We start from the raw sequence: 57,671 nt of genomic DNA, 5'->3' as shown, positions 1-57,671 counted from the left end.
CAAACACGATTCGATTTTCGCTTGCAGTTCTTCAGTGAGTTTACCCTGAGAGCTAATCGTCTCTAAAATCGATTTTTTGCGCTCTTCAATTTCCGTCAGATAGGTGAAGCGATCGGAGATGTCCCGCAACTGAATTTCATTCAGCAAATCCGTGCGTTCTTTGCGGTAGCGGGCAATAAACGGAATAGTTGCTCCCTCTGCGAAAAGTTCCAGAGCATTATTGACTTGAGACAGATTAATGGAAAGTTCTTGAGCAATCAGTTGAGGAATGTCGATCATAGTGCAGAAGTTCGGGTCAGTCGATTTTAGATTTTAGATTTTAGATTGACTTCACGGAAGAGAAGAAGAAAAGTTTGAAATAAACGTTTTACAGGGTGTTTGCGCTCGTCCTGCAAGTATAAAAATGATGTTAGCATAAATGCAGTCATTGCTCAATATTATATGTTTCCTTTTAAATATCCTGTGCCGCAAACAGATCCGCCGCGATCGCCCAGAGAAACGCTGCCGACGATGTACGATTTACCGAGCGAAGATCCGGAGGAACCTGGTTTGCCTGACGAATTTCACGATTTGCAGCCGCAGTTGTTGACCCTGACGTTTCAACCTCGGAATTATCCAGCTTCTGAGATATTTAGCGGCACCGACATGAACCTTTATTATGACGTGCATCACACTCTGTGGCACAAGAGGCCGGATTGGTTTGGAGTTGTGGGAGTTCCCCGACTTTACGATCGATCCGAACTGCGGATGAGTTATGTTACTTGGCAGGAAGGCGTGAATCCTTTTGTAATTGTAGAACTGCTTTCGCCGGGAACGGAAAAAGAAGATTTAGGCGACAATACCGATGAGGAAAAGTTGCCACCTCAGTCGGGAAACACTGCGGGTAACGGGCAAGTTTTGGAGGCCGAGACGAAGGAGGAACCGCCGAGAAAATGGGAGGTTTACGAGCAAATTTTGCGGGTTCCTGTTTATGCCGTTTTCAGCCGCTATACTAACAAATTGCGAGTGTTTGAATTGAAGGGCGGACACTATCAAGAATTAGAATTGCCCGAGTCGCGAGTGTGGATTCCTGACCTAAGTTTGGGCTTGGGTTTGTGGCAAGGAGAGTTTCAGGGAATCGATCGACTGTGGTTGCGCTGGTATGATGTTGATGGCAATTGGATTCTGACTGAAGCGGAACAGCAACGGCAGCGGGCAGAGTTAGCGGAAGCTCAATTGCAGTCTTTAATTCGGCGGCTGCGGGAATCTGGCATCGAGCCCGATCGATTTTTAAACATTTAGAGAGGACTGAAGTCCTGACTAAAAACGGGTTCGCAGTCAGGACTTTTGTTTTTTTTACTTCCCAAGAAGACTGAAAGCCTCACTATACACAGGCTTTAACATTGGATCAAAACTTGATTTGTTGTGACTTGTTTGTTGCTGGTATTCTTTGCGGTCAAGTCATCCGCGTAGGGAGAGTGATGCAAATGAGCTTTACCGACAGAACCGAAAAGTTGCAGTTTGTCAGAAATGACCCATCGCATGGCATTGATAGATTTTTCCATTATTTCCAACAAATCCGGATCTGACAAAGAAATGCTACTTTTTAACACGTCCATATAAGCTTCGCGAACTTCTGTACTCACATTGAATTTCGATACCCCTAATTGAATACATTGATGAATCATTGATTCCGGCAAACCGCTAGCACCGTGCATCACTAATGGCACTGAAACAGCAGCCCGGATTTTTGCCAGACGCGGAAAATCTAGTTTTGGTTCGCTTAAATATTTGCCGTGAACGTTACCAATTGTTACGGCTAAAAAATCCACATTAGTTTCTTTGATAAACTCTACTGCTGCTACGGGATCGGTCATTTTTGCGGCTTTCTCATCGATTGTCAAACAGTCTTCCCTGCCACTAATTCTGCCGATTTCTGCTTCAACTGCCGCACCGTTAGCGTGGGCTAATTTAGTCATTTCCCGGCTAAATATTAAGTTTTGTTCGTAGGGCAAAAAAGAACCGTCTGTCATAATTGATTTAATGCCCGCACCTAGGCCGAGGTGAATGTCTTTTTCTGAGGTGCTGTGATCTAAGTGTACTGCGATCGGCACTAGAGATTTGCGGGCCGCTTCCATGCACAGTGCGACTAAAGGCGATTTTCCGTATTGGAGGGCGCTGGGGTGAAGTTGCAGTATAGCAGGACTGTGCAGCGCTTCTGCCGCATTGATGACGGCTTTTACTCCTTCGAGGTTGTAGACGTTAAAAGCGCCGATCGCATAACCATTTCTCAAAGCCGTGTTCAGCAATTCGTTAGTTGAGGCGAGCATATAGTACCTACTTTAAAAACTTTTCTGAATATCGATCATTCTATCCAAGTTTAAGGGCAATCTCAGCTTAATTTGTGTTTATTTTAATTGCGAATTCTTCGGCTAGCATTTATTCTGCATGTCGATCGTTATATCAAAGTTTAAGGGCAAGCTCAGCTTAATTTGTGTTTATTTTAATTGCGAATTCTTCGGCTAGCATTTATGTGAAGCGCATTTATTCTTGGGTAAGGTGCGCCTAGCGCACCCTACTATTTGTTTGGCGATCCTAGCGCACCTTACTCCTTAAGTGATGTACTTACTAAGTTTGTGCGTTACCAGCGTGCAAACCGCATTCTTTTACGGTTGCTTCTTCCCACCACCAGCGACCTTCGCGTTCGTGTTGGTTCGGCAATATCGGCTTCGTACAAGGTTCGCAACCAATACTTACAAAACCGCGTTCGTGCAACTTGTTGTAAGGCACATCCAAAGCGCGAATGTATTCCCAAACCTCTGCCGAAGACCAGTTTGCTAAGGGGTTGAATTTAATTAATTCATGGTCGGGAGTTGAGAATGCAGTGTCAACTTCAATAACCGGAATACCGTTGCGGGTACTGGGACTTTGGTCTTTCCGCTGACCAGTAATCCAAGCATCGAGAGTATTCAATTTGCGGCGCAGCGGCTTGACTTTCCGCACGCCGCAGCATTCTTTGTGACCGTCTTGATAAAAACTAAACAATCCCTTTTCTTCTACTAGGGCTTGTACTTCAGCAGCATCGGGAAACATTACTTCTAATTTAATGCCGTAATGTTTTCTGACTAGATCCAAAAACTGATAAGTTTCAGAGTGCAATCGTCCGGTGTCTAGGGTGAAAACGCGGAAATTCTTGGTGATTTTTGAGGCAAGATCGATCAGAACTACATCTTCAGCCCCGCTGAAAGAAATGGAGATATTGTCAAAATTTTCTAGGGCAAATTTGAGAATGTCTCGCGGTGTTTTTTGACTGTATTCTGCTTCTAGCGCGGCAATGTTGAGATTTCTTTGGATGGCAACCATATTTTCGGGTTTTCGGTGTTCTTTTCCTCTAGCCCTTTATTATAGCCGATCGCCGTCTCTCCCTCACCGACTAATTTTACCATCAAGCAATTTCGTCCGCGACCGCCGGATTCATCCGTGAAGCGAGAAAAAAGCTCAGACTGCTCATCACCAGCCCCCGGATTTATCAGTGTGAGCGCTTCTTCAATTCTGAAACCTAAAATCTAAAATCTAAAATCGATTGACCGCATCTTGCTGCAGTCTTTTCGGCGAGGCCCACAATCAAGCTCAAGGATGGCGATCGCCTGCTGGCAATAGTTCTGACGAACCCAACACTTCTCTACTGGGTAACATAGGACTGCCGGGCGCTCCATTGAATTTGCCCCCAAATTATAAATCATAGACAATAAAATTCTTTAATAAATGTCAGTGTTACAATCCTCAATTTTGAGTTGTCTAAGTTATTAAAAAATAGCGCTTAATCAGCGAGATTTTGGTGTTTTTTTTAAGTCAAAAAAATTTGAGTGCCAGTAAAAAAAACGCTATCACTACTTTCCAATTGCTGTTAAGGGTGCTAATTTAAAAATAGCCTGTATTCTTTAGGCAATTCTCTAAAGTATGTGAGTGGAATAAAGCTAAAAAAATATAGAAAATCCGGCTTTCGTCTTCCCACCGCTCCTTCTACTAAGACCTGTTGGTTTCCAAACCGCGAATTACCGATAATCAATTACTAATTACCGATTAATTTATTCAGGATGATTCCTTTAGCAAAGTAAATTTGTATCGTTTTTTATCGATGACAGCTAACCTTCAGCCATACGATCGGCTATATTGTATTTGGAAGTACATTAATTTGTCGGCAAAGCGGTCTAGTCCCATCGCCGCCGGTCGCGCCAGCTTCTAAATAAACGTAGTCCGCTGTCAATAACAGCAAGGAAGTGTGGAATCATGTCAAAAATTTTAGTAGTGGACGACGTTAAGACCGAACTAGAAATCATCTGCCGCATTCTTCAAGATGCCGGACTGGATGTGATCCGGGCAGGCGACGGCGAAGAAGCGATCGCCATGATCCGCAAAACCCCTCCGGCTTTGGTCGTTTTAGATGTAGTGATGCCACGAATGAACGGGTTTGAAGTGATCAGAGAATTGCGGGGCGATCGCGCAACTGCCAAATTGCCCGTAGTATTTTGTACTCATAAAAACACCGAGATCGATAAAGCTTGGGGAACCGATTTAGGCGCCGACGCTTACGTTAGCAAACCCTTTGAACCTCAGCAACTGGTTCACATAGTGCAGCGTCTGCTTTCGGCGTAATCCGAATATAAAGTCATCGGCAGCTTTCCAAAAAACCTTATACCGACAAACCCCGTTTTTATTAAATAAACTGGGTTTTAGAATTCCATAAAAGTTTATGTTTAATGATAGCAACCTGCTTATTTGCCAATCGGCGATTTATTTAACAGAAACATTTGACGCATCAAAACCGATCCAGAAAAACTAGATCGGCGATCGGCTTTAGGGTCAAAGCAAAATTCTAATTTGTAAGCTACACTATAAACTAAAAATAAGCCATGAAAAGAACGGCTCCCCCGGCTGGGGGGAATCAGACAAGTGGAACAAAGCAATTTCTCCTGTTCGGTCAAGGAGGCAGTCTGTTCGCCATAGACTTAGATGCAGTGCGGGAAGTTCTTTCCCTCAATGAACAACCGATTTCGCTGGTTCCCAACACCCTGCCATTTTTGCTGGGATTAACAAACTTGCGGGGCGAAATCTTGGCAGCAGCAGACTTCGGACTGTTCGTCGGTATTGAGTCGGTTGACATCCACCACCCAAACAGCCGCATCTTAGTTGTAGAAGCCCCCGATCCGCGAGACGTGAGATTGTTGTCGAGAATCAGCCTGGGATTAGCCGTCTCCCGCGTCGAAGGAGTTTTACCTCTCAATCCCGATCGCATTGTCTCAGCACTAGATGTGAGTCCCGACCTCGCTCCATTCTTAAAAGGTCTGTACAATTCCGAAGGACGCTTGCTAATGATTGTCGATGTAGAAGCGATCGCCCATTCCGAACGCTGGTAAAAAGCAACCATACAGGTAAGTCTACAACTGCTTTCCATCAATAATTTTAACTAACGATCGCCCGCATCCGATTTGCCCATCCTTAATTTTATGATCAAAATTCTCTATACCTCGATCGCAACGACTTTAACCCTGACGTTGCCTGACTTCTCCCAATCGGTACTAGCTGGAGCTGCTAATTCCATCATTTGTGTATGTTACTTTGCCATCGCCTGGATAATCAGCTTAGGTTTGTGGCGAAACCGTCAATTCGGGTTGGACATCTTCGCCACAGCCACAGCAGCCATATTTTGGACCTGCGCTTTCGGCCATAGCGGCCACGCCGCCGAATACCTAGGGCTGCCCCACTCTCCAGTGGCACAAACTGTGTTCGATTGGATCACTGTAATGGCGGCGCTCGTTTTTTTGAGTTTGTCCAACCGCTACGGATTCTTAGTAGGTTCCACCCGCATCCTTAACGCTAAAAAAGAAACAGAACAAGCACTGAGCGAAACTAACCAGCGATTTCACGCAATCTTCGACCAAGCTTTTCAAGCGATCGCATTATTGGAGCCAGACGGTACTGTGATCGAAGCAAATCAGACAGCGCTAGAAGTGGGCGATTTCCAAGCATCAGAAGTGCTGGGGCTGAAATTTTGGCTTACACCTTGGTGGGCCTCAACTCCAACCAACCAGCAGCGCCTAAAAACGAACATTAAACAAGTTTCGGCCGGTAATTTTGTCCGGGAAGAATACGAAATCATCGGCCCCAATAACCATGTGACAGTAATGGACGTGTCGTTTAAGCCGCTATTAAATGCAACAGGAGAAATATTTCAAATCCTCGCCGAAGGCCGGGACATTACCCAGCGCAAACAGGCAGAAGCCGCATTGCAGCAGCTAACCGCAGAACTAGAGCAGCGAGTGAATGAAAGAACCGAGCAGCTCCTGCAAACTAACGCACAAATGGAACAGGAAATTCGCGATCGCACCGCAGCCCAAGAGCAATTAAAAACCTCAGAACTATTCTTAAACAACATCCTCAACAGCATCCCCGACCCGATTTATGTCAAAGACCACCAGCACCGCTGGATTATATTAAATGATGCCTTTTGTCAATACATCGGTCACAGCAGAGAAGAACTAATTGGCAAATGCTACGACCAGTTTTTGCCCAAAGAGGAAGCACAGAGATATCGAGAAAAAGACGAATTAGTTTTATTGACAAATACCAGCAGCGAAATCCAAAAAACCCTCACAGACTCAGCAGGAAACACCCGCTTTCTCTCCGCCAAAAAATCTACATTTGTAGATACCGAGGGCAGGAAATTTCTCGTTTCCGCGATGAGAGATATCACCAAGCGCGTGCAAATGGAAGAACAACTGCGGCAGACGCTCGCTGAAGTAGAAAGCTCCCAAAACTTGCTGCGGACAGTCATTGACGCTACGCCAGACTGCATATTTGTCAAAGATCGAAACTCGCGCTATACCCTAGTCAATGCAGGTTTCGCCACCGCCTTCGGCAAAACTCAAGCAGAAATTATTGGCAAAGACGACGCAGAAATCGGCATATCGGTCGATCGAATCTTTGGCAGTTTCCCAGGCGAAACCGATTCCCAGAACCAAATCCAAAACTTCCGGGCCGGCAACCACCTCGCGCCCGGTTCCAACTACTTAGCCACCTTAGCCGACGGCAAAGTACATAGCTTCGACACTCAGAAATTGCCCCTCCAAGATACAGAAGGCAACATTTTAGGAATGCTGTGCTTCGCACGCGACATCACACAGCGCCGCAAATCTGAACAAGAACTATTGCGGTTCAAAGCAATTTTAGAAACCACAACAGACTGGGTAGGCATAGCAGACACCCAACAGCGCACCATTTATCTCAACCGCGCAGCCAGAGAAATGTTGAGAGTTGGCGAGCACGCAGATTTAGCCGGATTCAGCATTTCCGACCTGACATCGCCCCAAAGTATCGACACTCTTCTCAACGTCGGCATCCCCGCAGCTTGCCGGGACGGGGCGTGGAGCGGCGAGGCGATGTGGCGAACTTTAGACGGCAAAGAAATACCAGTTTCTCAAGTAATTATTGCTCACAAATCCGAGAATGGAGAAATTGAATTTCTGTCAACTATCGCCCGCAACATTACAGAAAGCAAGCGCACAGAAGAAGCCTTGCAGCAGAACTTGCAAATGCTTGACCTGGCAAGCGACGCCTTGATCGTTCGCGATATGGACGGCACGATTAATTATTGGAGTCAGGGAGCCGAACGTATGTACGGCTGGACAAAAAAAGAAGCCTTGGGGAAACTCACCCATACTCTATTGCACAGCATTTTTTCCCAGCCTTTAGCAGCTATCTCGGCACAGTTAGAAGAGCAGGATTATTGGGAAGGAGAAATAATTCATACCACCAATTCTGACACCAAAATTACCGTATTCAGCCGCTGGAATTTGCAGCGAGACGAACAGGGAAAACCAAAAGCAATTTTAGAAACTAACAACGATATCACAGAGCGCAAGCAAGCCGAAATCGAAAAGCAAAGATTGATTTCGATCGTAGAAAGCAGCTCTGATTTTATCGGCACGGCAACATTGGAGGGAGAGGCAACATACCTGAATCCCGCAGGAATGAAATTAGTAGGATTGCCAAATATTGAAGAAGTCAAAAATAAAAGTGTTTATGAGTTCTTCTGTGCAGAAGATGTTAAGTTTTTCCAAGAAGAAATCCTGCCGCCTACTGTGCGAGACGGTTTTTGGCAGGGTGAATTCCGATTGAGGAACTTTCAAACCGGCGAAAACATTCCGGTTGACTTCACCATATTTACCGTCAAAAACCCAGAAACCGGCGAGCCTATCGGGTTGGCAACAGTTACTCGCGACATCAGCGATCGCAAACGTGCAGAAGAGATGCTGCGCGATCGCGAAAGACTATTCCGAGCCATTTTCGACCAATCGTTCCAATTAGTGGGGCTGCTCAAACCAGACGGAACCGTTTTGGAGGTCAACCAAACAGCCCTCGCTGTCGCCGGACTGGAGCGCGAAGACTTCCTAGGCACGCAGTTTGTAGATAATTTGTGGTGGCAAATTTCCCCAGAAGCCAAGCAAAAAGTGCAAGCTGCCCTCGCAAAAGCCGCCGCCGGCGAGGTAGTCCGCTACGAAGCCGACGTGCTCGTTGCTGGGGGTGCTGTGATGACTGTGGACTTCTCCCTCAAGCCGATCGTAGACGACAGCGGCAAAGTCGTGCTGCTGATTCCCGAAGCTCGCGACATCAGCGATCGCAAAGCCCTAGAACGAGAATTAGTTTTGCGTCAAAGTCGCTTTGACGCATTTTTCACAGCCGCCCCGACCTCAATGTGTATTTTTGACGAGCAGTTGCGCTTCGTGCAAGTCAACGAGAAATTAGCGGCAACCACCGGCGTCTCAGTTGCCGAACACTTCGGTAAGACGGTGAGGGAAGTTATACCCGAAATGAGCGATACCCAAGTGCCGATGTTGCAGCAGATTCTCGCCACCAACCAACCGTTGTTAAACGTTGAGGTATCGGGATCATTCTTCAACGAACCGGGCGTCCTGCGAGATTGGCTGGCGTCATACTTTCCTTTGCCCGGATCTGACGGCAAACCCATCGGTATCGGGGCTGTGGCGATCGAAATTACCGATCGCAAAAAAGCAGAAGCAGAGCGCGATCGATTTTTTACCCTTTCCCTAGACTTGGTTTGTATTGTAGATTTTGAAGGGAAATTCAAGCGCCTCAATCCCGCTTGGGAAACAACCCTCGGCTACACGCTAGAAGAAGTAGAAAACCAACCTTTTATCAATTTCGTCCATCCAGACGATTGCCAAGAAACCACAGCCGAAGCGGGAAAAGTATACGATGGCGTCGAAGTACAGTTCTTTGAAAATCGCTACCGCTGCAAAGACGGTTCCTACAAGTGGCTGTCGTGGAAAGTGCGACCTGAAACCGAACAAAAGCTCATGTATGCAGTTGCTCGCGACGTTACCGAAAGCAAACAGGCGATGGTGCAACTGGAAAAAACAACAGCCCAATTAGCCAGTTCCGAAGACCAATTTCGCCAGCAAACCAATCTCTTGCAACTGCTAATAAACAGCATTGGCGACGGCATAATTGCGGCCGACGAAAAAGGCAATTTTGTGTTGTTCAACCCCGCCGCCGAAGATATGTTTGGCATGGGTGCGACAGATTCTATTCTCAACGAATGGTCGGCAAAATACGGTTTATTCTTGCCCGATACCGTAACTCCCTATCCCCCAGCCGACATACCTTTAGCGCGCACGGTTCGAGGAGAAGTAGTTGACGACGTAGACCTTTTCACCCGCCACGCAGGCAACCCAGATGGTCTGTGGGTGAAAGTTAACGGCCGGCCACTCAAAGACGAAACGGGGGCGCTTAAAGGCGGCGTAGTCGTTTGCCGCAACGTCACCGAACAAAGAGCATCCCAGCAGCGAATGCAGCAGTTAGCCGAGGCACAGGAACGCTTGCTGCAAGAACTCAAAACTCGGCAGAATGCTCTCGACGAATCGGCGATCGTCAGCGAAACTGATGTCCAAGGCATGATTACCTACGTCAACGACCGATTCATTGAAATCTCCGGTTACAGCATGGGAGAACTCCTGCACCGCAACCACCGCGTCGTCAATTCCGGCTACCATCCCAAATCATTTTTTGAAGAAATGTGGGTGACACTTTCTCGCGGTTTGGTGTGGAAAGGGGAAATCAAAAACCGACGAAAAGATGGCTCGTTTTACTGGGTAGATTCGACGATCTCCCCCATTTTTGATACCAGCGGCACCATAGTCAAATATATCGCCATTCGTTTTGACATCACCGAGCGCAAAGAAGCAGAAGAACGACTAGAAAAATTGGCAGCAGAACGTAAAGCTGAAGCTGATTCTCTGACGCAGCAAGTCCTTAAATTGTTGGGAGAAATTAAAGGCGCGGCTCAAGGTGACTTGACAGTGAGGGCGGAAGTGACTAACGACGTTTTAGGTGCTGTCGCCGACTCTTTCAACTTCTTAATCGGTTCTCTGCGGAAAGTGGTAACGGGAATTCAAACTTTAGCCGAACAGGTAACATCTGCCACCGGCGAGTCGATTAACAATACCAGTCAACTCACGCAACAGGCGGAAATTCAAGCAGCAAAAATATCTGCCATCATGCGCGAAATTGAGCGGATTGTGAATTCGATCCGCGACGTGCGAGATGTTTCGGTGCGCGCCGAAACAGTAGCCCAGCAGTCTTCTCACACGGCTGAAGTCGGCGGTATGGCGGTCGATCGAGCTGTCGAAGGCATTAACGGGCTCCGGTTGACGATCGCCTCTACCTCGAAAATGATGAAGCGTTTGGGCGAATCTTCGCAGCAAATTGGCAAAATTGTGACTTCGATTTCTCAACTTGCTTCGCAAACTAATTTATTAGCTCTGAATGCTACTATTGAGGCGGCGCGGGCCGGCGAACAAGGTTTAGGCTTTGCAGTTGTTGCCGAAGAAGTGCGGAAATTAGCAGAAAGATCCGCCGGCGCTACGGAGGAAATCTCGGAAATTGTCGGTACAATTCAAGAAGAAATCAGCCGCGTGATGAAGGCAATGGAATCCGGGACGCTGGAGGTAGTGGAAGGCACTAAGCTGGCAAGCGAAGCTAAAACTCACCTCAATGCCATTATCGAAGTTAGTCGAGAAATGAATGCTTTGGTGCAGAATATTACTATTGCATCTGCCAAGCAAACTGTTTCGGCTGAGGGAATTGCTAACAGTATGCAGCAAGTCAACGAGATTGCTAATACGACCGCACAAAAAGGTGCGGATGTCAAAGCATCTTTGGACGAGTTGTCTGGTTCTCTGGGCCAATTGCAAAAGTCGGTGGCGAATTTCCGCAGTTAGTTCAGTTAACTGTTGACGGTTGACGGTTGACAGTTAACTGTTGACGGTTGACAGTTATACGAATCACTAATAACTATCGTTGTTGCCGGGGCAGGTTGAGAAATATACTGAATGCGAAGTTATAGATAATCGTGAACCCGCCCCAACAACAATTACAGTTAAATAACAGGACATCATATATAAAAAAACTGCAAGCAGTTAACAGTCAACAGTTAACTGTCAACAGACAACAGATAACAGACTAATATGAATGATGACGATTTAAACGAATTAATAGATGCTTTTACCGCAGAATGCGAAGAGTTTCTCCAGTTAATGGAGACGAACCTACTGGCGATGGAAACTGCGGGTTTGAAAGAGCGACAAGCGGCAGTTAAAGAAATGTTTCGGGCGGCTCACTCGATTAAAGGTGCGGGTTCGATGTTGGGCTTTCAAAACGTGTCTGTGGCAGCTCACACGCTGGAGGACTGTTTTGTCATTTTGCGCGATCGCACAGACTTGTCAGCCCTGGAACCGACTACTGTGAGTGTTTTGCTACAGGGGGTGGATGCGCTCAAAAAGATTACGATCGAATCAGTTCAACACTCCGATGTCACAACTCCGGATCAAACGGAAAACTTGGAGGCGATCGCCCAAATTTTCGCTCAGTTCCAGGCCCAGTATGGCAAGTCAGAACCGTCGCCAGTCCCTGCAGCCAGTCAATCGCCCGCCCCGGAAACCCTGAAACTGATTTTTGAACATGAAGTGCCACCACTCTTCAATCGCTTAGAAACCGAACTTTCCCAAGCTTCCGAGGCAGATTTGGCAAAAAGCGTCAGCGCCCTCAACCAGGTTTACTACCAACTTTCTGGTTTGGCTGGAATGCTGCTATTGCCGGATTTTGGGAAAGTCGCCGCAGCTATCAGAGATTTGATCGACTCTCCCGACTTGACTCTACAACGGTTGCAATCCGAGGGTTGGACGATCGCCCAAAACTTGCAAACCGCACGCCAACAAATACTGGAAGGAAGGGCGATCGACATCCCCGACATCTCCCCCTCCGCGACTCCCCCCGACTCCCCCCCACTCTCCGACTCCCCGACATCCCCGGAAATCTCCCTCTCCCTCCCCGACTCTCCGTCTCTCTCCCCGACTCTCCCCGAATCCCCGACTCTCACAGTCTCCAACCCGCAAAGACCGACCATCCGGGTAGACTTGGAACGCTTGACAGAATTAGTGAATCTAGTCGGAGAATTAGTCATCAACCGTACAAATTTAGAACTTCAAGAATCCGAACTGCGTGGCGAAGTCAAGCGCATCCGCCGCAATATCGTAGATTTGAACCAATTCGGCGGTCAGTTGCGAGAAGAATACGACAGACTGAGCTTTGCAGAGTGGAGAGGGGGAAACGGGAACTCTGGATTGGGAAAACTTGCAGCAGCAGAAACAGAATTCCCCATGATTGCTAACGGCAAATCCTCTCCGGCCCATGCTCACTTCGATATCTTAGAGATGGATCGTTATACAGAGTTCCACTCGACAGCCGCAGAAGTCATCGAAACTGCCCAAGCAATTTCTCACTCCGCCACCAAATTAGACACCTTAGCCATGAAATTCGAGCGCAGTACCGACCAACTGCGCCGCATTACCGAACAACTGCGCAGCCGCGTCATGCAGTTGCGAGTCGTGAGTTTCAGCCGCGCCGTCGATCACTTGCCCAGAGCCCTGCGGGAGATGTGCCTCGCATACGATAAAGATGTCAACCTGCTGCTAGTGGGAAGAGATACCAAAATTGACGAAAGTTTGCTCGACGCTTTGCGCGACCCCTTAATACACTTAGTGAGAAACGCTTTCGACCACGGCATCGAAATGCCCGAAGTTCGGAAAGCAAGCGGCAAGCCGGCCAGCGGTCAAATAGAAATAGAAGCCCGCCACCAAGGCGGCCAAACTATTATTACTGTTGCCGATGACGGCAAAGGCATTGACCCGGAAATCATTCGCCGTAAAGTTGTCACAAAGAATTTGGCGACGGAGGAACAAGCTCAAGAATTTTCCATTGCCGAACTCTACGATTTTCTGTTTTGGCCGGGTTTCAGCACTACAGAAGGGGTCAGCGACCTTTCGGGGCGGGGAGTCGGACTCGACGTGGTGCGAACAAATTTGCGGACTGTGCGGGGAACTGTCAAGGTAGATTCTCGCCTGGGAAAAGGTACGAGTTTTATCATTAAACTGCCGCTGCTGCTGTCGATTACTGATGCACTGATGGTGAAGACAGATCACAATAAAATAGCAGTGCCGCTGGATGCAGTCGAGGAAATTCTGCACATTAAAGCCTCGGAAGTTCACATCGCAGGCAATCAGCCGATGCTGTGGTGGCGGGAGGAATTTATTCGTTTGGTGAGGATGCAAGATTTGCTCGAATACAGCGTCGTCGCGCCGGATGCCCCCTCTCCTGACCCTTTGACCCAAGAGGAAATTCCCGTCCTGGTTTTGGCTTCTACCGAAGGAATGCTGGCGGTGGCAGTGGAACGGCTGATCGGTCAGCAGGAAATTGTGGTTAAACCTTTGCCACCGCCTCTATCCAAGCCTCGCGGCGTTTTGGGGACTACGATTTTGGGGGACGGGCGCGTGGTGAATATTCTGGATGTGGATGATTTGGTGGGTCAACCTTTGGTAAATAGTTCGATCGCCGCTGTCTCCGGTAAAGTGCAGGAGATACCGCCGAGTTCTAGTCAGTCACCGCAGATTTTGGTAGTGGATGATTCCTATACAATTCGCCAGTTGCTGTCTCTGACGCTGACCCGTGCTCGCTACCGGGTGGTACAGGCTAAAGACGGCCTGGATGCCCTGGAAAAGTTGCAAAATGGTCTTGATTGCAGTTTGGCGATCGTGGATATTGAAATGCCCCGGATGGATGGATTTGAATTGTTGCGATCGATCAGATCGACCGAGCGGTTTGCTAAGATTCCCGTAGCCATGCTAACATCCCGTAGCGGGGAAAAACATCGGCAAATGGCAATGGAATTAGGCGCAAATAAATACTTCACCAAACCTTACAGCGAAGCCCAACTTTTACAAGCTATCCCCAAATTAATCCACCACTCAATAAATTAATCCCCAATCTAAAATTTGCCATCAAATAATTCCTAATCTCAAACAAAAATTATGCAAAAAATAAATGCCCCCGCGAATCTTGGGAAGCTACGCAGCCGAATTACCTGCTCAAATTCAATAATCTCAAATCTAATAATCTCAAATCTAAAATCCACTAATCTTCAATCTTCAATCTCAAATCTAAAATCCCATAATCTTCAATCTTCAATCTATCAATCTATCAATCTAAAATCTAAAATCTAAAATCTAAAATCGAATGACTCACGCTAATTACAATCGCCGCTTTCGGAGCAAGAAACAAGTCACTGTTAGAATTGCCCCTAAAAAAATTGTTTCCTTTGAACTAGGAAAAATTTACTATGCTGTTCCTATTGAACGAGTGGAGCGCATTGTTAAAAACTTTAATGTCTACGGCCTTTTACCTAACGGTAATAGTTTACTGCGGCATCAAGAAGAACTGATTACCATAATTAATTTATCCAAAATATTTCCCAGGAGCCCGAGCATTGCTGAGTGCAAATACCTGATTATTTGTACCTTAAATAAAAGCGATCGGTTGGGGATTCCCCTTCCTGATATGCCAAAAATTTTGGAAATTACCGAAGAAAGCTTCTGCGAGATTCCCGAATTGTACCGTCAACAGCAACTGCCTCCGGTAATAGAAAAGTTAATTCGCGCACCTGATGGTTCCGAAGTTTTTTATCTGAATTTTGATTTATTTAGCGAAATGTAGGGGGTTCACTTTTCGAGGTATTATACCATGTACATGGTATTTTTGCAAACAAAAAGTTATAGATTTATGAAAAAACTCACAATAATGTCGATCGCCCTACTAATTTTTGCAGCAACTCTCGATTTGCCGAAGGTGGGGCTGCAACTAAGTGCGATCGGGCAAATAGAAACACCCCAACCAATCCCAACACCCCAACCAATCCAAACACCCCAACCAATCCAAACACCCCAACCACAAACACCTCAACCAATCCCAACACGCCAACAAATCCAAACACCCCCTATACAAACACCCCAACCAAAAGCAAACGACCCCAAAAAGCTCGGCTACGTCTCCCCAGAATTTGCCGAAAATTTCTCCCAGCAACAAATCGACCAAATCAACGCCAACGTCGAAACGCTGCTGCTAACTCAAAGCTGCTCCCGCTGCGACCTCCGAGCCGTAAAATTAGTTAACATTAACTTAAAAAATCCCATCCTTACAGGAGCAGATTTATCAGATGCCAACCTCAGCGGTAGTCGGTTCGAGATCTCAGATTTTGTCAACACCAATCTAGCTCGCACAAACTTAAGCGGAGCCGAATTAGTTGGAGCGAGAATCAGCAACGCTAACCTCAGAAAAGCTAACTTGACAAAGACAAATCTAGACGGTGCAGACTTGCGATTTTCCGACTTGAGAGATGCCAATCTTTCCGATGCCAACCTCCGCAATGCTAATATAGATGGCGCTAGTATCGATCGAGCAAGTATGGCAGGCACCACAATGCCCGACGGCAGAAAAAATAATTAATAATAGAGGTAGTCTTATGTCGCCGATTAAACAACGCCTTCTCGAAGCGATCGAACGGACTCCTGAGCCACTTTTAGAGCAAACCCTGGCATTTCTGGAATTTTTGACCAGTCGGACACAATCCGCGATCGCCCCAGACTTCGACTCAGATTTTGACTCAGATACCGACTCCAACGAGCAAATCCTCGCCGATCTGAAAGCCTCCCTCCACCAAGCCAAAGCGGGACAAACCTTTCCCATATCGGAACTCTGGGACGGTATCAATGTCTGATATGTCAGTCCAAGTTACATTCACGGTACTTTTCAAACGTCGCCTCAAAGGACTCGCTAAAAAGTATCGCCAAATTCAAACCGATATTCAGCCAGTCCTTGATGAGCTTATCCAAGGAAACTTCATAGGAAACCAGATTACAGGGACTCAATACACCGTTTACAAAGTCCGGGCTAAAAACAGTGATGCCCAAGTTGGTAAGAGCGGCGGTTATCGCTTGATTTATCAAGTTGAATAACCGACTCAAGTTGTTTTACACCTGATTTACTCGAAATCAGAACAAGCAAATGTCTCCGCCGAGGAAATCCAAACTGCGATCGCAGAATACCAAGCGAACCCAGACGAATAAGCCATTTTTCCAATCTAAACGCTTGCCCTTCTTGCTCTTTGAGGCGCTTGCTGTCATCGTCAAAATCCGTGTCGTGCCTTCCTTCAATTCTATTCAAACAGCCAAAAACCTCTGAATAACCTCATCACTTAACTCGCTAGTGCTTCCAGAAGCCACAATCCCGCCTTTTTGCATAGCATAATACCAGTCAGCTTGCCGCACAAAATGCAAATGTTGCTCCACCAACAAAACAGAAATTCCCCTAGTCGCAACTACGCGGCGCACCGCAGCTTCAATATCTAAAATAATGGATGGTTGAATCCCCTCCGTAGGCTCATCCAAAACCAGCAACTGCGGCTCACCCATCAAAGCCCTAGCAATAGCTAACTGCTGCTGCTGTCCCCCGCTCAAATCACCTCCGAGGCGATCGAGCATAGTTTTCAAAACAGGAAATAAATCAAAAATTTCATCAGGAACTTCAGGATTTTTGATTTTGGTTGGTTTCGCTTCCAAACCTAACAATAGATTTTCTTTGACCGTCAAACGTGGAATGATTTCGCGCCCTTGAGGCACATAACCAATTCCCAATCTAGCCCGCTGGTGAGTCAACTTAGAAGCAATAGATTCTCCGCCAAAAGCAATAGTGCCACTGCGCGGTTGCAGCAACCCCATAATCGTTTTCAGCATAGTAGTTTTGCCCACACCATTGCGACCGATTAAGCAAACCATTTGCCCCGCCATGACGCTTAAATCGACATCGCGCAAAATGTGACTTTCGCCGTAATAAACATTCAAATTAGAGACTTGTAGCATAGTTTTTAATTGGTAATGGGGCATGAGAATTGGTAGCAACTACCAAATAACTTCTTCCTTCTTCCTGATATCCGTTACATCCGTTACAAAATCCGTTGCCGAACTTCCTTCTTCCTGATATCCGTTACATCCGTTACATCCGTTACACAATCCGTTGCCGAACTTCCTTCCTCTTACTCTTCCGGTTTGCCCAAATATACCTCAATTACCCGATCGTCATTTTGCACCTCATCCATAGTCCCCTCACACAAAACCGCACCCTGATGCAACACCGTCACCTGCCGCGCAATTTGCCGCACAAACTCCATATCGTGTTCAATTACCAACACCGAATGACTTTCCGCCAGCGAAATTAGCAACTCACCAGTTAACATCGTTTCCTCATCCGTCAAACCCGCCACAGGTTCATCTACCAACAACAAATCAGGAGATTGAGCCACCAACATTCCAATTTCCAACCATTGCTTTTCCCCGTGAGAAAGCAAACCAGCCGAAATATCAGCTTTAGCAACTAAACCAATTGTTTCTAACAAACCGGAAACCGTGCGTTTTTCAGCAGCAGAAGCAGGCTTGAACAAAGTCGAAAAAACATTTTTATGGCGGCTGCAAGACAATTCCAAATTTTCGCGTGGCGTTAAATTCAAGTAAACTCGCGGCGTCTGAAACTTGCGACCAATTCCCAAGCGCGAAATCCTATCTTCGGACAACTTGCGTAAATTCTGTCCCTTAAATAACACCCGGCCCTCTGTCGGCTGCACTTTCCCGGTAATCGAATCGAGAAAAGTTGTTTTGCCCGCACCATTGGGCCCAATAATAACTCGTAGTTCGCCCGCATCCATGCTGAAATTTAAACCGTTAATGGCTTTAAAACCATCAAAACTAACAGTCAAGTTTTCTATTTCTAATACTTTGCCATTCATAGCTGATTTTTCCAGGTAGGGTGCGTCAGTTAACAGTCTCTGGGTAAGCCGGAAAATCTGCTGGCTGACGCACCTGACAGCGCTGATTTTCTCTGAGAAGGTGCGTCAGTTAACAGTCTCTGGGTAAGCCGGAAAATCTGCTGGCTGACGCACCCTACACAAGCACATAAATGGTTATTCTACTCTCAACTAAAACTGCTAGAACTGCTCGAAATAGGAGGTGGAGCAGCAGCTAAAATCCGTTCAGCTAACTTCGAGAGTGGCAAACTTTGCACATATACTTTTCCCGGCCCAGTCATCTTTGCCAAAAACAAGCCTTCACCTCCAAACAAAGCATTCTTAAACCCGCCAACAAACTGAATATCGTAATCTACACTCGCTGCAAAAGCTACTAAACAGCCGGTGTCTACTCGCAACACTTCGCCAACTCCTAAATTTTTCTCAACTATTGTTCCTCCCGCATGAACAAAAGCTAGCCCGTCACCCTGCAATTTTTGCAGAATAAAACCTTCTCCGCCAAAGAAACCGGCACCGAGCCTCTTGGTGAATGCTACCTCAATTTCAATGCCGTTGGCCGCACAGAGAAAAGAGTCTTTTTGACACAAAAATTTACCGCCAAGTTGGCCTAAATCTAGCGGAATTACTTTACCCGGATAGGGGGCGGCAAAAGCGACGCGGGCCTTGCGATTTCCGGCGTTGACAAAGGTGGTAATAAAAAAACCAGCTCCTGTGAGCATTCGTTTGAAACCTTGAAATAAGCCGCCGCCTGTGGATGTTTGCATTTGGATGTCGCCTTCCATGTATGTCATGGTTCCAGCTTCAGCCCTGACGCCTTCTCTAGGGTCGAGTTCAATCTCGATGAGTTGCAAATCGTCGCCGTAAATTTTGTAGTCAATAATATCTGCCATATGTTGCCCCTCAATTTAAAGAACGAAGCTACTTGCTACGGATATCTAAGTAGGTGGACATATATATTGCGTCTCCTCAGACAGAGATAAATGCAGCGTTTGCCAAGTCTATGGCGATTGCTTTGTTTGTCTGTTGTAGGTGACATTTATTTATGTCAGCATCCTTCTAAATTACACGATATTTTTGCACTCAATGTTCAAGTTCTTCTTTTTCGAGCTGCACTTGGGGGTCTTGTTCCAGGCTGGGGTAAGTAGATGCGTACTTCGGTCTTCTGAACAACCTGCGGATTTGGCCGAAACCTTGATGTTGCAGCCAGCCGACTAAGCCGTCGGGCAGCACTGTGACTACTATGAGGAATAGCGCACCTTGGAAAAATAGCCACACTTCGGGGAATTGTTCGCTCAAGAAACTTTTACCAAAGTTGACTAACAGTGTTCCCAATATTGCTCCCGATAATGTGGCGCGACCTCCCACTGCCACCCAGATTACCATTTCAATTGAAAAGGCAATATCCATTGCTTTTGGCGAAATAATTCCGGTTTGTACTGTAAATAATGCGCCTGCAATCCCGGCTAAACCGGCGGAAATTGCAAAGACTAAAACTTTGTAGCCTGTGGGATTGTAACCTGAGAAACGCAGTCGCACTTCGTCGTCGCGAATGGCTACTAGCAGCCGGCCAAAACGCCCGCTGGTCAACCATCGACACAGGGCGTAAGTTGCTGCTAAAAATAGTATGGTGAGAATGTAGAAAATATATTGAGTATCTCGGTCATTTACTGTGGCTCCGAACAGGGTTTTAAAGTCGGTGAGTCCGTTGGTTCCGTTAATCAGTTTTTGCTGACCGTTAAAGAAGTTGAAAAATACAATGGTTGCTGCTTGTGTGAGAATTGAAAAGTAAACGCCTCGAATTCGATTGCGGAATACTAAATAACCTAAAAGTGCGCCCAAGATGGCGGGGATGAGAACTACTGCTAATGCTGAGAAAGGAAATGAATAAAATGGTTGCCAAAACCAGGGGAGTTCGGTAACGCCGTAGAGGTTCATAAATTCTGGCAATTGACTGCTGGCGGTTGGGGGAATTTGCAATTTTAGGTGCATGGCGAAAGCGTAACCGCCGATCGCAAAAAACACTCCATGCCCTAAACTGAGCAAACCCGTGTATCCCCAAATCAAGTCTATGCCGAGGGCGGCAATTGCTAGTGCTAAAAATCGCCCTAATTGATTGAGCCTAACATCGGGGAGTATTCCTGGGATGAGCAAGATGAATGTGAGGGCGATCGCGCTGACAATTGCCGCTTCTTTTAGCCAGGGTTTTTGATGTGTTTTCTGCATTTTTCGCTACACTCGCAGTTGTAATTTTTAATTTTCTACCGTCCGCCCTTTTTGCGGGAAAATCCCTCCCGGCTTCACTTGCAGAAAAGCCATAATTAAGGCGAATACCATTACTTTTGCCATGCTGGTTGTGGCGAAAAATGTGAAGAAGTCGGCTAAAGGCTTGATAGGAGCGAACATTAATGCTAAGGTTCCCGAACCGATCAGGTAATTTGCAGTGCCGATCGCGATCGCAGCAACTACACTCCCCACAATCTTGCCGACACCGCCCACAACCACCACCATAAACGTATCGACTATATAATTTTGTCCGGTATTTGACCCTACCGAACCGATCAAACTAATCGCGCACCCAGCCACACCTGCCAACCCCGAACCCAAAGCAAAAGTCAGCGCATCTACTTGTTCGGTAGGAATTCCCAAACACGCACTCATGCTGCGATTTTGCGTCACGGATCTAATCCGCAATCCCCACACAGACTTTTGCAAAAATAGGTAAATTCCCGCCAAACAAATTCCGGTAAGGACAATAATAAAAATTCGGGCGTAGGGCAACTGAAAATTTCCCAGCGGTATGCCGCCCCGCAACCATTGCGGTGCAGTTACGTCCACATTTTGAGCGCCAAACCAAGGTTGAGTTACTGCCAGTTTGTAAGTTTGCCCTACAAAGGCGCTCACAGCCCAGGAAATAGCCAAAGATAAAGGCAAAATTATGGCAATAATTTTGCTGCGAATGCGATCGAAATCCATGCGAGATTTCAGCACCCGCAAACCGCCAAAAAACAGCAAACAAAACACCGCAATCCCAATTACCAGAACCCAACTAACGCTGCGGACAAACTGCTGCAAAATTAAACTTACGCCCCAAGTTGCCAGCAAAGTTTCTAGCGGCCGCCCGTAAAGATAGCGAATCACTCCGCGTTCTAGAATTAATCCTACCAAGGCAGCTACTAAAAAAGCTAAGGGAATCGCAAAGAAAATGTATGTTTCAAAGGCAAATCCTCCCATACCTTTGAAGACATTTTGCACCACGAAAGTTGTATAAGCCCCCAGCATCATCAACTCGCCATGAGCCATATTAATTACGCCCATCAGCCCGAAAATAATCGCTAGTCCCAGGGCTGCAATTAGTAAAACAGCGCCGATGCTAATGCCGTTAAATAAACCATCTAATATCGCCAATTTTGTTACTCCTGCATCAAGTCTGTTAACTTTGTTCGCGGATAATTAGGGGCGGATTTTATCCAATTGCTGTCAACTTAGAACTAAAACCCTCTGTATATTTCGCTTGTAGCCGAGTCTAGATCCCCCTAAATCCCCCTTAAGAAGGGGGACTTTGAAGAGTCCAGTTCCCCCTTCTTAAGGGGAGTAGGGGTGACGCCAGGAGACTCCAGTTCCCCCTTATTAAGGAAGTAGAGATTGACTTTGAATGCTCTTACTCCCCCCTTATTAAGGGGGGCCGGGGGGGATCTCCGGGTTTAAAGACACGCCCTAGGGCAATCGAATATACGTTACCAACGTTAACAAAATTGGTATTACCGACTTATCAAGCTTTGAATTTTCCACCTTTTGCGGGGTCTGACCAATCGCAAGCAAAGCCTTTTGTTTCAGCGACAAATTGATTCCAAGGCACCGGCTTCACTGCTTCTGGTGTAGCATAAGCGATGTTAAACAAACCGTCTTCTCTCACTTCGCCCAAGCGCACAAATTTAGAGATGTGGTGGTTGTTTTCCATCGTAACTTTGCCCTCCGGCGCGTCAAAGGTTTGACCCAAAGCTGCTGCCCGCACTTTTTCTAAATCGTCGGCTGTCCCTGCTTTTTCGACGGCTTGCTTCCACAGGTACACCATGATATAAGCTGCTTCCATCGGGTCATTTGTCACTCTATCTTTGCCGTATTTTGCCTTGAAAGCTTCCACAAATTTTGTATTTTCCGGAGATTCTACAGTCATGAAGTAATTCCAGGCGGCGTAATGGCCTTTAAGATATTCTACGCCGATCGCCTTTACTTCTTCTTCAGCAATACTGACAGACATTGACGGATATTTGTCCGGCCCCAAACCTGCACCCTGCAACTGTTTGAAAAATGCTACGTTGCTGTCGCCGTTGAGGGAATTGAAAATGACGCCCCCATCTGGCAAAGCTGCCTTAATTTTAGTAATAATTGGCGTAACTTCTGTCCCGCCCAAAGGAATGTAATCTTCCCCAACTAATTCGCCACCTTTGGCTGCTAGCTGGGCTTTGATAATGGTATTTGCCGTGCGGGGAAAAACGTAGTCGGACCCGACTAAAAAGAATTTTTTGCCTTTATTTTCTAGCAGCCAATCAACTGCTGGTTCGATTTGCTGGTTTGGTGCCGCGCCGGTGTAAAAAATATTTTTGGAACACTCTTGACCCTCGTATTGTACGGGATACCAGAGCATATGATTTTTTTCTTCAAATACCGGCAATACGGCTTTGCGGCTGGCGGAAGTCCAGCAGCCGAAGACGGTGACAACTTTATCTTGGTCGATCAATTTTTTGGCTTTTTCGGCAAAAGTCGGCCAGTCTGAGTTGCCATCTTCTATTACTGCTTCGATTTGTTTGCCGAGGACGCCACCAGCTTTATTGATTTCTTCGATCGCTAATTGTTCGGCATCGACCACGCTTTTTTCGCTGATTGACATCGTGCCGCTCAACGAATGCAAAATTCCTACTTTTATCGTGTTTCCGCTCCCGGCTGCTGGTGTAGTTCCTGTTGATGTGGGAGAAGCTGCGGGAGTGGCTGTTTGAGTTGGAGTTCTACAAGCTTTGAGAAATAAACTTGATGTTAGGGTAGCAGAACTGTATAAAATAAATTTCCGCCGATCGAATCGCTTTGTCATTTTTTCTTGTTACTCTTGAATAGATGAGTCAGATGATTGAGAATAATAACACATAGCGACTTGATATTAAGACTCGCTTCAGCAGACTGTTGTATTTTTAGCTACAAAACTTATTGTTTTTGAGAAATTGAATGTTTTGTGGGGATTGAGGGTAACTGCGACAGAAACCGGGCTGAAATCATGTTGGATTTTAGATGGACTGATGACATCAGGGTTGGGATCGCGGGCTTACCGGATTTTTTTGGGAAACCGGGTTTAGACACCAAAATACGTCTTTTCAGCAATTAGTGTGTAATGAGAAACCCGGTTTCTTTACAGAAATTATCTTATTGATGCTACCAGTTAGGCAGCAACTGCGTCGATCGCACAAAATAGCAACCGGGTTTCTCGCTCTCAACAGATTATTGATGCTAAAACTTAGGCCGCAATCCGGTCGATCGCATAAAATAGGCGAGTATGAAAGCAGGTGACGATCGCACTTCGCTTTGAGTACGATCGTCACCTGTAGAAATGCCCCTGATTTATGGAGAATAGCGGACTCGAACCGCTGGCCTCTGCGGTGCGATCGCAGCGCTCTACCAACTGAGCTAATTCCCCTGATTGAGTTTTAATTTAGCATTTTAGATGCCGGATTGCCGAATCTAAAAGGTTTATAGGTCTTGGTTGCTCTCACGTTCGCAGACCGTCACTTACACTAGCACGTAACTGCTAAAAACGTCAAGTGTTTTCCGCAGCCGGCTCAGTGGGAGCGATCGAGCAAAGTGCGGCCACTCTGTCCAACTCTAAATCAGTAAAATAGTCCACCGTCCAATTAGCTTGGCGCTGGATCATGTGAAACGGGTAAGTGTGAGTCACACCCGCAACCTGAATCCCCGCTTTTTTCGCTGCTTCAATCCCCGCAAAAGTATCTTCTAGCGCCAAACACTCGATCGGTTGCAGGTTAAATTCGGGATATTTCTGGTTGAGAAGTTCGACAGCCAATAGATAGCCGTCAGGTGCTGGTTTGCTCGCCGTCAAGTCGTCACCTGCGACAATTAACTCAAAGTTTGCTGCCAAACCGGCCCGATCTAACACCAATTCTATCTCCGATCGCATTGCCCCGCTAACTACGGCCATTTTCAGTCCGGCGACCCGAATTTTGTCAATAAATTCTGCCAAACCGGGATAAATCGGCAGTTTCTCCAAAGTATCTATTTGAGCTTTGTAAGCTTGGGACTTGCGTTGCAGCAGCCGATCGAGATATGTTTCTGTTAGATATCGTCCTCGGCGCTTGAGCAGTTCGGTAATGCAAGCGCGATCGCTTTTTCCCAAACAAACTTCTCGAAACTCCCCACGTTTGAGCTGGAGATTTTCATCGAGCATCAATTGTTCGATTATTTTTTCGTGAATCGGCTCGTCATTAACAATCACGCCATTAAAATCAAATAAAACTGCTTTGAGAGTCATTAGTTATGATTTATTAGTTATTAGTTATTAGTTATTAGTTATGAGTTATTGGTTATTAGTTATTATTCAGTCCGCGAAGGCGGACTTTGTTTCTGTAGCCCCGACTTGCAGTCGGTGGTTATTTTAGTCGGCAGTGATTATGTAAATCAAGCAGGAGCTGGAATGCCTGGTAAATCGCCATCAAAATCAGGAGTTCGATCGCCCCAATTCCACCCCCTCGCCACCTTTGCCTGTTCCAAATCTTCCCCCGGCAAAGGTTTCACGCCCTGCGTCACCTGATTAGTCCACCAGTGTTCGTGAGTTTGCACCGCCGCAAATCCAGCCGCCCCCGCCCAAGCATCGAGGCTGCCAGCCGCGTAAGACTTAATATAAGGCTCCTCAAAGATATCAGTCAGCCACTGTGTCTGCCGCAAAGTTTTTTGATTTCCGTCCAAAATTGCCACTTGTCCCCCAACCTTCAGCAGTCGGAAGCTTTCTCGCAAAATTGCCCGCGATACAGCAGGCGGCGTCTCGTGAAACAGCAAGGAAGCTGCTACTAAATCGAAGCTGGCATCGGCAAAAGCAACGCTTTCGGCATTTCCATGCAACCACTCGATATTTAAGCCGGCTTTTTGCGCTTTCATGTCGGCAACTACCAGCATATAAGGCGACAAGTCCAGCCCGACAACTTCTGCTTGGGGAAAAGCTTGCTTGAGCATGAGCGTTGTAGAACCGGTGCCGCATCCCAAATCGATGATTCGGCGCGGTTTCACCCGCACAGCGTCAATTAAGCCTTGCCTGACGACTGTTTCGTGGGGAGGCAAAACATATTGCGTGATGGGATCGTAGGAAACGGCGGCACTGGGGTTGAGGTAGCCACCTTTAATGCCGTGAAAGTTTTGGCTGCTGTAATATTCGGGATAAACTAAGTTGGGTTGTCGGTAGCGATCGCCCGCTGTTTCCCAGTCGATACCTTCATAGAGTCGTTTCAGTGCTTGTTCGTCGATCGCCAGTCGAATCAGGGGCGACAAAAAGCGCTCGAAAATTGTATCCTTGCCAACAGCCATAAAACACCTTTAACAAAAACTCTTATAATTTTAGCCAACGGCCGTCAGCTTAGCATGAATTCAAACCGTTGAACCCCTCGAACCTCTCCCCTCTATCAGTTACCTCGCTTACCAAATCCGTGGGCTTCCTTTCGCACTTTCTTCTTATACCAGTTTTTATAAAAAATGCAACTGTATACCAGCTTCAAAAGCTTGTTCGATCGGGTATTCCAAAATCTAAAATCTAACATCTAAAATGGTATTATTTCCCGTTACTAATAGGAACTTTTACCAAAAACTCCGTGCCGCCGCCCGAAGGTTTAGAAATTTCGATGCTGCCGCCGTGTCCGTCTACTATAATTTTGTAGCTAATTGCTAACCCCAAACCAGTGCCTTTGCCCACGGGTTTGGTAGTAAAAAATGGGTTATAAATTTGGTCTTTAACGCTGTCGGGAATGCCTGGGCCGTTGTCGGCGATCGCCACTTTCAGAAATTTACCGCCATGTTCGCGAACTACTCCCGTGGAAATAGTAATAATTTTATCCAGGCGATCGATCTCGTTCAAGGCATCGATCGCATTGCTCAGCAAGTTCATAAACACCTGATTGAGCTGAGACGGATAGCATTCTACTGAAGGCACTTTTCCGTATTTCTTGACTATATAAATTCTATTTTTGATGCGGTTGGAGAGCAACAGCAAGGTATTTTCTATACCTTCGTGAATATCCGCCTGCTTTTTGTCGGATTCATCTAGGCGAGAAAAATTACGCAAAGAAAGAACGATGCTGCGAATGCGTTCAGTTCCTATTTTCATAGAATCCAATATATGTGGCAAATCTTCCTCGATAAATTCTAACTCAATTTCTTCGGTGAAATCTGCGATTTCCTGGGGAACCTCTGGGAAGGCTTCTTTGTACAAACTCACCAACTCTAATAAATCTTTAGTATATTTGCTGGTGTGAGGCAAATTAGCCGAAATGAAGTTAACGGGGTTGTTAATTTCGTGCGCTATTCCCGCCACCATTTGACCTAGGGATGACATTTTTTCGCTCTGCACCAAATGAGTTTGAGTTTTTTTCAGTTCATTTAAGGCGCTATTCAGCAGTTTTACTTGGTCTTGCGTTTGACTGTAAAGGTGAGCTTGAGTAATTGCGATCGCCAATTGGTCTGCCACAGCTTTTAATAGCTGGATTTCCTCCCGGCTCCAAAGCCAATGACTAACGTGGCTGCAAATTAAATAACCCTGCGGCTGGTTTTGAGTGTGGACAGGAACCGCTAAATAGCTATTAGCTTTTTTAATTTCGTTCGTTTGAGCTGCACCCTCCGCCCAAGTGTCCCTCGAAAGAATAATTGGCTCGCATTGGCCACTCGGTATTGACAAATTTCCGACAAAGTAAGACTCAAACTTCTTAGCGGGCGTCGAACAATCAGATGGGCAACATTCCCATAGGATGTGTAACATTTGTTCTTTGGGTTTGTACCACCCAAAAGCAGCCCGTTCTAGGTGCAGTAAACTTACTATTTCTTCGACTGTACTTTGCACAATCTTGTCTAATTCCAGGGAAGCGCGAATGCGTCCAGCAATTCGGTTGAGCATGGCTTCTCGCTCAGCTTGAGCGCGATTGTTTTCGGAGGAGTAAATTAGCCAAATTGCTCCTAGCATTGCTGGGCCGAGCAGTCCGGCCACGACCGATGTCAGCAAATTTAATGCTTGCAGTTGGGATTCAATATTTTCGCGGGGAATTACTAAAGCCATCGACCAGTTAACTTCCTTGAGGGGAGCATAGGCCACATACACCCATTTGTTATCTATTTTTACCAGTTCGATGTTCTTCTGGCGGTCGATCATGTGCCGCGCAATTGTGGAGAGTGCGGGGTCTTGTGACTTTAAAAAGCTTGGGGCAGGCCAGTCGATATTTCCGATTAAGTTATTGTTGGGATGAACAATTGGCACTCCTTGTGAATTGAGCGCAAAAGCATAACTGTCGGAACCGTACTGCAAGCTGTTAGCGACAGATGTTACTCGGTCTAATTTAATGCTGCCCGATAGGGCTCCAATTACTTTATTAGGAGCGGGAGGTAAGGCCCAAATAGGAGCTGAAATGATGATCGTCGGAACTTTTGTACTGCGGCCTATCAGCGGGTCGGAAACGTTGAGCTGCCCTGCCATTGCTTTTTTAAAGTGTTGGCGGTCTTTGCTATTCGCGCGGTTACCTAGAGTGTTGATAAATGAGCCGTCGGATTGAGTTAATGACAGGATGAAATACTCTTTTAACCTGTATATTTCTCCTTGCAACCTGGGTTCGACTAATTTCCAATTGAGAGTGCTAACCGTAGGATCGTAAGCAAGGGTTTCTATTTCTGCTTTGCGAGTGCTGAGCCAGCGGTCGATTTCGTCAGTGCCTTTTTCTAGTTTTAATAGTGCTATTTCCTTTAAATTGTCGAGGATTAGCCCGCGCACAAAAAAATAGCTGATGCAAGCAGTTGTGCTAATGGTTAAAGCCGTGGTGGCCAGAATTAGCAGGGTCAGCAAATGGCGGCGCTGCCGTCTGTGCTGCCAAAGACTATGCGCTTGCTGCCACCGCGATTGAGCAGAACTACTGATGTTGTCCCAAAAGTGGCGCAGCTTTTTTGCTTGGTGTGGCGGCGGCGCAGACACTGATCCGGCTTGATTTGCTGGGTTTTGCATCATCAAATGTTCTCTCCGAATCAAATTCATCAAACGGTATTCGTCATTCGGCAGAATTAATATCAGCCAAGTCGTGAGACCAGTTTCAGAAAATAATGCAACTGTAGGCCGGTACTCCCAACCCTAGTAGGCATCAGTCATTCCCAATCTAAAATCTAAAATGGTATGGCTTGCATTCCTGACTGCAAACAATTCTTATTCCGATCGCACGCTCGCCTTCTATTTTGGCATCAGCTTTATATTTTGACCTTCGGTTTACCTAATTGAGGTAACTGCTTTACGATATCTTTAATATCTATCTCGTTTGTATAACAAAATAATTGTAAATAACATAGAGAAAATACGGAGTTTTTTAAATTAGCAATGTATTCTAATGTAGAGGTAAATACTTATTGACAGTTTGACTAATTTGTGGTCTGGCTTCAAGGAGAAATTTTTTCGTCTAAAGCTTTTTTGGCGAAGCGGGTTGCATAAACGGTGAGGGCGATCGTTGCTACCAAACCAATACCGTAGAGAACCCACTCAGCAGTAGTGCGCGATCGCCCGCTAGATCCGAGTGCAGCCAAACTCCCGGCCAGGGAACCGATATAAACATACATGACTGTTCCGGGAATCATACCAATCCAAGATGCGAAAAAATAGTCTTTTAGAGATACCTGCGTGACTCCAAAAGCATAGTTAAGTAAATTAAACGGGAAAATGGGAGAAAGCCGCGTCAGCAGCACAATTTTCCATCCTTCAGAGGCAACTGCGGAGTCGATCGCCTTAAATTTTTGATTGCCCTCTATCTGTTTGGAAACCCAGTCGCGAGTTAAATACCGCCCTACCAAAAAAGCGCAAGTTGCGCCTAAAACCGAGCCGATGGAAACACAAACCGAACCGCCAACGACTCCAAACAAAACGCCAGAACCGAGAGTCAGCAAAGAACCGGGGATAAATAGAACCGTTGCGATAATGTAAATTAGAATAAAAGCTGCCGGGCCCCACGGGCCGAGACTCGCGATCGACTCCAGGGCATTTTTCAGAATTCCTTGAAAGTTAAAAAACTTTGCCGCCACAATCAAAGCCACAGCTAAACCAATCCCTAAAATCAGCTTCCACCTATTTGATGTTGGCGGATTTTCATCGGGCGATCGCGAATCATTCATTGCTTAAAATCTCCACTCTCAATAATACGGGCATGGGACATTGGGCCCAAAAGCATGGGGAATCGGGAATCGGGAATCGGGCCCAAGAGCATAGTTTCTTCCTTCTTCCTTCTTCCTTCTTCCGACTTCCATCGGACTGACATCCGTTACATCCGTTACATCCGTTACATCCGTTACAGAATCCGTTGCCGAACTTCCTTCTTCCTTCTCAAATCAAAGTACCGCCGCAGCTAGAACCGCAACCTGCCGTACAGCCGTAACAATAAGCAGCCGTTCGCACCTCTTGAATGACATCTAAACTGCCAGATGCGAGCAATTTAGCAGTATTTATCTTTTCCCCGCTGCCAGTTTTCGCCGGCAAATTTTCCATTTGGTTAAAATCGCAGTCGTAGACATTGCCAAAATAGTCGATCGACAATTCGTTACGACACATTAAATGTTCCAGAGTACCGGGATTAAAATTCTCCTCCAAAAACCCGAGATAAGGTTTGTGCAGTTTCTTATGTTCCAAATGAAACTTAGTCCGTCCCACCGGCAAATTAGTAATCGCGAACAATTGATTAAAACAAATCCCAAAATGTTCGGCTAAATAAACCTTGTAATCTTGCTCTAACTTGCCTTGTTCCGGTGTTAGCGAAAATTTGTCTGTTGTCGGCACTTGTGGATTGTACACCAAATCGAGAATTAAATTTGGGTTTTTCCCGTATCCCAACTGATTTAGCTTTTGCAGCGCCCGAATTGAACTGTCAAAAACACCGCTGCCGCGCATTTTGTCCACATTGTCAGCTTGATAGCAGGGAAGCGATGCCACAATTCTGAGTTGATGCTGCGCGCAATATTCGGGAATATCTTCAAAACCTTTTTCAAAGTAAATCGTCAAATTAGAACGAACAATTACCTCTTTACCTGCCGCCCTGGCAGCTTCCGCCAGCGGTTTAAAACCGTAAAGCATTTCGGGAGCACCGCCGGTGAGATCGACAGTTTTAATTTGAGGAAAGCGGTGGATAATTTCAATTAATTGGTCGCAAATTTCCGGGGAAAGTTCTTCTGTTCGGTTCGGGCTAGCTTCAACGTGGCAGTGAGTGCAAGCCAGGTTGCAGCGTTTGCCGAGATTAATTTGTAAAACTGTAATCTGCTTTTTAGTTAAAGCTGAGTTAATTTTGTTTTTGAAAGGCGTGACTGCTGTCTGAATCATGTGCTAACCTTTTGGTCTTTGCTCGCAACGAATGTAGAGGCGTTCCGACAGAACGCCTCTCATAATCTAGCACTAATTCTAATAGTTCTGGACGCATCAAAACCCAAGAAACTGGGTTTTTTGCCGTTTTTGCGGGATGTAACGCATCTTATGAGAAAAAAACCCGGTTTCTGACCACCCGTGCGTGTCGGACTATTAATCTTACTTGAGAGAGTCAACTAATGTTTCCACTCGTGCTTTAATTTCATCTCGAACGCGGTGAAAAGTTTCGATGGGTTGTCCGTCGGGATCGTCGAGTTGCCAATCTTCAAACACTTCTCGCAATACCCACGCTTCGGGTAAATTCACGCCGCAGCCACAGAGAGAAATTACGGCATCGTAGTCTTCTGCATTGAATTCGCTTAATGGGTTGGATGTTTGATCGGTGATATCAATGCCGATTTCTGACATGACTTGAATTGCTGTCGGATGAACTCTGCTTGATTCTAACCCGGAACTGGTGACTCCAATCATGCCGGCTCCGATGGTTTTAGCGAATCCTTCGGCCATTTGCGATCTGCAGGAGTTTCTTTTGCAAACAAACATTACTTTTTTCATGGTTTTTGTTGGTTGTGAGTTGTTGGTTATTCGTTGTTGGCGGAGTTCCGGCGGTTTCTAAGCGCCCGGTAATTCAAGAGCGCGATTTGCTAGTGCGATCGCCTCTTTAGCGGCTTGTTCCTTGCGTTCGCTGTAGCGATCGGTCAAATAGTCGGTTTGCTCCCGCAACAGCAAGGTAAACTTGTACAGTTCCTCCATTACGTCGATCGCGCGATCGCGATAAGGCGAATCCTTCATCGTCCCATCATCATTAAACTCCTGATAAGCTTTCGCCACCGAAGACTGGTTCGGAATCGTAAACATCCGCATCCAGCGGCCCAAAATTCTCAAAGTATTGACAGCATTAAAAGACTGGGAACCGCCGCTGACTTGCATCACCGCCAAAGTTCGGCCTTGAGTTGGTCTGACGGCCCCAATACTTAAAGGAATCCAGTCAATTTGATTTTTCATAATGCCGGTAATATTGCCGTGCATTTCTGGACTAGACCACACTTGACCCTCCGACCACAGGCTCAATTCCCGCAACTCTTGCACCTTCGGATGAGTATCGGGAACGCTGCCGTAAATCGGCAATTCTAGAGGATTAAAGAACCTAACCTCTGCACCGAAATCCTCAATAATTCTCGCCGCTTCTTCCGCCAACAAGCGGCTGTAAGAACGCTCTCTTAACGAGCCGTATAAAAACAGAATTCTCGGTTTGTGCGTAAAATTTGCCATGATGCTTTTAATTAAAATCTCGAAATCCGTTAGACAGTTCCCGATAAACTGCGACTGCTAATTGTGCTCCCCAGATAGGGGCAATCCAGTAAACCCAATGGTGGTTCCAAATACCGCCAATTAAAGCCGGGCCGAGAGACCGTGCCGGATTCATGCTCGCTCCGGTAATCGGCCCCATAAATGCGGCTTCCAGTCCTACAGTTAACCCAATTGCTATCCCGGCAAAGCCGATGTGAGCGCGTCTATCTAATCCTGAACCGAGGATAACAAACATTAAGATAAAGGTCAAAACAGTTTCTAAAATTAGAGACTGCAACCAGTTACCATTAAGAGGGATAGTTGCACCGAGATTGGCTACTTCACCTAAAGTAATTAGCAGCACTTGAGAAGCTGCGATTGCACCCGCAGACTGCGCTAAAACGTAAGGCAAAACTTTATATTTTGGAAAAAAACCGCTCGCCCAAAACCCTAAAGTTACGGCCGGATTAAAGTGTGCACCGCTGATGTGTCCTAGGGCGTAAATCATCGCAGTTACTACTGCACCAAATACAAAACTGATGCCTAAATGAGTTACGGAACCCGCGCTAGTTTTGTTAACCATCACCGCACCGGTGCCTGCAAAAACCAAAATAAATGTACCTATAAATTCGGCGATCGCCTCTCGCCTGCAATCTGGCCGAGCACAAGCTAACCTACGATCTGTTGCATCCATCGCTCTCAACTAATTTGTTCCATCCCATCATATCAATAAAATTTGATATGTCAATCCTCAAAAAAGCCCTCTCAGTATTTGAGCGATCAAGAAATGTTGATGGGTTAACCCGCGTCGGAACAGGGACGCGCCGGCAGGATCTGGCTGAAGCGGCGGTATTCGGCGAGGTACTGTTCGAGGGCGACAAACTGAGCTAAATTGAGGCTGTAATAAATCCAGCGCCCTTCTTGGCGGCTGCGGACTAAAGCTGCATCCTTCAAAGCTTTGAGGTGAAAAGAGAGTTTAGACTGAGTGACGTTGAGTCGATCGCACAAATCGCATACGCACAACTCCTGTTCCCGCAGCAACTCCAAAATCTGAATCCGCAGGGGGTCAGAAAGAGCGTGAAAGCCAGCAGCGATCGATTTATCTGCAACAGGCGGCGCGATCGTAGAATTTTTAACCATAAATTACCCTTAAATTTTTATTCAACAACTCCCGGCAAGATTTCTTCTTTTTACCCTTAGATTTGATATGGTTATCCTTTGATGGCAATCCTAAATCAACTGCGAACTCTTTCTCTTCTAGGACTAACGATTAATTCCCTTACCGATGCAACACCCAGTAAGCGCAGCCGCTGATTGCAGCAGCAATTGGCAAGGTCAAAATCCATGATAGTAGAATCTGATAGAAAACGCGCACATTAGCTTTTTTTGAAATCAATCCTACACCAAAGATTGAACCTACCGAAACATGGGTAGTAGAAACTGGAAGTCCATAGCGACTGGCAGCAATAACTAAAAATCCCGTCACTAAGTTTGCCACAAGTCCTTGACCGGTATTCATTGCTGTCAGCTTTTTGCTCATTGTTTCGGCAACTTTTCGAGCATTCAACAAACCGCCGATCGCCATTCCCAAAGCTACTGCTAAACTTCCCCACTGAACTGATATTGATTGACCGACTAACATCAGCGAAACAATTTTCGGAGTATCGTTCAATCCTCTGGCAAAACTGACGATTCCCGCACTCATAAAATGGCAAACATCGACTAACTTTTGGCTGGGAATTTGTAAGAAATTTCCCAGGTACCTTTGCGTGCATTTATCGAGAGAATCGACCGCGACATCAGCGGTTGTGATACACTTCAGTATGTTAGTTGCATCCGGTTGAGGAATGGGAATAATCTGTTGGATTTTACCAGCGCAAATACACCATTCTTTCTGGATTCCCAAATAAACTCGCAGGTAGCGAGACAGCCCATAAATTAAAGCTGCTAATGGAATCGCAATCACGGGACTCAGCAACAAAGGCATTAGAAAAGTTTTCTGCAATGCTGTAAAATTAACTTGAGTACCAATTGCTACTAAACCTGCACCGACAAGAGCACCTGTAAGACCGTGAGTTGTGGAAATAGGGAATCCAGTTAAGGTAGCCAGAATAACGGTTAAACCCGCAGCGATCGCGACTGCCAAATGAAAATCTGGGGCATTGGCGATCTCGTCTGGAACTAGCCCTTTTCCCGAAAAGCTTTTTACCAGAGTTTCTGCTAAAAAAATAGAAAATACTGAACCTGCAAAAGTTGTAATCGTTGCCCAACCAATTGCTGTTTTGTAGTTCGTCGTCTGACTGCCAAACAGTGTCGCCACGCCTTTAAAATTATCATTAGCACCATTGCAGTATGCTAAAAACAACGTGGCGATAAATAGGGCAATAATTAACATTCTCTTACTCAGAATAAGTGGGGTTTATTTAATTTTTTTTTTGCGCGGGCTGCTACAGCACCGAATTTAATTGTATAGACACCGTTGCATCAAATAAAATAAGGGAAATATTAAGATTTCTTTGGAAGGCGAGCGATCGCATCTTAATTTCGCGCCAGCAACATGGGCCCGATATGGAACGATACTATAATTAAGGCTTGGCGATCGCCGACGGTACGCTCACCCTACCCATTCACTTAGGGTTCTGTACCCTTGCCGGCACATCTGTCAGTCCCGCCTTCTGCATCAGCGAAATCACCCCTATAGATAGAATTCCCCCAATAATTGCCCCCACCACTACCAGGATGATAAAGACTTTTTGCAGAGTTTTTTTAGTTGCCGGGTGGTACTGTTTCGGCAATGCTTCACCTTGCTCGTCAACTTCTTGCTCCAAGGGGTCTAGCGGATTGGAGGGATTTGAGTTAAAGGGATTGGGCGCTTGATTCATGGTTAGTTTGGGTTAAAGGAGATAGACAACTATTTTAACTTGCGATTTAGCCGCGCAGCTTAAATAATACATTCTGGTTTTACTGAATACTCTATAAACTTTATTAAGATTGCTAAAATACGGATTAACCCGGTTTATTGAATAAACCGGGTTTTTCAACATACTAAAAGTTTTATGTCATGCTTCTGCTTTTGACAGACGATCGAGAGAAATTGTTGCCGCCTTAGATACTTGAGAATTACTATCTTTTTCTAAGTATTTCAAAGCCGAAACGCTCTTAACACTCGGCAAATTGCCCAAAGCTTCAGCCAGCCTCTGGCGAATCAGCCAATCTTCCGACTGAGCAAAATTGAGGATGCGATCGATCGCCCCAATATCTTTAATTTCCCCCAAAGCCGAAATTGCCGCCTGCTGGATCACCACTTGCTCGCTGTCGAGAGCTTTTAGCAGCACATCGCGAGCCCGGGGATCTTTGAGATTCCCCAGAGAAACAGCAGCACTGAAGCGCACCAGCCATTGAGTATCTTCGTAAAAAGCCCGCACCAAAGCATCAAAAGCTCTGATATCTTCCAGATAGCCCAAAGCACCTGCAGCGTCAGCGCGAATGCCGTAATCCGGGTCTGTTTCTAGCAATTTGACTAGAATAGGATAGCACTCTGCTGTCGGTTTCACGCCGAGAGCAAACACAGCCATCGATCGCACTTGCAAACTTTCATCGTTCAACACCTTTTTAATCAAAGGCACCGCCTCTGCAGCAGGCACATTCCGCAAGTTGGCCAAAGCCACCATTCGATCGGCGGAATTTTGGCTTTCTAACTTGGCTGCAATTTGCTCTAAGCTTAAAGTTGTCATTATGGGTAAATCTTGTAGTAAAACTTTACATTCGGGTTATTTTGATTATAGGAGAGTCTCACGGGAAAAGCAGGCAGTAAAAACCGCCCCAGGATTTGAGATGAGTAAGATTGCGGATAAGTGACACGATTAATCTAAAGCTCAGATTGCGTGGAAATAATCAATGAGAAAGTTTATTATTTAAATCCCAAGCACAGGCGAGGTGTTTCTGCCGTTCCCTAAGGCTTTGCCCGATAGTTAGCCGCCCTCTGACAACCTGCAATCAACTATGCCGTTCTACCACCCGCCCTTTTACTCCTCAGCCTTAGAACAAGCGATCGATCGCTACCCCCTCACTGCCGGGCCAGAAACTTCCTTAGCAGTGGCGATCGCCCTGATGAGTCAGTTGCAAAACACTTGTCCCCTAGTCAAAACACCTGTACCTGCAGACCGGGGGGCGATAACCGAAACATCCGCGCCGGAAAAGGTGCGGGCAAGCTGCGTGTTCGTCGTACAGAACCAGCAGACTATTACCACAGGCAACTTATCCGACAACCCCAGCCGCGGACTGTTAATCGGCATATTAACACCCGCCGACCTAGTGAGGCTGATAGCTTCGGGCACAATAGACAACCAGCACAAAGTAGCCCTGCACAAAATACCAATTTCCGAAGTGATGTCCCCGGTGTCGGTCTCCCTCACAGAGTCCGATGACCAAGACGTGTTTACCGCTTTATCCTTATTTCGCCAGCACAAGATTCGCTATTTGCCGATCGTCAATCAATTTCGCCACTTGGTAGGAGTGCTGACACGGGAAAGAATTCGCCAAGTATTGCAGCCTTCAAACATTCTTAAATTGCGGCGGGTAGCAGAATTAATGACTACGCCAATTACAGCGCCCCACACCGCCTCGCTGCTGACCATAACCGAACTGATGTCAGAGCATCAAGTCAGTTGCGTAGTGATTACAAAAAACAAAGAATTAACAATGGAGAAGCCCAAAGATGACTATACCTCCATTTTTCACTATTCCTTTCACCAACCGCTGGGAATTGTTACCGAATATGACCTTGTGCAGGCACAGTTTCTTGAACTAAATTTCCAGCAAACCCCAGCTCAAAAAGTCATGAGAACTCCCCTGCAATTTCTTCAGCCTTCCGATTCCCTATGGACGGCGCACAAAGAAATGCAGCAGCAACAAGTGCAGCGGCTGGTCGTCTGCGGGGGGCGCGGAGAACTGTTGGGAATTATTACTCAGACCAGCTTGCTCAGAGTCCTCGACCCCACCGAAATGTACCGAGTTGTCAAACAGTTGCAGCAGTCGGTTTATCAACTGCAAGCGGAAAAAGTTGAACTGCTGCAAAGCCGCAACGCCAAACTAGAACAGCAGGTGCGGGAACGGACTGCAAAACTCCACGAACAATTGCAGCGCGATCGGCTGTTAACTCACATTTCCTTGCGGATTCACCAATCCTTAAACCTCGAAGAAATTCTCAACGCCAGCGTCGATGAAGTCCGCCAAGTTTTGCAAGCTGACCGAGTAGCAATCCTGCATTTAGAGTCCAGCAATTACGGCATTGTAGTGGCAGAATCCGTTGCCGAAAATTGGCCTTCAATATTGGGAGAAATCATGCCGGATAATATTTGGCAAGAATCTGCTTCCGTGATCGAACAGGAAATTTATGCGGTTCCGGATCTCGACCAAGCCTGTTTGAGCGCCGAAAAATATGCCCGGTTCCAGCAAGCGCAAATCAAAGCTTATTTGATTGTACCAATTTTGCAAGACGGCAATTTGTGGGGGATGATGTGTGTCCATCAGTGTTCCCAATCCCGTCAGTGGCAGCCTTCGGAAGTGGATTTGCTGCTGCAACTGGCAACTCAAATCGCGATCGCCATTCAGCAAGCCCAACTATATCAGCAAGTCCAAAATCTCAACACCGACCTCGAACGCCAAGTCCAAGAACGCACCGCCGAATTGCAGCAAAAAGTTCACGAACTCCAGCATTTAAACGTCCTCAAAGATGAATTTCTCAGCACCGTTTCTCACGAACTGCGGACGCCTTTAGCTAATATAAAAATGGCTATTCATATGCTGAGAATTTCTCCCACGCTAGATCGGCGCCAGATTTATCTAGAAATTTTAGAAAGAGAATGTACTAGAGAAACAGATTTGATTAATGCTTTGCTAGATTTGCAGCGGCTTGAAGCCGCAACTTGTCCGATCGACCTCGAACCAGTAAACTTAGAAGTGTGGCTGCCTACTATTATCGACCCGTTTTACAGCCGGGCCCACGACCGCCACCAGGATTTGCGAGTAGAGTGCGATCGCCACCTCCCCACGATCAGTTCCAACCGCGCTAGTTTGGGACGAATTTTAGCCGAGCTCCTCAACAACGCCTGCAAATATACTGCCAATGACGGCGAAATTTTTCTGAAAGTTGAGTGCAAAAACGGAGACTGGGAACAAGACGGACAAAGGACAAATTCGCGACAAGCAAGTGCTGTGGCTTCAGAAATCCAATTTACACTCAGCAATCAATCGTCTATTTCCATAGAGGAATTGCCTCGAATTTTTGAGAAATTTTATCGAGTTCCCAACGCCGATCCTTGGAAACAAGGAGGTACAGGTTTGGGTTTAGCTTTGGTTCAAAAACTTGTCGAACAGTTGCAGGGAAAAATTAAGGTTGAAAGCAGGAATGGCTGGACTAATTTTATCGTCACATTTCCTACCAACCCGGATGGAAATTAGTCGGTCATCAGTCAATTTTAGATTTTAGACTTCGGTATAAGGGTGCGGCTAGCGCGAGCGTCAAATCGCGCTCAGTCGAACGATTTTAGATTTTCGATTTACTCCACAGATGAATCTGGGAGCTTGAAAAACCCACATTCCGAACCCAACTGTCACGTGGGTGCGGGCGGGCTGTAAATTCCGTGGGATGGTCTAGCCAGAACAGATCGAGAAAGTATAAACCCACATTCCGCAGCCCCCAAGGGGCAGCGTAGGCGGATTGAGGGGGTAAAAGTGAATCATCGGAGATCGTAGTAAGTCAAAACACCCAAAAATCTGTGCAACGAGATCATCACTCACTTAGGAATTCCTAAAAAGTGACATGAGGGCATGAATTAAATCTTCTTCACCCATAAAACTTCAATAATCACACCATTACTAACTATTAATTACCAGCATATAATTTAAGAAATCTGACAATTATACATCACGGCTAAACCAACACTTAATTAGAGTTTGCCGAATAATTGAGCGCAAACCAAGAGCAGGAGCGATCGATATATTCAGGATCAATTTAGAATAACTTTTTGCTGCGTTAATTTTCTATGCCTATAAGTGTAGATTATATTCAATTTAAAAACAGGTGTTGTTTTGCCCGAACAAGATAAAAACACTTCACGGGGTGACAACCCCGTCAGAACATAGATAGAATCAATGACTTCGCGGGGTGACAACCTCGTCAAAAGCCCCGCCTCTGGCAGATTTACCTGACTTAACTTAAAAAAAGATGAGGTCGAAATTCTATCGTGGTCCCATCTAGCAATAATGTTCCCTCAATTTTACCAAATTAATCTAGAAAAACAACTTAAACCAGCAGAATACCTGGCTATAAAAATTTTAGTCTATCTGTTGCAGACCCAAAAACAAGTTAATATCGAATTACTGGCTACATTGATGCCTTATTCGATTTAATTTGAGAGCCGGAGGTACAACTTGCAAATTTTTCTAAAATTGGATTTCCTGAACATTTAAAATTGATAATTTCTGATACTAAAAAATTTTAAAATCCTCTTTTAAAAAGTCTAAACCTTTCAAAATAGCGATTAATCGCACGAAATGGCGAGCGCAAAATGTATTTATGCTGAGATTGATATGGGAGAAAAGAAGTATGCCATTATACAGGCTACTTCTAGATAAAAAAGGAAGTAGTAATATTGGCGAAAAAAAAGCTCTAATCACTTTTGTTTGAGAGTTACTGTCAGATGAAAAAATTATCATTTTAGGTGATAGAGAATTTGGTAGCATCAATTTGGCATAATGGCTGCGTGAGAAAAAAGTGAAGTTTTTCCTTATGGTGAAACAAGGGCGCTATATACAATAAAAAAATCTAATTTTATCCTCTTGTATGACATGGGGTTACTGCCAATGGAAAGCTTTTATTTGTCAGATGTAAAAGTTATCAAACAACAAGGATGTGTAACTTTTAATATTGCTGCTTATTGGCGCCGCAAATATCGCGGAAAACAGGATGATAGGGTATACGGGTTCCAACCCTGTTGCGTCTCTCTCCTAAACCTCTTTGTCACCCCCCAGATGCACGACAGCTTAGCATCGGGATTATTGATGATATCTCTATTTTCTACCTCTAAGTGAATCATGGTCAATCCATTGTCATCTGCGGTTCAGAAATTATATTTTTAAAACCGTAGATACAGGCAGATAAACACAGATTAATGTAGATGAATTAGATCTATTCCGGTTTTAGCCTCCGTGATTGTTGACTGTTGACGGGATTTTAATATGCCAATGCTACCGGAATTGATATCAGTTATGTTCTTCCTTTTTCCTTCTGCTATATCCCCTCTATCGAGCGCTACAAATGCCTGTGCTGGCAGTACCAACTACCAAATCGGAATTCAAAAGCAAATCTAAATCGGTGTCGGGATTAACAGCATACAAATCGACTTTATCTCGACCCAAAAACACCCCGATCAAAGTTCCGATTCCCGCACCGCCGAGTACCTCTTCAGTCGCGATCGCCCGATCGCCCGTAACACCTGCGATCGCCGCCGCTGCTGCTGCACCCAACGCCGTATTCTTAACCAGATTACCAACATTAACGCCCTTGGTAACAGTTTCTTTCCTAGTAATCACTTGCGAAGTGGCATTGAGAGGCACTCTGCTGCCGTTGATTATACTTAATTCTTGAGCGACAAACTGAACCCCCGAAGCAGTCGATCGCAATTCGCCGCTAATTTTCGAGCCTTCGGGTATCAGCACTTGGCCATTACTGCCCCTGATATCCGAAGCTACAGTCAGCGTAATCGGAGACTTGTCATTGGGGCCGAGCAAAATCTTGCCTTTTGCATACTCGATTGGGATAGTCACTCCCCTGGGAATTTGCACAGCAACAGACTCGCTAACATCAATCTTAGCAATGTAAGGAGAATTAATTGCTCTTGCTTGATTGCTACTCACTAACGTTTGATAGATAAAAGCCGCTACTTCTGCTCGCGTTGCTGACTTGTTAGGTTTGAGAGATTTAGGATTGGGATAGCTGACAACCAACTGTTTTTCAGTAGCAGCAGCAACGCTTTTGACAGCATAACTTTGAATCTCGCCCGCATCATTATAGTAGCTGAGAACATCTTGAAAATTGCAGGTAGGCTCATAGCCCATGCCGTTATTTAAAGCGACTACAACTTGAACGCGAGGAATCTGCTGTGCCGGCCTGAAAACATTGCCGGGATAGCCAGACATCCATCCCATTTCGTAAGCTTCGGCGATCGCCCCGCTTGCCCAAAAATTAGACGGAACATCGGCAAACCTTACAGCAGCGCGGGTTTTTGCCTTTTTCACAGAACGCACCATTGCCGCGAATTCAGCCCGCGTTACCGGTGCATCCGGGCGAAAACTGCCATCGGGAAATCCTTTGATAATTCCTCTTTCTGACAAATCTTGAATAAAATCTTTTGCCCAGTAGTTATTATTAACATCCGAAAAAGCTGTCTGAGCAAAAGAAGGCGCGGGAGCTAGCATCGGCGTTGCGGTTGCGGCAAATGTTCCCAGTGTTAATAAAACAGATGTACCGGATTTGATGCGATGTAATACAGACATTTTTCGATTCTCCAATTTACACAATTTTTTTATTGAGGAGAACTAAGCTTTTGGTAGGCGGATTTATTCTGCCCGAACTTGCTCTTTCCCTCACTTATGTAATCATTGTTGAATATTTTTATTTGTAGTGAGGGGAAGATACGGTCTTTTAAAATAAATATTTTGATACTCAGTGGGGAATTTTAAAATGCTTAAATTCCTTAAAATCCTTATGTTGCTTATCTTCCTTATCTACCTTGAACTTATAGAGTTCTGGATGCAGAACCTTTATATATGTAGGGGCGGTGCCAAAAGTGTCCGCCCTCGCTCGACTGGAGTAATAACTAATAACTAATGACTCATGACTAATGACTAATAGAGGCTAGCGGCTCCCAACTTGTCGCATCTTCAAATAAAGATTGATACCCCGCTGCATTGGGATGCAGCCCGTCTGCAATCAGGCGCGATCGCCACCAATCACTACCCCGATTTATCCATTTATCAAAAATATCTAAATAGGGAATGCCCCGCAACTGACAAGCTAATTTCGTTGCTTCCTTGTAGCGATATTGGTCAGCATGACTGTAATACAAACAATCTTGAAAAGGCATTTTACTTTCATCCACCGGCACCATCCCGACAAATATCACCGGACAAAGTTGTTGGGACAGGTTTAACAAATTATCCAAAACAGTTTTAAAATGTTCAAAATCAGTGTAGCTGCGCCCCGTCGGCGACTGCACTCTCGCCGAATCGTTGAGCCCTACGGAAAGAATAATCGCATCCGGGACGCGGTTTCTGAGCTCGCCACGCTGGCGAAACTCGTTTTCGAGGCGCTGGGCGACTTGATAGGTGCGATCGCCCCGAACGCCCAAATTGTATAAAACGTGTCCTGCACTCTCCGGTAACATCCACTGTCGGCGCAGTCTTTCTACCCAGCCACCGCCTACACCGTCGCCGAAACCGTAGATTAAGCTGTCACCGAAAGCAACCAATTTCAGGGGATGAGAATTTCCCCGATGCAAGTGACCAAAGGAATAGGCTGTTGCTGCCTGCATAAGCAATGATACTCAGTTAATAAATTATGAATCTTGACATACTAGACTAGAATGTAACATTACATAAAGTAGGTAGTCTCATGGCTAAGCGTCAACCCTTCGATTCAACTCAGCTAACCCGTCGCGCGGAAGAGTTGATTAACGGTGCATCCAACCGCTATCGGATTACGGTACAGGTAGCGAACCGCGCAAAACGCCGTCGTTATGAAGATTTTGACAATATGGACGACCATCAAATGAAACCTGTAATGCGGGCGATATTTGAGATGTCGGACGAACTGACTCAGCCGGAAATAATCGGAGATATCTAGGCTTCGGGAGTTTTGAGTTTTGAGTGGTGAATTGCCCAAAGTTTTTGTCAACTCAAAACTCAAAACTTTGTCAAACTAGACTTGGGTGCGGGTGACGAGAAACCCGGTTTATTCCTAGTTCCCTCGTTAAGAAACCTCTGATTTTTCAATAAAACCGAGTTAACGATCGTAAATCTTAAAATTGTAAACTAGGACATCTGCTTACGGCTAAGTTTATGAAATTATTCTATTTCTCAAATTTTTGTCAAAACCGTGAATAGATTAAAGCAGGGCTTAAGTTTTCTTTTTGTTACTTTGAGTGTGGCTATTTTCACGCTTTTGAGTTGGGTATTGGAATCGGGCGAACTGAGTCTGTCGGCTTTGGAACCTTCGCTGCTGCGGACTTCTGAATCTTCCTCTGTGCAGCGGGTGGCTCAACAATCTGCGCCGCAAGTGAGGGTGCAAGATGCGTGGAAATTGGTGTACGAAAAATTGCCGGATTTCCCGATCGAAAATAACTACATTTCCAAGGAAACTGGAAAAGTCGATCCTACCAATACTTTAGTCGGGCGGTTGATTCGATATCACGTATTTGTCAAAGGACGCCCGCCCAATTACCGCTTTGATTGGAAGTTAAGTTTAGCTGACTATCTGGGGGCGACTCCAGATTATTTGGTGGAAAGCGTTTATCCGGGAAAGGACGTTTTGCGATCGAATCCAATGGAACAGGATCGTGCTGCTATTCAGAGGTTAAATAGAGCACAGCGGGATGCTTTAGTTCAAGCTTTGGTTGATGTTTTTACTGAGAATTCCGGGCTTGGGCGCACACCTGCTGCGGGGGAAAAACCACAAGGGCGATCGAATTCGCCAGAGATACCGCAGCCACAGCCGGGAGATGCGAAGTTGCTGGCACCTTAATACTCAGGAATGCAGAAACCGGGTTTTTTACGGAAATATTGCTGTTGAGCCTTTAACACAGGTAAAAAACCCGTTTTCTTTCGTATTTATGAGTAAGTCCTACTAATCTAAAATCCAAAATCCCTCAATGGTGGAACGTGTAATTAAAACGGGTGTTGGGTGGCGTTTGGGATGGAACCCGGAGGCCCAGGAGTTTAAGGGTTTGGTAGCTGGCGACGGTTGGGCGATCGAACTCACGGAGGCTGAGTTGAACGATTTTTGCCGATTGTTGGGGCAATTAGCAGGCACAATGAGTCAAATGGCCTCTGAGTTAATGGACGAGGAAAAAATCGCCATTGAAGCCGAAAGCGACTTGCTGTGGGTCCAGGTGGAAGGATATCCAGAAGCTTACAGCGTGCAATTGATCTTGAATGCTGGCCGAAGGTGCGAGGGTTTTTGGCCCGTGGCTGCGGTTCCGACTTTGGTGCAGGCGGCAAAAGTTTTAAAAGTTTTTTGACTTTTTCGGGAATTCTATGCTAAGCTGTTAAAGCTGTCGGGGCGTAGCGCAGCTTGGTAGCGCACTACTTTGGGGTAGTAGGGGTCGTGGGTTCAAATCCCGCCGCTCCGATTGTGATAAAACCTTCTCTATGAGAAGGTTTTGTTGTTTTAGGCCGGCGACGCAGCTCTTAACATTCTCAATTAGGGGCATCCGCCCAGAAACAAAAATCAATCTCTGCTGCCAAACAGTCTATAGCTGTATCCTGAAATTCCAAGGCTTTGCGATTGCTTCGGGACCCTCACTCACAATGAAATTAATCAAAAAAAAATGGCGTTTGTACTTGACAAACGCCATTTTATAGAATTACAAACGCGGCGTCTTATCTTGTTTAAACGACGCTAACAATTCGCGAATTTGGTCGGCCGCAATCTCGCGCCCGCCCAAACCAAAAGCTAGAGCAATACCAACTGCGATCGCCCCGAGCAGCAGCCCGAAAGCCAAATTGACAATATCGCTGCCAATGCCCATCTGTTGCAGCGCCAAGGCCGAAACAAAGGCAATAATTGCAATCCGAGCCGCTTGGCCCAAAAGACGCGCTTGACGAGTTCCAGAACTGGCAATCAAACTAAACGCCAGATTCGCCAAATACAAGCCGATCGCAAATACCACCAAACCGGCCAGCACCCGACCTGCAACTAGGACAATACCGCTAACAATCGCCGTCAGCGCTGGAATTTGCAGCACGTCGGTAGCCGCCACCACTGCAAACAGCATGATGCCCACCTGCACCACAATGCCGACAAACTCAGAAGGCGTGCGGGCTGGAAGTTCGGGTTCCTGAAGAATCGTTGCGTCGGGATCGATCGAACTTGGCGGTAGCCTCAGCGACTGTTTCGGTGCCTGCACTCCCAACCAAGAAAAGACATTGTTAAAGCCAATTCCGGTCAGGATATTAGTAACCAAATCGCCTACCCAGCGCCCCAAAATGTAAGCAAGCGCCAGAATCAGCGCTGCAGTGAAGATTTTAGGAACCGCGCCCAAAATGTCGTTGAGCATCGCGATTGCCGGCTGCGAAATCGCCTGAATGTCCAAAGCGTTCAGAGCTGCGATCGCTGTTGGAATCAAAATTAAAACATAGACGATCGTCCCGACAATCCACGACAGCGATTGTCCGCCCGAAGTCCGCGAAATTCCAAACCGAGCGCCCAAACTGTCCGCCCCAGCAGCAGCCAAAAGATTTGTGACAATCCGCCGCACCACCATAGCCAGCAGCCAGCCGACAAACCCAATCAGCACAGCTTCCAGAATTTTGGGAATAGCCGCCAGAATTTGGTTGAGTAAATTATTAACCGGCAGCAGAGCCTGCTGCATTTCCAGCGAGTCGAGAATCAGCGGCAAAAACAGCAGAAAAATGAACCAGTACAGCGCATTCGCCACAGTATCGCTCAGCAGCAAAGGGCGCTCAGTGGGCGCAGCGCCCACTTCCTGATTCAAGCGCTCGTCCACGCTAAAAGCCCGCATCGCCCGCGATACGGCCATTTTGGCGACTGTTGCCAACACCCAAGCAATCCCCAACCAAATTAGCGCGCCGGCTAACTTCGGCAAGAAACCGGTAATTTGATTGAGAAAAGTATTGAGGGGTTGCGAGACAGCCGTTAGATTCAGGCGGTTGAAAAAGGCAATTAGGAAAAAGACAAAAATGATCCAGAACACCGCTGCGGAAATCCATTTTTCCACTTGCGGGGCTCCAGTTCCTTCTGGGCGGCCTGTAATCCAAGCAGCCAGCCGATTGTCGATCGTAGTCTTCTTGAGCAATCCCCCGACTACAGAAGACACGAGGGCTGATACTATCAAGCCAATGAGCAGGATACCGACGGCCCAGATGAGATTTTCAATGTTTGAGCCCTGAATGAAATTGTTAATTCCACGTTCTGCATCTGTCAGCGGATTCCCGGGCTGGGCCTGGGACAAAATGCGATCGGACAACGCCGCTATGGGGCCCGATATGGGTTGAGTTATTTCTTGCCAAGTTTCATTCATTTTTTTCTCAGGTTAACGTCAGATTTGACAAGGAGAAGACGAAACTTTAATAATAGTTCCAAAAAATCTAGACATCGCCTAAATTTAATGTTTGTACACTTTTAATCGTACTGGGTTAACTACAAAACCCTCTATCGAATTTTGGATCGGCCCATCTCCGAATGATTTTGGGCCAATATTCCAAGAACCTTTCACATCGGCATTTATGAATCCTCCTGTTTTGGTTCTGAACAATCATCTTTTTAGCCTACTGCCAATGTAGTCGGAATGTTGTTAAATTGGTTCCAAATCCAAAGCTGAACCTTTGGATGTGTAACTCTCCTCAACTCACCCAACTTGAGTTTCCGCAAGTTGTCCTTTGTACTGCAATATTTTCCGAAATCGGCGCTGGGGAATACAGGCAAAATTTTGATTTTTAATCAAACCAGTATTAATCCCCTTTTTAAAATACTGGTTCCCGCCTATAACCAGCAAGCCCATTTGATGATTGACGAATTCTTTAATAATTGCGGAACGCGTCGTGTGGAAGTAATAATCCACTTTACAGTTAAGATTGTGCCAGCATTTTGCAAGTTTTTTACTGTTTTTTTGCGCTGTGGGCAGCAATGATTTCAATGCCGGTGAAACTTGATTGCAGTATTGATTGGTTGACTTAACAGCCCGTCCGTCGTAGATTGTGGGTACTAATCCAAGAACATTGTAGGTTAATGTTGCCAGATTGTTTAATCCTAAATCTAAGGCAGCTACTCTCTGATTAACTTGTAAAGGCTGTTCTAACTTCTCATAGAGCACCTGGACCCCATAACAACATACTTGGGGAACAATCCGGATTTCCAGAATGAAGATGACTTTTGAGCGCAACCAAATATTAGTACCAGAGGGGCGAACATAGCCTTTTTTTAAGGCTCTTTTGCTGACAGCTTGACAATTAAATACAACTAGATAGCGCCCGTCCTCTCTTTTTCGCTCTCTTAAACCTTGATAATGAGGGATTTTCGGTGCTGATTGAAATTTAGTTGGGTCTTTCTGATAGTTTCCCACCCACAGATAATAGCTAGTCCATGCTTTGAGGACTAAGCCGAGCGTGGTTTGTGCTACTTTTGCGGGCAGTGCTTTGTAATCAAGACTTGTTTTAAGCGCGCGCTCAACAGCCAGAGCGTTTGTTTCTTGGCTGGCGAAAAAGTTTTGACGGTAGATGTAGTTAGCTCTATTGTAAAGATTTTTGCACTGCCAAGAAAGTCGATCGGCTTTTCGATAAAACCTATGATTTGGTTTAATGACGTGCCTTTCGACTAGCTGCATAGTTGGTATATATAGTTTAATTCAAGATGATACACTGTATTTATGAGTGTGTCAATCTTTTAATTTCTGGAAAAATTGACGGTACAAGTAAATAAATGACTATCAAGTAAACAAAGTTTTGTAATACCCTTCTTGTTGCAGGTTCTCATGTCAATTCGTCAAGTTTTCGAGCAATCCATTGAAATTCGCGCTGCTGCTACTCTGGTGGAGCAGTGTATAGTCGATCGCACTTTAATGCACAAGTGGCTCAATCCCCTGCTGCGCTGCGATCCCCAGGGCGAATGGGATACTGCTGTAGGAAGTCGCAGCTTGTTTATCATAAAAATTCCAGTTTTGCAACCCACTTTGGAGAGTGTTGTGTTGGAGCGACAACCCGGTTTAATTGTGTGGGGGTTTGACGGATTTTTCAAAGGATGCGATCGTTGGGAATGCCAGCCGCAAATCCAAGGAACTCTCTTGATTAACCGCTTTGAATTTCAAATTCCCAATCGTTTAATTAGATTTGGTTTCAATCGCTTTGCAGCCCCTTGGACAGAAAAAGATATGAAAGACCAACTCCGCCGCCTCAAGCGGGTAGCCGAGCAATTATCTCAAAAAATGGGTAGTTTATAATGAGTAAGGGGTAATGGGGAACTTTTACCCTAGCGTAGCCGAAGTATGGGTAATTTGTAATAGCTGAAAACCAATAGCTAATAGGAAGAAAAGCACCAACTTCCCAATTCCCAATTCCCCATTCCCTCAACTTGAGTTATTTACTTCGCACTTCCCGATGGATTGGGCTGACAAATCATTTCTCTCGCCGAATTCACGGCTTGATTAGCCGTATTTTGTAAAGCCGGGGAATTCTGATACAAAGCTTGCAAATCTTGCACATCTTTAATCACTCGCTCGTAGATCACCATCGCTTGATTGCCGTCAACTTCTAAGGCAGCAGGGCTGTAGTTTTGCATCACTTCAATCAGCGATATTTTGCCATCTTTAGAAGCTGCGACTAAAGCATCGCGGAGTGCCGGCGCGCTTTGCAGCCGAGTTGCCGGCGCATAAGCAACCTCCCCCAATTGTTTGAAAACAATTTCCCCAAAATAAGTGCTTGCCAGCCGCGCTACTAATTGAGAATCTAAAGGCACTTCTCGCGTTAATATTTCGCGCACCGACTCGGGAGTTTGTTTCGCAAGACTCAGAACGCTTTGCAGTTGAGATGATGCTTGACCGGTTTGTGCAAAGCTTTGCAAGTCGCTCATCGGTAATGTTACGTCAACAGCACCGTATTTTACGGTAACATTATCTAATGCAGAGGCTTTGCTACTGTTTAGGAATACTGCACTTGTTCCCAGCAAAAGCGCCAAACCTAAAGATAAAGACTTTGACATTCTTTTGGTTAAATGGGCTGACAGCGGTTGCATTCCTTTGAGATAACCTTGTTGAAGCTGAAAGTTCATGAGTTTTTGCCTCTTTACGTCAAAATACTTTTTAGATAGCTCGTCTGTGCGGGTATCAGTGCGGGTATCAGTCGGGAAAGTCGCATCGGAATTTCCGTAAATGACCTATGATTTTACAGTCAAGTCAAGCAAATTCAACCTATCAAAAGATAGGTGTTAATTGGGAATTAATATGTTATAGTTAACGTTTTGACAATTTTAGATACCTTTGCAAAAATGATAAAAGCGAAATTTGGTCGTCGGGCAGCAGTTTATTGAATGTCACTTTGATGTCTTATAGTGTGCTGTGCGACATATAGCAGCGAATTTAAGTTCAAAGATCTAGATCGAGCCGATCGAGCAATTGGCGAATTATAGCAGCATCCTCAGCATTCGGAGCATTTTTCAGGTATAGTTCCAAATCGTGGCGCGCTTCGGCAAAGCGTCCCAGTTGATAATATAGAATTCCGCGATCGCGTCGTTCACCCAGCGCATCGGGAAACAGCAGCAAAATCCGTTCGATCGCCAAGAGTACCCTCACAGCATCTCGCCGCTGCAAGTAAATCGCCTTCAGATTTCCCAGCATTCGCCCCAAAAAATGTCGGCGACTTACCGGGGCGAGAAAAGTCGGCTGCAACTTCATAGGTTGGCCGTAAATTTGAGAAAGTCTCCCTTGACAATCTTCAGGAAATAATATCTCGCCGCCATTAAACGCATCAACAAAAATACCAGCATCTTCAAAATCCGGTCTAATTAAAAAATGTCCCGGCATCCCAATTCCCACCATCGGAAAATCAATGCGCTTAGCAACCTCCAAATACACCAAAGATAAAGAGATCGGGATGCCAGTACGGCGATCGATCACTTCATTCAAAAAGCTATTGCGGGGGTCGTAATAATCCGCATCATTGCCCGCAAACTGCAACTCCCCGTATAAATAGCCGTTAATAGTTTGAATAATCCGCAGCGGATAATTCTGTGCCGGCAGGCGTGAGCGCACTTCATCTGCGATCGTGTCGAGAGCGTTGAGATACTCCTCGGGTTCTAAATTCGGGTATTCTTCCAAAGCCATGTAAAGGGCAGCTTTCGCCAGGTCGATCGAGCCATCCGGCTGATTTATTTCTCGATAAAAGAGTTGTCGGGCGATCGGAAAATCCATATTTATGATTTATTTGATTTTAATTGACATTTTATACGAATATCCAGTTGCCCAAAAAAATATTAAAAACATCTCTCTTCTCTTCCTCTCTGCGTTCTCTGCGCCCTCTGCGGTTCAAAAAAAACAGTCTTGTATGTAACGCGCACCTTACAGATTAACTTTTAACCTTCAAATCCCGTGACTTTTGCCAATCACCCAACTGCGGCGGAAAATCCGAGCCAGAGTCGATTCTTCCAAAGCAAAATAGATAGGACGGCCGTGAGGACAAGTGCGCGGATTGCGAGTTTGCTGCCATTCATCCAACAAATTTTGCATTTGCGAAAGACTCAAAGGAGTACCGTTTCGCATAGCACTACGGCAAGCAGTCGCAACTTGAGCCGCTTGTAAATCTGCGACTTTACTTAGCTCAAAAAGCGCAGCCGCACAGTCATCTCGATCGGCTAACAATTCAGGAACTTCGCGGGCAGCCCATAGCTGTTCGCCAAAACTTTCTACTTCCAAACCCAAGCGGGATAAATTCTCAATTTGCAGTGCCGATAATTGACTGAGAATGACTGGTTTTTCTAGACATTTTAGCTGCCAAGCCGCGCACAACTGCTCGTACAAAACGCGCTCGTGAGCGATGTGCTGTTCTATCAACCACATTCCGCTCGGATGTTCCGCAACAATGTAAGTATTGTGAACTTGAGCGATCGCCCTCAATTCCATCAATCCTATTTGATTAGCTTTTTCCTCTTCGCCGCCGTTGTCATTCTGCCTAGCCGAAATCCCGACACTGTAAGCACTTTTTTGTTCCGATGCCTTCAGCAATTTTCCCACTCGTTCGGGAATTGGGGCAGGCGGCAAAACTTCATCGTTGAGGTGCAAAGCGCGAGCAATTGCCGCGCTAATTTGTTCTTGCCAAAAACTCGGATCGTGCAGATAAATTTCCACCTTAGCAGGGTGGCGGTTCCAGTCGATTTCCGAAGGGGAGATTTGCAGGTGGACAAAACATACGGGATAGCGATCGCGCGGACAAGTGCGGGCAAAAGCGCTGAGAATAGTTTGCTCTAATTCGGGCGATCTCACAACTCGCCGATTTACCCCAACTTTCACCCAATCCGGCCGCCTGCGGTGACAGCGATCGGGCAAACCAATTACTAACTCCAAACGCTGGGAATTGGACATTTGGAATTGGGAACTGGCAACTGGCAATTGGTAATTAGACTTAACTGTAGCGCCAACAAGTTGAGTTTCTATCAATAAAGTTGCTGCTTTCTGATTTTGAGGACTCGCAGGCAAATCTAACTTTAAATACTGCAAATCGCACGCTCGCACACCGCGCACGAATTGAGGTAAAAGTTGTTCCGCTGTGCTACCAGGAGTTACGTGCAAACAAGGCGTGTTTCCTTGACGCAACTGCCAATTAACGTGCGGGTGACAAATAGCAATTTGCTGAAGAGTTAATTGGATCGATCGCATTTGCTGTGCGGGCGACAAAAAACTGCGGCGCACAGGCCAATTGCCAAACAAATTATCAACAGTCACCACCGTACCCGGAGCGATCGCCGCTGTTTCCACCTCCACAGCAACGCCTGCATTGTTGTAAATCACCCGCCAGCCCGATCGAGCATTTTCAACTCCCCCCTTGTTACAGGAAGATTTGGCGGGGGTTTGCGCCGACTCTCGATTTTCCGAAAAATCCCCCAATCCCAAATCATTCGATCGGCTCAAAACCTCCAAACAGCCCAACTGAGCTAAACTGTGCAAAGCTTCCCCACGAAATCCCAAAGTATCAATTTTGTAAAGGTCTGCTTCAGTGGTAATTTTGCTCGTACTGTGAGGCGAAGCCGCCTGTCGCAAATTTTCCAGATCCATTCCCGTACCATTATCTGCAACTTGCACCCGCCACTGTTCCGGCCAGACAGAAACAACGATGCGAGTTGCACCAGCATCCAGAGAATTTTCAACTAATTCTCTTACCGCTGCGGCGATCGAGTCAATGACTTCACCGGCTGCAATTAAATTGATAACTTCTGTGGGTAAGGTTTGAATAGTAACTGGCATCAAATTTTTAGCAGTTCGTTCATTCAATTATACTTCATTCTGTAACTACTTGCACAGTATTAGGACTTACGCTCTTAAACCCGGTTTATCAGGTAGTAAAATATTATTTTGTAATAAAATATCTACTCATCAACCAAGTCTCTGAGAGTTACTGAAAAAGTCCTAAATATAATCTTCGTACCGACTTAAATTTGATCTGCTAAAGCCATAATTTTAGGCAGGCGGATGTAAAAAGTTGTGCCTTTACCGTCCTCTGAGTCATAAGTAATTTTTCCTTTGTGAGACTCAACGATCGACTTAACAATCGCCGTTCCCAAGCCAGTACCAGTCCGCTTGCCATAAGTCACAAACGGTTCAAATAACTTTTCCTTAATTGTCGGCGGAATGCCCGGGCCGTTATCATAAATACTAATTTCTGCCCACTCCTGACTTTGTGTCACCGCAATCTCTATCCGACCCCCTCTGCCGCCAAAAGCCTCAACAGCATTCCCAACTAAATTTTGTAAAACACGCAAAATCTTATTTTCATCCGCTTCCACTATGACTTCTGTCACCCGTACTGCTAAATCTACTTTTGCTGCTTCACAATAAACTCTGTTTAACTTTTCAAACTGTTGCAACGTCTGAATTAGATTAATGGGTTTTTTATGTAATACAGAATTACCGCGCGAAAACTCTAATACTTCTTCAGCCATCCCCAACATTCGCTGAACCTGCAATTGAATAAGTTCGCACCACTCCTGAGTGTCCTCATCTTCGTGCATTTCTTTGAGCATTTCAATGGAGAGTTTAATTCCGGTAAAAGGACTTTTGAAATCGTGAATAATTGTACTCACCATTTCTCCAACCAATACCATTTTTTGTTTGTGTACCAACTGGCTAACATATTGATCTGTGGTATCCCGCAAATTTTTAGTAATGAAACTAAACATTTGCAGTACCGAACTGCCTTTAGCAAACTGGAGAGTTGTTATGAGTTCTTTACGGCCTATTTTCGCCAAAGTCGAGCCTGCAACTGCCACAGCTCTAGCACTGCGTGGCTCTCCGTCTAAAACTCCGAGTTCGCCAAAATAATCGTCTGGCTTAGCCACAGCAACTGTTTGATATTTATGGTTGTCAATCCGCTTGCTAAACTCGACTTTACCTTCTAAAACTAGATAGAAAAAATCCGCTGTTTCTCCTTCTTCAAAAACCAGGGTTTCCTCATCAAAACTCTCCAAAACAGCTATTTGGCAGAGGTGAGCAGCTTGCTCTGGTTCAAAATAAGACATAAATCGATGAAATGCCAGATCCATGTTAAGATACCTGAAACTTAATTGAAACAGTTTCTTTCTTCTATTTTCGCCGATCGGGATCGGTACGTTAATCAAATACAATATTGGTTTAATCTGCCTCTATTTTCTGACCTCCCAGGCTTGGACGCAAGGATCGGCGTCGGGATGCAGAGCCAGACTAGCATAGCAGCAGCAGTAATCTCACCGCAATTCTCAGTTAATTGACTAAAATACATAAATATTGTACTATTTTTGAGATTTAAATTAGATCTGCGGGTGGGTTCTCCTGCCACCTCAGAAGATTTTAACTGTAGAGATATCGTGTAATTTAAAAGCCGCTCGACCGAGTTTACAAAAATTAACGATCGCCCGATAGAACGATCGCAGCATTCTGCCCGCCAAAGCCAAAACTTAAACAAACCGCATTTCTGACAATAGCCGATCGCGCACAGCGAACAAAATCTAATTCAAACCCCGGTTTTGTCATTCCCGCGCAAGGCGGCAACATCTGATATTTAATACTCATCAAACAAAAAGCCACGCCCAAAGCTCCCGAAGCTCCCAAAGTATGACCCGTAGCCCCCTTAGTCGAACTAACAGCAACTCCTCGGTTAAATAACTTCTCAATTAACAGTGCTTCGTGTCGGTCATTTAAATCAGTTGCAGTACCGTGAGCATGAATAAAATCTATATCAACCGCCGCTAAATTGCTCCGTTTCAAACATTGATTTACCGCCGCGATCGCACTTTCCCCCCCCAACTCCGGCGCATTAGCATGGCAAGCATCATTTGTCAAGCCAAAACCGGAAATTCGACCGTAGATTTTAGCACCACGACGCCTTGCCAACTCGGCAGATTCTAATACAAATAAAGCCCCACCTTCACCGAGAACAAAACCTTCCCGATTTTCATCAAAGGGATAGCACCCATTGTTTGCCAAAGCACCCATCCGGCTAAATCCAGCCAGTGTCAGCGGTGTGATAGGCGCTTCCACAGCACCTGCGATCGCCCGCTGACACTCACCAGTGCGGATTAAATCAACAGCACGGGCGATCGACCAAATACCCGTCGCACAAGCAGCCATCGGTGCCAATACCGGCCCCGTCGAACCAATTGCCCTCGCCGCTGCGATCGCCCCCATGTGAGGCAAAAAATTCACAAATCGGTAATTGGGAATCGGTAATTGGGAATCGGTAATTGGGCATTCCCTTGTCTCTTGCGACTTCCCTCTTCCGAATTCCCTCAGACTTCTTCCAACTTCCGTCTTTCTTCCATCCGTTACATCCGTTACATCCGTTGCCGAACTTCTTGCGCTTGCCAACAGTTCCAAATTTGCCTGGAAGCCGCGGCTAGAACCGATCGCAATTCCGCAATCAGGCAAAGGCAAAGTCAAATTAGCATCTTGCACAGCATCTATTAAAACCTGCCGAGTTAAAGTTATTAAATCGACAGGTTTTGTTCCTATTAAAGCCAAAGGTCGCCGTTCAAGTTCTATAAAAAGTTGATGTTGCCGAATTCGTGATTCCCCAGACAACAATCTTTTCCAGCTACCATCCAGAGTCCCTAAAGCAGAAACCAGGCCTATTCCCGTAACAACAACATCCACATCTGCCCTCAGATTCCCAAATTTTTAGTCATTAGTCATTAGTCATTAGTCATTAGTCATTTATGATTGGAACTAATTATTAACTACTAACCAACGAGCAACGAGTGATATCATTTCCGGTTGCATCGGAATAAGAAAATCGAGTCAACCTCAACAGTCAACAATCATCTCGATCGTGCAACCGGAATTAATATAACGAGTGACGAGTGAGGACTGACTACTGAACAGGCTTAAAATTTTCCAAACCCTGAGTAACAGTAGCTTTATCTATTCGATCGCCCGCTTCAATCTTATCAACAACATCCATCCCTTGCTTCACGTACCCAAAAACCGCATAGCTGCCGTCCAAAAACGGTACATCGGTCAAAGTAAAATAAAACTGAGAAGAAGCCGAATCAGGACTCTGCGATCGAGCCATAGCAACAGCCCCGCGACTGTGTACCAACACGGGTTTCTCCTTAACCCCAGCTTCTTCTAGCGTTTGGCTGTAAGTCGGATTGGCAGCACCTTTAGCTTTAATTTCCAGAGGAATCCTGCGTTCGGTAGAAGTTTTTGGGTCAATAAAACCCCCAGTTCCCAGTCGCGCTGTAGGGAATTTAGGGTCTTTGCCCTGGGGGTCACCGCCCTGAACTACAAAAGGCTGAGGTTCCCGCACGACTCGGTGAAAAACCAATCCGTCGTAGACACCTTTCTGTACCAAATCGACAAAATTGCCCGCAGTAATTGGCGCATTTGTGCCGTCGAGTTCGATCGTAATTGGAGCACCTTTAACCGTCATTACCACCGTTGCTTTTCCTTCCAATCGTGGCAAATTGCTAAATTGCGAACTCGCGGCTACAGCAGCAGGAGAAGGAGACGGAGACAAAGAAATATTTTCACCCGACGCCGGATTCGATGTCGGAGTCGAGTTTGCCACAGGAGAACTACCGCATCCTCCGACAAACAACGCGCCAATTATTAAAAGTGAGAACAACCACCGCTGAATTTTGACTTGCATTTGCATTTGTATTTTCACTTTCACTTTCACTCAATGATGTAAGGGGCGCAATGCGCACCCTAAACTTATCGATTTACCAGGGATAATTTGCACCGCTTCGTGCTCACCCAATATTTATCGATTTGGTGCGCATTGCGCACCCTACGAGACATTACCAATCTAAAATCGAAAATCAAAAATCCCTAAAGTCCTTCTAGGGGAACTTGCAAAAATCGAGCCAATTCGGCCGCTTGATTTTCCACTTGCGACAAAGCAATCGGCTGTCCGACTCTAGTCAGGGGAAACTGACGGCGGTCTTTGAGCTTAAGATAAATACTGCGACGGGGACTGAGACCTTCTTTAATGTCCACCCGCACAGATTGCACGTCCGATGTCTTGCAAGTAAAATCAAGCTTGCGGTTTTTGCCGGGAAAACCCCAGCGAAAGATCCGAATGTTACCAGTTTGTCGATCGAACTCGTTGTAACCGCCACCGACATCCCAGAGAATAGTCAGCCACAGGTAAAGCGCCAAAAGTACGCCACAGACACCGTAGAAACCCATCGCAATGCCTTGGGGGATGAAAATGAGCTGAGTCGGGTCAGCAAAAGGCAGCAGGTTAACGTGCAAGTAGCTGGAAATGCCCGACAGCAGGAAACCAGTCCCTCCAATGCTGACCACCGTCGCCCACCAGTAATTGCTGAAGCGGCGGGAGCCCAAAACCGGGTAGCGCAGGACAGGATCGATCGAGGTCATTGTTTTTGCAGTCATAAAATTAAACAGCCTTAAAGCCAAATCTTAATTCAATTAGCCCACCGAGCGTCACGCTTCGCTGACGAGATCGCGATCGACCGATCGGGATTGTGTATCAACACCTGCTAATTATGTTGAAAAATTCTGAACTTCTAATATATAGTTATGTTAACTTTAATTAGAAACCTTGGTCTTTTAACAAGCAAAAGGATTTTACCGCAATGACAATCGCAGTCGGACGCGCCCAGACCGAAAGAGGCATATTTGATGTACTCGACGACTGGCTCAAACGCGATCGCTTCGTCTTCGTAGGCTGGTCTGGCATCCTGCTATTCCCCTGCGCCTACCTAGCCATCGGTGGCTGGTTAACAGGCACCACCTTCGTCACATCCTGGTACACCCACGGTTTGGCAAGTTCCTACCTCGAAGGAGCCAACTTCCTCACCGTAGCAGTTTCCACCCCAGCCAACAGCCTCGGACACTCCCTGCTGTTCCTGTGGGGCCCCGAAGCACAGTGGGACTTCACCCGCTGGTTCCAACTCGGCGGGCTGTGGACATTCGTCGCCCTCCACGGCGCCTTCGCACTGATCGGCTTTTGCCTGCGTCAGATTGAAATCGCCCGTTTGGTAGGCATCCGTCCCTACAACGCCCT

Annotated in this window: 47 protein-coding genes, 2 tRNA genes and 1 pseudogene (1 of these 50 running past the window's edge); 16 read left to right on the top strand and 34 right to left on the bottom strand. The window is 45.9% G+C overall.

The genetic code is table 11. From position 1 onward, the window contains the following. Positions 1 to 279, bottom strand: the 5' end (the start) of a protein-coding gene (locus QUA33_RS10015; RefSeq protein WP_333148481.1) for a Tex family protein. It extends 1,932 nt beyond the left edge of the window; 279 of the gene's 2,211 nt are visible here — the first part of the coding sequence; it begins with the start codon at positions 277 to 279; the stop codon falls past the left edge of the window. Positions 280 to 441: 162 nt separating this feature from the next. Here QUA33_RS10015 and QUA33_RS10010 point away from each other — a divergent pair, with 162 nt between their 5' ends. After that, positions 442 to 1,281, top strand: coding sequence for a Uma2 family endonuclease (locus tag QUA33_RS10010; RefSeq protein WP_333148480.1), 840 nt, complete (start codon positions 442 to 444; stop codon positions 1,279 to 1,281). A gap of 95 nt (positions 1,282 to 1,376) precedes the next feature. Here the strand turns inward: QUA33_RS10010 and QUA33_RS10005 are convergent, their stop codons facing one another. Both QUA33_RS10005 and QUA33_RS10000 read right to left on the bottom strand, forming a co-directional pair. Continuing rightward, entirely contained in the window at positions 1,377 to 2,309 is a 933-nt protein-coding gene (locus QUA33_RS10005; RefSeq protein WP_333148479.1) for a class II fructose-bisphosphate aldolase, read from the bottom strand. Between the two features lie 298 nt (positions 2,310 to 2,607). Beyond that, positions 2,608 to 3,342 carry a phosphoadenylyl-sulfate reductase gene (locus QUA33_RS10000; RefSeq protein WP_333148478.1) on the bottom strand — a complete coding sequence of 245 codons (735 nt, stop codon included), beginning with the start codon at positions 3,340 to 3,342 and terminating at the stop codon, positions 2,608 to 2,610. Between the two features lie 927 nt (positions 3,343 to 4,269). On the opposite strand from QUA33_RS10000, the gene QUA33_RS09995 reads away from it, so the two are divergent. The 8 genes from QUA33_RS09995 to QUA33_RS09960 all read left to right on the top strand — a co-directional run bounded on the left by QUA33_RS09995 (position 4,270) and on the right by QUA33_RS09960 (position 16,403). Continuing rightward, the gene (locus QUA33_RS09995) at positions 4,270 to 4,635 is read left to right on the top strand and encodes a response regulator (protein WP_333062848.1); all 366 of its coding nucleotides are present in this window, start codon (positions 4,270 to 4,272) and stop codon (positions 4,633 to 4,635) included. A 257-nt stretch (positions 4,636 to 4,892) separates the two neighbouring features. After that, complete coding sequence (locus tag QUA33_RS09990; protein WP_333075863.1) at positions 4,893 to 5,396, top strand: chemotaxis protein CheW; 504 nt, start codon at positions 4,893 to 4,895, stop codon at positions 5,394 to 5,396. A gap of 90 nt (positions 5,397 to 5,486) precedes the next feature. Further along, positions 5,487 to 11,279, top strand: coding sequence for a PAS domain S-box protein (locus tag QUA33_RS09985; protein WP_333148477.1), 5,793 nt, complete (start codon positions 5,487 to 5,489; stop codon positions 11,277 to 11,279). 246 nt (positions 11,280 to 11,525) lie between these two features. Then, positions 11,526 to 14,372 (top strand): hybrid sensor histidine kinase/response regulator, encoded by a 2,847-nt coding sequence (locus QUA33_RS09980; RefSeq protein ID WP_333148476.1) that lies wholly within the window; start codon positions 11,526 to 11,528, stop codon positions 14,370 to 14,372. A 256-nt stretch (positions 14,373 to 14,628) separates the two neighbouring features. Further along, entirely contained in the window at positions 14,629 to 15,105 is a 477-nt protein-coding gene (locus tag QUA33_RS09975; RefSeq protein ID WP_015175094.1) for a chemotaxis protein CheW, read from the top strand. Between the two features lie 66 nt (positions 15,106 to 15,171). Further along, a complete protein-coding gene (locus QUA33_RS09970) occupies positions 15,172 to 15,894 on the top strand; it encodes a pentapeptide repeat-containing protein (RefSeq protein WP_333148475.1) in 723 nt (240 codons plus the stop codon). Between the two features lie 16 nt (positions 15,895 to 15,910). Next, positions 15,911 to 16,165, top strand: a complete 255-nt coding sequence (locus QUA33_RS09965; protein ID WP_333036453.1) for a hypothetical protein — start codon at positions 15,911 to 15,913, stop codon at positions 16,163 to 16,165. Position 16,166: 1 nt separating this feature from the next. Next, on the top strand, positions 16,167 to 16,403 hold the full coding sequence (locus tag QUA33_RS09960; RefSeq protein WP_333148474.1) for a hypothetical protein: 237 nt from the start codon (positions 16,167 to 16,169) through the stop codon (positions 16,401 to 16,403). A gap of 36 nt (positions 16,404 to 16,439) precedes the next feature. On the opposite strand, the gene QUA33_RS09955 is transcribed toward QUA33_RS09960, so the two are convergent. The 20 genes from QUA33_RS09955 to QUA33_RS09860 all read right to left on the bottom strand — a co-directional run bounded on the left by QUA33_RS09955 (position 16,440) and on the right by QUA33_RS09860 (position 35,899). Then, a complete protein-coding gene (locus tag QUA33_RS09955; protein ID WP_333148473.1) occupies positions 16,440 to 16,571 on the bottom strand; it encodes a hypothetical protein in 132 nt (43 codons plus the stop codon). A 36-nt stretch (positions 16,572 to 16,607) separates the two neighbouring features. Then, positions 16,608 to 17,306, bottom strand: coding sequence for an urea ABC transporter ATP-binding subunit UrtE (urtE, locus tag QUA33_RS09950; RefSeq protein ID WP_015175091.1), 699 nt, complete (start codon positions 17,304 to 17,306; stop codon positions 16,608 to 16,610). Between the two features lie 173 nt (positions 17,307 to 17,479). Beyond that, positions 17,480 to 18,226: an urea ABC transporter ATP-binding protein UrtD gene (gene urtD / locus QUA33_RS09945; protein WP_333062859.1), complete on the bottom strand. Its 747-nt coding sequence runs from the start codon at positions 18,224 to 18,226 to the stop codon at positions 17,480 to 17,482. Positions 18,227 to 18,411: 185 nt separating this feature from the next. Beyond that, on the bottom strand, positions 18,412 to 19,134 hold the full coding sequence (locus QUA33_RS09940; protein ID WP_333062861.1) for a TIGR00266 family protein: 723 nt from the start codon (positions 19,132 to 19,134) through the stop codon (positions 18,412 to 18,414). A 190-nt stretch (positions 19,135 to 19,324) separates the two neighbouring features. Next, positions 19,325 to 20,467 (bottom strand): urea ABC transporter permease subunit UrtC, encoded by a 1,143-nt coding sequence (urtC, locus tag QUA33_RS09935; RefSeq protein WP_333148472.1) that lies wholly within the window; start codon positions 20,465 to 20,467, stop codon positions 19,325 to 19,327. Positions 20,468 to 20,494: 27 nt separating this feature from the next. Continuing rightward, complete coding sequence (locus QUA33_RS09930; RefSeq protein WP_333148471.1) at positions 20,495 to 21,649, bottom strand: ABC transporter permease subunit; 1,155 nt, start codon at positions 21,647 to 21,649, stop codon at positions 20,495 to 20,497. A 364-nt stretch (positions 21,650 to 22,013) separates the two neighbouring features. Next, the gene (gene urtA, locus QUA33_RS09925; protein ID WP_333148470.1) at positions 22,014 to 23,330 is read right to left on the bottom strand and encodes an urea ABC transporter substrate-binding protein; all 1,317 of its coding nucleotides are present in this window, start codon (positions 23,328 to 23,330) and stop codon (positions 22,014 to 22,016) included. A 524-nt stretch (positions 23,331 to 23,854) separates the two neighbouring features. Next, positions 23,855 to 23,927: transfer RNA gene (locus tag QUA33_RS09920), tRNA-Ala, on the bottom strand. Positions 23,928 to 24,047: 120 nt separating this feature from the next. Continuing rightward, positions 24,048 to 24,776 (bottom strand): HAD family phosphatase, encoded by a 729-nt coding sequence (locus tag QUA33_RS09915; RefSeq protein WP_333096285.1) that lies wholly within the window; start codon positions 24,774 to 24,776, stop codon positions 24,048 to 24,050. Positions 24,777 to 24,922: 146 nt separating this feature from the next. Beyond that, complete coding sequence (locus QUA33_RS09910) at positions 24,923 to 25,822, bottom strand: class I SAM-dependent methyltransferase (protein WP_333096283.1); 900 nt, start codon at positions 25,820 to 25,822, stop codon at positions 24,923 to 24,925. Between the two features lie 241 nt (positions 25,823 to 26,063). Beyond that, positions 26,064 to 28,493, bottom strand: coding sequence for an ATP-binding protein (locus QUA33_RS09905; RefSeq protein WP_333148469.1), 2,430 nt, complete (start codon positions 28,491 to 28,493; stop codon positions 26,064 to 26,066). 419 nt (positions 28,494 to 28,912) lie between these two features. Then, on the bottom strand, positions 28,913 to 29,638 hold the full coding sequence (locus QUA33_RS09900) for a TVP38/TMEM64 family protein (RefSeq protein WP_333148468.1): 726 nt from the start codon (positions 29,636 to 29,638) through the stop codon (positions 28,913 to 28,915). A gap of 208 nt (positions 29,639 to 29,846) precedes the next feature. Further along, a complete protein-coding gene (gene arsS / locus QUA33_RS09895; RefSeq protein WP_333148467.1) occupies positions 29,847 to 30,833 on the bottom strand; it encodes an arsenosugar biosynthesis radical SAM (seleno)protein ArsS in 987 nt (328 codons plus the stop codon). A 201-nt stretch (positions 30,834 to 31,034) separates the two neighbouring features. Continuing rightward, positions 31,035 to 31,430: an arsenate reductase, glutathione/glutaredoxin type gene (arsC, locus tag QUA33_RS09890; RefSeq protein WP_333148466.1), complete on the bottom strand. Its 396-nt coding sequence runs from the start codon at positions 31,428 to 31,430 to the stop codon at positions 31,035 to 31,037. Positions 31,431 to 31,487: 57 nt separating this feature from the next. Continuing rightward, positions 31,488 to 32,147 (bottom strand): arsenical resistance protein ArsH, encoded by a 660-nt coding sequence (arsH, locus tag QUA33_RS09885; RefSeq protein WP_333148464.1) that lies wholly within the window; start codon positions 32,145 to 32,147, stop codon positions 31,488 to 31,490. 7 nt (positions 32,148 to 32,154) lie between these two features. Beyond that, positions 32,155 to 32,859: an MIP/aquaporin family protein gene (locus QUA33_RS09880; RefSeq protein WP_333148463.1), complete on the bottom strand. Its 705-nt coding sequence runs from the start codon at positions 32,857 to 32,859 to the stop codon at positions 32,155 to 32,157. A gap of 104 nt (positions 32,860 to 32,963) precedes the next feature. Beyond that, positions 32,964 to 33,305 (bottom strand): metalloregulator ArsR/SmtB family transcription factor, encoded by a 342-nt coding sequence (locus tag QUA33_RS09875; RefSeq protein ID WP_333148462.1) that lies wholly within the window; start codon positions 33,303 to 33,305, stop codon positions 32,964 to 32,966. Between the two features lie 139 nt (positions 33,306 to 33,444). Further along, positions 33,445 to 34,560, bottom strand: coding sequence for an inorganic phosphate transporter (locus QUA33_RS09870; RefSeq protein ID WP_333148461.1), 1,116 nt, complete (start codon positions 34,558 to 34,560; stop codon positions 33,445 to 33,447). A gap of 232 nt (positions 34,561 to 34,792) precedes the next feature. Next, positions 34,793 to 35,047, bottom strand: coding sequence for a hypothetical protein (locus QUA33_RS09865; RefSeq protein ID WP_333075830.1), 255 nt, complete (start codon positions 35,045 to 35,047; stop codon positions 34,793 to 34,795). 177 nt (positions 35,048 to 35,224) lie between these two features. Beyond that, positions 35,225 to 35,899: a HEAT repeat domain-containing protein gene (locus tag QUA33_RS09860; protein ID WP_333062888.1), complete on the bottom strand. Its 675-nt coding sequence runs from the start codon at positions 35,897 to 35,899 to the stop codon at positions 35,225 to 35,227. A gap of 268 nt (positions 35,900 to 36,167) precedes the next feature. Here QUA33_RS09860 and QUA33_RS09855 point away from each other — a divergent pair, with 268 nt between their 5' ends. Then, positions 36,168 to 38,627 carry a CBS domain-containing protein gene (locus QUA33_RS09855; RefSeq protein ID WP_333148460.1) on the top strand — a complete coding sequence of 820 codons (2,460 nt, stop codon included), beginning with the start codon at positions 36,168 to 36,170 and terminating at the stop codon, positions 38,625 to 38,627. A 1,842-nt stretch (positions 38,628 to 40,469) separates the two neighbouring features. Here the strand turns inward: QUA33_RS09855 and QUA33_RS09850 are convergent. Together QUA33_RS09850 and QUA33_RS09845 are read right to left on the bottom strand one after the other, a co-directional pair. Then, the gene (locus QUA33_RS09850; protein ID WP_333148459.1) at positions 40,470 to 41,723 is read right to left on the bottom strand and encodes an S-layer homology domain-containing protein; all 1,254 of its coding nucleotides are present in this window, start codon (positions 41,721 to 41,723) and stop codon (positions 40,470 to 40,472) included. Positions 41,724 to 42,067: 344 nt separating this feature from the next. Next, complete coding sequence (locus tag QUA33_RS09845) at positions 42,068 to 42,760, bottom strand: GDSL-type esterase/lipase family protein (RefSeq protein WP_333148458.1); 693 nt, start codon at positions 42,758 to 42,760, stop codon at positions 42,068 to 42,070. A gap of 80 nt (positions 42,761 to 42,840) precedes the next feature. Between QUA33_RS09845 and QUA33_RS09840 the strand changes: the two genes are divergently transcribed. From QUA33_RS09840 to QUA33_RS09825, 4 genes are all read left to right on the top strand, one after another. Next, entirely contained in the window at positions 42,841 to 43,071 is a 231-nt protein-coding gene (locus QUA33_RS09840) for a DNA-directed RNA polymerase subunit omega (protein WP_333071758.1), read from the top strand. 252 nt (positions 43,072 to 43,323) lie between these two features. Continuing rightward, positions 43,324 to 43,968 carry a hypothetical protein gene (locus QUA33_RS09835; protein WP_333148457.1) on the top strand — a complete coding sequence of 215 codons (645 nt, stop codon included), beginning with the start codon at positions 43,324 to 43,326 and terminating at the stop codon, positions 43,966 to 43,968. 127 nt (positions 43,969 to 44,095) lie between these two features. Then, a complete protein-coding gene (locus tag QUA33_RS09830) occupies positions 44,096 to 44,464 on the top strand; it encodes a DUF1818 family protein (protein ID WP_333148456.1) in 369 nt (122 codons plus the stop codon). A gap of 37 nt (positions 44,465 to 44,501) precedes the next feature. Further along, a tRNA-Pro gene (locus QUA33_RS09825) sits at positions 44,502 to 44,575 on the top strand. Positions 44,576 to 44,809: 234 nt separating this feature from the next. Here QUA33_RS09825 and QUA33_RS09820 read toward each other — a convergent pair. Both QUA33_RS09820 and QUA33_RS09815 read right to left on the bottom strand, forming a co-directional pair. Further along, positions 44,810 to 46,486 (bottom strand): mechanosensitive ion channel, encoded by a 1,677-nt coding sequence (locus QUA33_RS09820; protein ID WP_333148455.1) that lies wholly within the window; start codon positions 46,484 to 46,486, stop codon positions 44,810 to 44,812. A 327-nt stretch (positions 46,487 to 46,813) separates the two neighbouring features. Then, complete coding sequence (locus QUA33_RS09815; protein WP_333148454.1) at positions 46,814 to 47,788, bottom strand: transposase; 975 nt, start codon at positions 47,786 to 47,788, stop codon at positions 46,814 to 46,816. Positions 47,789 to 47,935: 147 nt separating this feature from the next. Here QUA33_RS09815 and QUA33_RS09810 point away from each other — a divergent pair, with 147 nt between their 5' ends. Further along, a complete protein-coding gene (locus tag QUA33_RS09810) occupies positions 47,936 to 48,400 on the top strand; it encodes an SRPBCC family protein (RefSeq protein WP_333148453.1) in 465 nt (154 codons plus the stop codon). Positions 48,401 to 48,540: 140 nt separating this feature from the next. On the opposite strand, the gene QUA33_RS09805 is transcribed toward QUA33_RS09810, so the two are convergent. The 7 genes from QUA33_RS09805 to QUA33_RS09775 form a co-directional block, all read right to left on the bottom strand. After that, positions 48,541 to 49,227 (bottom strand): alpha/beta hydrolase, encoded by a 687-nt coding sequence (locus tag QUA33_RS09805; protein ID WP_333148452.1) that lies wholly within the window; start codon positions 49,225 to 49,227, stop codon positions 48,541 to 48,543. A gap of 313 nt (positions 49,228 to 49,540) precedes the next feature. After that, a complete protein-coding gene (locus QUA33_RS09800) occupies positions 49,541 to 50,365 on the bottom strand; it encodes a transglutaminase family protein (RefSeq protein WP_333148450.1) in 825 nt (274 codons plus the stop codon). A gap of 168 nt (positions 50,366 to 50,533) precedes the next feature. Continuing rightward, positions 50,534 to 52,411 (bottom strand): DNA mismatch repair endonuclease MutL, encoded by a 1,878-nt coding sequence (mutL, locus tag QUA33_RS09795; protein WP_333148497.1) that lies wholly within the window; start codon positions 52,409 to 52,411, stop codon positions 50,534 to 50,536. A 185-nt stretch (positions 52,412 to 52,596) separates the two neighbouring features. After that, positions 52,597 to 53,706, bottom strand: coding sequence for an ATP-binding protein (locus QUA33_RS09790; protein WP_333148448.1), 1,110 nt, complete (start codon positions 53,704 to 53,706; stop codon positions 52,597 to 52,599). A 337-nt stretch (positions 53,707 to 54,043) separates the two neighbouring features. After that, positions 54,044 to 55,291, bottom strand: a complete 1,248-nt coding sequence (locus QUA33_RS09785; protein WP_333148446.1) for a beta-ketoacyl synthase N-terminal-like domain-containing protein — start codon at positions 55,289 to 55,291, stop codon at positions 54,044 to 54,046. Between the two features lie 217 nt (positions 55,292 to 55,508). Continuing rightward, on the bottom strand, positions 55,509 to 56,294 hold the full coding sequence (locus tag QUA33_RS09780; protein ID WP_445243232.1) for a peptidylprolyl isomerase: 786 nt from the start codon (positions 56,292 to 56,294) through the stop codon (positions 55,509 to 55,511). A gap of 176 nt (positions 56,295 to 56,470) precedes the next feature. After that, entirely contained in the window at positions 56,471 to 57,037 is a 567-nt protein-coding gene (locus tag QUA33_RS09775) for a photosystem I assembly protein Ycf4 (RefSeq protein WP_333100937.1), read from the bottom strand. 203 nt (positions 57,038 to 57,240) lie between these two features. Between QUA33_RS09775 and QUA33_RS09770 the strand changes: the two are divergent. Further along, positions 57,241 to 57,671 (top strand): annotated as a pseudogene (locus tag QUA33_RS09770) (photosystem II D2 protein (photosystem q(a) protein)); the annotation flags it as partial.

The sequence above is a fragment of the Microcoleus sp. Pol14D4 genome (assembly GCF_036701245.1).
In the GTDB taxonomy this organism is placed as follows: Bacteria; Cyanobacteriota; Cyanobacteriia; order Cyanobacteriales; family Microcoleaceae; genus Microcoleus.
The sequence above is the reverse complement of the archived record's forward strand: the minus strand, read 5'-3'. Positions and strand labels throughout refer to the sequence as shown.

What these genes read in the sequence shown, in the direction of transcription:
- QUA33_RS10010 (WP_333148480.1), top strand. Translation starts at nt 442, where the DNA reads ATGTTTCCTTTTAAATATCCTGTGCCGCAAACAGATCCGCCGCGATCG.
- QUA33_RS10005 (WP_333148479.1), bottom strand. Translation starts at nt 2,309, where the DNA reads ATGCTCGCCTCAACTAACGAATTGCTGAACACGGCTTTGAGAAATGGT.
- QUA33_RS10000 (WP_333148478.1), bottom strand. Translation starts at nt 3,342, where the DNA reads ATGGTTGCCATCCAAAGAAATCTCAACATTGCCGCGCTAGAAGCAGAA.
- QUA33_RS09995 (WP_333062848.1), top strand. Translation starts at nt 4,270, where the DNA reads ATGTCAAAAATTTTAGTAGTGGACGACGTTAAGACCGAACTAGAAATC.
- QUA33_RS09990 (WP_333075863.1), top strand. Translation starts at nt 4,893, where the DNA reads ATGAAAAGAACGGCTCCCCCGGCTGGGGGGAATCAGACAAGTGGAACA.
- QUA33_RS09985 (WP_333148477.1), top strand. Translation starts at nt 5,487, where the DNA reads ATGATCAAAATTCTCTATACCTCGATCGCAACGACTTTAACCCTGACG.
- QUA33_RS09980 (WP_333148476.1), top strand. Translation starts at nt 11,526, where the DNA reads ATGAATGATGACGATTTAAACGAATTAATAGATGCTTTTACCGCAGAA.
- QUA33_RS09975 (WP_015175094.1), top strand. Translation starts at nt 14,629, where the DNA reads ATGACTCACGCTAATTACAATCGCCGCTTTCGGAGCAAGAAACAAGTC.
- QUA33_RS09970 (WP_333148475.1), top strand. Translation starts at nt 15,172, where the DNA reads ATGAAAAAACTCACAATAATGTCGATCGCCCTACTAATTTTTGCAGCA.
- QUA33_RS09965 (WP_333036453.1), top strand. Translation starts at nt 15,911, where the DNA reads ATGTCGCCGATTAAACAACGCCTTCTCGAAGCGATCGAACGGACTCCT.
- QUA33_RS09960 (WP_333148474.1), top strand. Translation starts at nt 16,167, where the DNA reads ATGTCAGTCCAAGTTACATTCACGGTACTTTTCAAACGTCGCCTCAAA.
- QUA33_RS09955 (WP_333148473.1), bottom strand. Translation starts at nt 16,571, where the DNA reads ATGACAGCAAGCGCCTCAAAGAGCAAGAAGGGCAAGCGTTTAGATTGG.
- urtE (WP_015175091.1), bottom strand. Translation starts at nt 17,306, where the DNA reads ATGCTACAAGTCTCTAATTTGAATGTTTATTACGGCGAAAGTCACATT.
- urtD (WP_333062859.1), bottom strand. Translation starts at nt 18,226, where the DNA reads ATGAATGGCAAAGTATTAGAAATAGAAAACTTGACTGTTAGTTTTGAT.
- QUA33_RS09940 (WP_333062861.1), bottom strand. Translation starts at nt 19,134, where the DNA reads ATGGCAGATATTATTGACTACAAAATTTACGGCGACGATTTGCAACTC.
- urtC (WP_333148472.1), bottom strand. Translation starts at nt 20,467, where the DNA reads ATGCAGAAAACACATCAAAAACCCTGGCTAAAAGAAGCGGCAATTGTC.
- urtA (WP_333148470.1), bottom strand. Translation starts at nt 23,330, where the DNA reads ATGACAAAGCGATTCGATCGGCGGAAATTTATTTTATACAGTTCTGCT.
- QUA33_RS09915 (WP_333096285.1), bottom strand. Translation starts at nt 24,776, where the DNA reads ATGACTCTCAAAGCAGTTTTATTTGATTTTAATGGCGTGATTGTTAAT.
- QUA33_RS09910 (WP_333096283.1), bottom strand. Translation starts at nt 25,822, where the DNA reads ATGGCTGTTGGCAAGGATACAATTTTCGAGCGCTTTTTGTCGCCCCTG.
- QUA33_RS09905 (WP_333148469.1), bottom strand. Translation starts at nt 28,493, where the DNA reads ATGATGCAAAACCCAGCAAATCAAGCCGGATCAGTGTCTGCGCCGCCG.
- QUA33_RS09900 (WP_333148468.1), bottom strand. Translation starts at nt 29,638, where the DNA reads ATGAATGATTCGCGATCGCCCGATGAAAATCCGCCAACATCAAATAGG.
- arsS (WP_333148467.1), bottom strand. Translation starts at nt 30,833, where the DNA reads ATGATTCAGACAGCAGTCACGCCTTTCAAAAACAAAATTAACTCAGCT.
- arsC (WP_333148466.1), bottom strand. Translation starts at nt 31,430, where the DNA reads ATGAAAAAAGTAATGTTTGTTTGCAAAAGAAACTCCTGCAGATCGCAA.
- arsH (WP_333148464.1), bottom strand. Translation starts at nt 32,147, where the DNA reads ATGGCAAATTTTACGCACAAACCGAGAATTCTGTTTTTATACGGCTCG.
- QUA33_RS09880 (WP_333148463.1), bottom strand. Translation starts at nt 32,859, where the DNA reads ATGGATGCAACAGATCGTAGGTTAGCTTGTGCTCGGCCAGATTGCAGG.
- QUA33_RS09875 (WP_333148462.1), bottom strand. Translation starts at nt 33,305, where the DNA reads ATGGTTAAAAATTCTACGATCGCGCCGCCTGTTGCAGATAAATCGATC.
- QUA33_RS09870 (WP_333148461.1), bottom strand. Translation starts at nt 34,560, where the DNA reads ATGTTAATTATTGCCCTATTTATCGCCACGTTGTTTTTAGCATACTGC.
- QUA33_RS09865 (WP_333075830.1), bottom strand. Translation starts at nt 35,047, where the DNA reads ATGAATCAAGCGCCCAATCCCTTTAACTCAAATCCCTCCAATCCGCTA.
- QUA33_RS09860 (WP_333062888.1), bottom strand. Translation starts at nt 35,899, where the DNA reads ATGACAACTTTAAGCTTAGAGCAAATTGCAGCCAAGTTAGAAAGCCAA.
- QUA33_RS09855 (WP_333148460.1), top strand. Translation starts at nt 36,168, where the DNA reads ATGCCGTTCTACCACCCGCCCTTTTACTCCTCAGCCTTAGAACAAGCG.
- QUA33_RS09850 (WP_333148459.1), bottom strand. Translation starts at nt 41,723, where the DNA reads ATGTCTGTATTACATCGCATCAAATCCGGTACATCTGTTTTATTAACA.
- QUA33_RS09845 (WP_333148458.1), bottom strand. Translation starts at nt 42,760, where the DNA reads ATGCAGGCAGCAACAGCCTATTCCTTTGGTCACTTGCATCGGGGAAAT.
- QUA33_RS09840 (WP_333071758.1), top strand. Translation starts at nt 42,841, where the DNA reads ATGGCTAAGCGTCAACCCTTCGATTCAACTCAGCTAACCCGTCGCGCG.
- QUA33_RS09830 (WP_333148456.1), top strand. Translation starts at nt 44,096, where the DNA reads ATGGTGGAACGTGTAATTAAAACGGGTGTTGGGTGGCGTTTGGGATGG.
- QUA33_RS09820 (WP_333148455.1), bottom strand. Translation starts at nt 46,486, where the DNA reads ATGAATGAAACTTGGCAAGAAATAACTCAACCCATATCGGGCCCCATA.
- QUA33_RS09815 (WP_333148454.1), bottom strand. Translation starts at nt 47,788, where the DNA reads ATGCAGCTAGTCGAAAGGCACGTCATTAAACCAAATCATAGGTTTTAT.
- QUA33_RS09810 (WP_333148453.1), top strand. Translation starts at nt 47,936, where the DNA reads ATGTCAATTCGTCAAGTTTTCGAGCAATCCATTGAAATTCGCGCTGCT.
- QUA33_RS09805 (WP_333148452.1), bottom strand. Translation starts at nt 49,227, where the DNA reads ATGAACTTTCAGCTTCAACAAGGTTATCTCAAAGGAATGCAACCGCTG.
- QUA33_RS09800 (WP_333148450.1), bottom strand. Translation starts at nt 50,365, where the DNA reads ATGGATTTTCCGATCGCCCGACAACTCTTTTATCGAGAAATAAATCAG.
- mutL (WP_333148497.1), bottom strand. Translation starts at nt 52,411, where the DNA reads ATGCCAGTTACTATTCAAACCTTACCCACAGAAGTTATCAATTTAATT.
- QUA33_RS09790 (WP_333148448.1), bottom strand. Translation starts at nt 53,706, where the DNA reads ATGGATCTGGCATTTCATCGATTTATGTCTTATTTTGAACCAGAGCAA.
- QUA33_RS09780 (WP_445243232.1), bottom strand. Translation starts at nt 56,294, where the DNA reads ATGCAAATGCAAGTCAAAATTCAGCGGTGGTTGTTCTCACTTTTAATA.
- QUA33_RS09775 (WP_333100937.1), bottom strand. Translation starts at nt 57,037, where the DNA reads ATGACTGCAAAAACAATGACCTCGATCGATCCTGTCCTGCGCTACCCG.